Origin of the sequence: Pseudomonas sp., from assembly GCF_002796985.1 — a bacterium.
Taxonomy (GTDB): domain Bacteria; phylum Pseudomonadota; class Gammaproteobacteria; order Pseudomonadales; family Pseudomonadaceae; genus Pseudomonas.
This window is the reverse complement of sequence record NZ_PEKX01000007.1, coordinates 1-57,671: the sequence shown is the minus strand read 5'-3', so window position 1 is coordinate 57,671 and position 57,671 is coordinate 1. Positions and strand designations below refer to the sequence as shown.

Here is a 57,671-nt window from a genome sequence, read left to right as displayed (position 1 = left end):
CCTCGGCAACAGGGGTCTGCGGGTTGGCGGTGACGATGCTGCTGTCCGCGGCATCCTCGGCACGCACCAGCAGCAGGCGCTTCAGAGTGCTGTCCTGGCCGGTGAAGGCGCTGACGAATTCGTCCGCCGGGTGCGCCAGCAGGGTGTCCGGATGATCGTACTGGAGCAGCCGGCCGCTCTTGAACACCGCCACCTTGTCGCCCAGCTTGATCGCCTCGTCGATGTCGTGGCTGACCATGATCACGGTCATGCCCAGCTTGCGCTGCAGCTCGAAGAACTCGTTCTGGATCGACTCGCGGTTGATCGGGTCCACCGCACCGAACGGCTCGTCCATCAGCAGCAGCGGCGCATCGGCCGCCAGCGCGCGGATCACGCCGATACGCTGTTGCTGCCCGCCCGACAGCTCGCGCGGGTAGCGCGACAGGTACTGCTTGGGTTCGAGCTTGACCATGGCCATCAGCTCGCGCGCCTTGTCCTTGCACTTCTGCTTGTCCCAGCCGAGCAGGCGCGGCACGACCATGATGTTTTCCTCGATGGTCATGTTGGGGAACAGGCCGATCTGCTGGATCACGTAGCCGATCTGCCGGCGCAGGGTCACCTCGTCCAGTTCAGCGGTGTCCTGGCCGTCGATCAGCACGCGCCCGGAAGTCGGCTGGATGATCCGGTTGATCATCTTCAGCGTGGTGGTCTTGCCGCAACCGGAGGGGCCGAGGAACACGCAGATCTCGCCCTTCTCCACGGTCAGGCTGACCTTGTCCACGGCGCGGAATTCCTTGCCGTCCTTGAGGGTGAAGGTCTTGGTCAGTTGGTCGAGTTCGATCATGTTCAGTCTCCTGTCTGCGGGCGCAGGCCCTTCGGGGTGAGCGCACGCTGCAACCACTGCAGCAGCAGGTCGGCGGCGATGGCCAAGAGGCTCACCAGCACGGCGCCGACCACCAGCATGGGCATGTTGGATTGGCTGATGGAATTGAGGATGAGCACGCCCAGGCCACCGGCGCCGATCACCGCGGCGATGGTCATCACCCCGATGTTCATCACCACGGCGGTGCGCACGCCCGCGAGAATCACCGGCACGGCGATGGGGATGTCGACCATCCGCAGGCGTTGCCAGAAGGTCATGCCGATGCCCTTGCCGGCCTCGCGGATGCCGGGCTCGACGTTGGTCAGCGCGAGGAAGGTGTTGCGCAGGATCGGCAGCAGCGAATAGAGGAACACCGCGGTGATCGCCGGCAGCGGGCCGAGGCCCTGGCCGATCTTCGAGTAGAGCGGCAGCATCAGGCCGAACAGCGCGATGGACGGGATGGTCAGCACCACGGTGGCGGCGCCCTGCAGCGGCCCGGACAGCCACTTGAAGCGCGTCATCAGCACGCCCAGCGGCACGCCGACGACGATGGCCAGGCCCACGGCAATGGACACCAGCATCAGATGCTGCAGCGTCAGCTGGCCGACCTGCGCCCAGTCCAGGCGGGAAATCACGGTCATGAAGTCCATGTCAGTTCTCCTCCTGCGCAGGGTTGGCCTTGTCGCCCAGCAGACCGTGCTCGCGCAGGAACCGCTGTGCCACGCGCTGCGGCGGTTCCTGCTGGATATCGACCTGGGCGTTGAGCGCCTGCATGGTCTGGTCGTCGAGCAGATCGGAGATAGGTTCGAACAGGGTCTTCAACTCCGGGCGTTTCTCCAGCAGGTCGGCGCGCATCACCGGGGCGGCGTTGTAGAACGGGAAGAAGTGCCTGTCATCTTCCAGCACGCGTAGTTTGAAGTCCTTCAGGCGGCCGTCGGTGGTGTAGACGAGGCCGACGAACACCTGACGGTTCTTCAGCGCGGTGTACACCAGCCCGGCATCCATCTGCCGCACGTCGTCACGGGTGAAGTGGAAACCATACAGCTCGCTCATCGGCCCGAGGCCATCGGGGCGCCCGGCGAATTCCGGGTCCATGGCGAACAGGTGGGTGTTCTTCTCGCCCTGCTCCTTCATCACCCGCGCGAGGTCGCTCAGGGTGCGCACGCCGAGTTGCTCGGCCTGCTCCTCGGGCATCGCCAGCGCATAGGTGTTGTTGAACGGCGCAGGCTTGGGCCAGACCAGGCCCTTCCTGCCGTCCAGCTCACGGACCTTGGCCAGGGACTGCTGGGCGTCCAGCTTGTCCTTGACCTTGTTGTAGACGATCAGCGACGAGCCGGTGTACTCCCAGACCAGGTCCAACTGGCCGCTCTGCTGGGCGCTGCGCGCGAGAGTGCTGCCCAGGCCGTTGGTGACCTTCACCTCGTAGCCCTTGCTCTGCAGGTACTGCGCGGTGATGGCGGTGAGGATGCGCTGTTCGGTGAACGGTTTGCCGCCGATGCGGATCACATCGGCCGCCTGGGCAGCGCCAGTGACGACGGTGAGCATCAGGCCCAACGCGCCAAGCAGACGTCGAGTCATGCGGGCTCCTTTGATAGAGGCATTCATTTCGCCAGCCCCCGTTCGAGGAAACCACGGCTGAACAGCACCACCAGGCCATCGAGCACCAGCGCCAGCAGGGCGGTACACACGGCGCCGAGCAGCAGTTTGGATTGGTCGTCCAGGGCGATGGCGGGGAAGATCAGGCTGCCCAGGCTGTTGGCGCCAATCAGGAACGCCAGCGGCGCAGAACCGACGTTCAACGCCAGGGCGATGCGTACGCCGCCCATGATCAGCGGAACGGCGTTGGGCAACTCGACACGCAGCAGCACCTGGCGCGGCGTCATGCCAATGCCGGTGGCTGCTTCCTTGAGCGAGGCCGGCACGGCGCGCAGGCCCTCGTAGGTATTGCGCACGATGGGCAGCAAGGATGCGAGGAACAGCGCGAGGATCGCCGGGCCGTTGCCGATCCCGACTATCGCCAGGGCGATGGCCAGCACGGCCAGCGGCGGGATGGTGTTGCCGACGTTGAACACCTGCATCAGGCGTTCAGCCTGCCCTTGCAGGGCCGGCCGACTGAGCAACATGCCGGCGGGGATACCGACCGCAATGGCGGCCAGCATGGACGCGAACACCAGGACCAGGTGCGCCTGCAGATAGAACAGCAGGTCTTCGCGGTACTGCCACAAAGTGGCGGGGGTGATCCAGTGGATCAGCAAAGCCAGCACAACGACTGCGAAGCAGACGCCGAACAGGGCCTTGCCCGTGGTGGACTTCACCATGGTTGGGGGACTCCCTTCGGGTGCGCGGCGACTGGCATCGCCGCGCTCACTTGACGCTCGGCCCCGTCCATGAAATTGCGTTGGGGCCGTCATTAAATGCAACGAGAATCAGGCACTTGCGATTAGCTTGTGGATTGACGTCGCGAAGGGGTGGACCCCGCCGCGTGCCGTTACGTTCAATCCAATTGCCATCCTTGTGCCATCGCGCGGCGGCCCATTCGGCCGCAGCCCCCATGGTCCGGGGGCTGTGGCCGACATACTTTTTTTCGAAAAAATCCTCGATCCGGGTGAACCATCGCCTATCGGCACTTGCCCAACGCCGAATGCGCCCGGCGAAAACGCGCGCTGATTGGCTCAGCGGTTATCATCGGGCTCCTTTCGCGTGCCCCCGACCCATGGATAGGTCACTCGGGGCCGGCGTCTTGCCTACCACGGAGATTCATCACCATGCTCGATCTGGCTGCGGCGTTCATCGCGCTGACCACCCTGCTCACCTACGTCAACTACCGCTTCATCCGCCTGCCGCCGACCATCGGCGTGATGGCCACCGCCCTGGTGTTCTCACTGATCGCCCAGGGGCTGTCGATGGCCGGTTATCCGGTCCTGGAAGTCGAGATGCAGCAAATGATCAGCCGCATCGACTTCTCCGATGTGCTGATGACCTGGTTCCTCCCGGCCCTGCTGTTCGCCGGCGCCTTGCACGTCAACCTCGCCGACCTGCGCAACTACCAGTGGCCGATCACCCTGCTGGCCACCTTCGGCGTGCTGATCGCCACCACTGTGATCGGCTACCTGGCCTACTACACCTTCGCCCTGTTCGGCTGGCACGTGGACTTCATCTACTGCCTGCTGTTCGGCGCACTGATCTCGCCCACCGACCCTATCGCGGTACTGGGCATCCTCAAGTCCGCCGGCGCGCCCAAGCCGCTTGCCACCACCATCGTCGGCGAATCGCTGTTCAACGACGGCACCGCCGTGGTGGTCTTCACCCTCCTGCTGGGCATCCTCCTGGCCGGCGAAACGCCCAGCGCCTCGACCATCGCCTGGCTGTTCGTGCAGGAAGCCGTCGGCGGCCTGCTGTTCGGCGCGGCACTGGGCTACGGGGTGTTCCTGATGATGCGCGGCATCGACCAGTATCAGGTGGAGGTCATGCTGACCCTGGCCCTGGTGATCGGAGGCGCGGCACTGGCTGCGCGGCTGCATGTCTCGGCGCCGATCGCCATGGTGGTCGCCGGCCTGATCATCGGTAACCACGTACGCCAATACGCGATGTCCGACGAGACGCGGCGCTACATCGACAAGTTCTGGGAGCTGATCGACGAGATTCTCAACGCCCTGCTGTTCGCCCTGATCGGCCTGGAACTGCTTCTGCTGCCGTTCAACTGGCTGCATGTGGTCGCCGGCCTCACCCTCGGCGGTGCGGTGCTGGTGTCGCGCCTGCTCACCGTGGCCCCGGTCATCCTGGCGCTGCGCCAGACCGCATCCGGACGCCGCCAGGTGCCCACCGGCACCATCCGCATCCTCGTCTGGGGCGGCCTGCGCGGTGGCGTCTCGGTCGCCCTGGCGCTGTCCCTGCCGCTGGGCGAGCAGCGCGACCTGATCCTCAGCCTCACCTACATCGTGGTGCTGGTGTCGATCCTGCTTCAGGGCCTGTCCATCGGCCCGCTGGTACGACGCATCTACAAGGGCGCCGAGCCCGCTGCCGACAGCGATCACTGACGGCCGCAAGCCTTGCGTCGCCGGGTCTGCCGGCGACGCAGCGCTTTACGCTATAATCCCGCGCTTTTCGGGCCGCTCGCCGCCCGTCTTCACCGAATCGACCAGGCACCCATCCATGAGCATCCAAGCCGCCGAAGTCGCGAAGCGCCGCACGTTCGCGATCATCTCCCACCCCGACGCCGGTAAGACCACCATTACCGAGAAGCTCCTGCTGATGGGCAAGGCAATCGCCGTCGCCGGTACCGTGAAGTCGCGCAAGTCCGACCGCCACGCCACCTCCGACTGGATGGAGATGGAGAAGCAGCGCGGCATCTCCATCACCACCTCGGTGATGCAGTTCCCCTACCGCGAGCACATGATCAACCTGCTCGACACCCCCGGCCACGAAGACTTCTCCGAAGACACCTACCGCACCCTGACCGCGGTGGACTCGGCGCTGATGGTCCTCGACGGCGGCAAGGGTGTAGAGCCACGCACCATCGCCCTGATGGAAGTCTGCCGGCTGCGCGACACGCCCATCGTCAGCTTCATCAACAAACTCGACCGCGACATCCGCGACCCCATCGAGCTGCTCGACGAAATCGAAGCGGTACTGAAGATCAAGGCCGCGCCGATCACCTGGCCGATCGGTTGCTACCGCGACTTCAAGGGCGTCTATCACCTCGCCCAGGACAAGATCATCGTCTACGTGCCCGGCCACGGCCACGAGCGCATCGAGACGAAGATCATCGACAAGCTCGACTCGGACGAAGCCCGCGCGCACCTGGGCGACCTCTACGACAACTTCCTCGAAGAGCTGGAGCTGGTGCAGGGCGCCTGCCACGAGTTCAGCAAGGAAGCCTTCCTCAAGGGCGAGATGACCCCGGTGTTCTTCGGTACCGCGCTGGGCAACTTCGGCGTCGACCAGGTGCTCGACTGCATCGTCGACTGGGCCCCGCAGCCGCTGGAGCGTGGCGCCAACGAGCGCGTGGTGCAGCCGACCGAAGAGAAATTCTCCGGCTTCGTGTTCAAGATCCAGGCGAACATGGACCCGAAACACCGCGACCGCATCGCCTTCATGCGCATCTGCTCGGGCAAGTACGAGAAGGGCATGAAGATGCGCCACGTACGCCTGGGCAAGGACGTGAAGATCGCCGACGCGCTGACCTTCTTCTCCAGCGAGCGCGAGCAGCTGGAAGAGGCCTTCGCCGGCGACATCATCGGCCTGCACAACCACGGCACCATCCAGATCGGCGACACCTTCACCGAAGGCGAGGCGCTGGGCTTCACCGGCATCCCGCACTTCGCCCCGGAACTGTTCCGCCGCGTACGCCTGAAGGACCCGCTGAAATCCAAGCAGCTGCGCCAGGGCCTGCAGGAGCTGGCCGAGGAAGGCGCGACGCAAGTCTTCTTCCCCGAGCGCAACAACGACATCATCCTCGGCGCCGTCGGCGTGCTGCAGTTCGACGTCGTCGCCAGCCGCCTGAAGGAGGAATACAAGGTCGAGTGCGCCTACGAGCAGATCAACGTCTGGTCGGCGCGCTGGATCGAGTGCAAGGACGAGAAGAAGCTCAAGGAGTTCAAGGACAAGGCCTTCGAGAACCTCTCCGTGGACGGCGGTGGCCACCTCACCTACCTGGCCCCGACCCGCGTCAACCTGGCGCTGATGGAAGAGCGCTGGCCGGACGTCACCTTCCGCGCCACCCGCGAACACCACTGAGTTCGCCGCCCACAAAACGCCCGCCTTGCGCGGGCGTTTTCATTTGTCTTTTCGTAGGAGCGAGCTTGCTCGCGAACCGGACCCAGCAGGTTCGCGAGCAAGCTCGCTCCTACAGTCAGGCCCGGCCTCCTCTGCAATCTTTGGCGCTGGATTGCGAGGGGGATTGGCTATGGGATTTCATGGCAAGGATTTGCGTAATGGACGGCACTCAATACCCGGTCAGATCTACTTAGTCACCACAGTGGCCAATCAACGTGAACAGATCTTTAACGAGTGGAGTAGCGCGCAGGCGGTTGCACGGGAAATTCATTCTTTTCCCCAGCACGCACCTGCTGAAATCCATGCCTGGGTGCTCATGCCAGATCATCTGCACTGCCTGATCGTACTGGACGAAATGAATCTCGATAGTTGCATGCAGCAGCTTAAGTCGCGCACGGCAATCGCCCTGAATAGATCAACAGGCCGCAGTGGCAAAGTCTGGCAATCGGGCTATCACGATCATGCCCTGCGCCGTGACGAAGACCTGAAAGCCGCAGCCCGTTACCTGGTCGCCAATCCCATCCGCGCCGGGTTGGTTCGATCGGTCCGCGAGTACCCCTTCTGGAACGCCATCTGGCTGTAACGCATAGCCTGTAGGAGCGAGCTTGCTCGCGAACCCGGCCCCGCAGCGGGGTTTGTTCGCGAGCAAGCTCGCTCCTACGAAAAGCAGCATCCTACGGATCGAGCGCACCCGAGCTCCAGGTGCTGGACGTCGCCCTGCCGGTCAGCTTCGCGGCGATGGCGCCCTGCGGGATCAGCCGGTCGCGATAGCGCGTGGCGAGCAGCCCGTCCTGCGGTGCGCGCAGGATGTGTTCGCTGCTGGCATCGCCAGGCCGGGAAATGATTCGCGCGAAGCGCTCCCCTGCCTCGATGTGCTCACCCAGTTCCCGCTCGAAAACCAGCACACCCGCCGCCGGGGCGAACACGGTTTCCATGAAGCCCATTGGTGTGGCGACGCCCTTCCACTCCGGCAACGCTTCGGCGTCGGTCACCACGCCGCGCGCCCCGAGGAAGCGATAGAGCCCGTCGGCATCCTGCTGCGCCAGCGCATCGCTGACGTCGCCCTGTCCGCGCAATTCAACGGTCGCCACTAGGCGCCCGGCGAATCGCTGCTCGGCTAGCCAAGGGGCGATCACCACCTCCTCGAACGCGCCATCGCCATTGCCTTCCCAGATGATCGCCAGCTCCGCGCGCAGCGCGGCGGCGAGGTCCTGCGCGGCGGGCCAGAAGCACTCGTGGATGTACAGGTACTGCAACGCTTCGTCATCGGTGTGCAGGTCGAGCACGATGTCTGCCGGCGCGGCCAATTCGGCCAAGCGCTTCTGCCACAGCGTGAGGTTGTCCAGCGTCCCGCTGGCGGCGGCCGAAGCGATGAAGCCACGGTTGAAATTGCGCGACGTCGAGTCGTGGTGGCGCCCGAGAATCCGCCCTTGACGGAACTGCCCGATACCGATGGGGTTGGCCTGCGGCACCAGCGTCACGCTGCCGTTCAGCACACCCCGCTCGGCGGCGTCACACAGACGTGGCAGCAGCTCGTGCAGCACCAGCATCCCGGCGATTTCATCGGCGTGCACACCCGCCTGCAGGTACACCCTGGGCCCGGGTCTGCCGCTGTCGATGCGCCAGGCGCGCACACACAACTCGGCGCCGGAATCACCGGGTACGACGAAGGATACGTCCTCGATCATCTGCACTTTCTCCCCTGTCTGGTCTGTGTCTGCTCTCTGTCCGAAGTGCCCATGGAAATCTTCCCCGGCGCCTCCTAGTATCGAAACCGTTCGCCGCGTACCGGCACCCCGCAACACAGGACGCCAGCCCTTGGATATCCCCCGCCAGAAAGCCCAGCGAGCCACGCCCGAGGAACGCCGCGACCATCTCGTGCGCGCCTGCCTCAGGTGTCTGGTCGCCGATGGCCACGCGGGTATCTCGGTGCGCCGCATCGCCAAGGAAGCCGGCGTTGCCGTCGGCCTGGTCAACCACCATTTCGGCAGCATCGACGCACTGGTCGCGCAGGCCTACGAGACCCTCGCCAGTGAAGTCACCCAGGCCCTTTACCAGCAAGTCGATGCCGTCGGCAGCGACCCTGTCGCGCGCATGGAAGCCTTCCTCACCGGCTCCTTTTCGCCCCAGGTGCTGGACCCCGACCTGCTCAGCCCCTGGGTGGTGTTCTGGAGCCTGATACGCCACTCACCGCCGGTGAACGAGGCACATGAGCGTGGCTACCAGAGCTACCTCACGCTCCTGGAAAAACTCATCAGCGAACTCGCCAGCGCCGAAGGCTTCGGCGTGGCGCGCCCACGCCTGGCCGCCATCGGCCTGTCCGCCATGCTCGACGGCCTGTGGCTGGAGTGGTGCCTGAACCCGACCAACTTCAGCGCCGCCGACGGCCTCGAACTCAGCCGCTGCTGGGTGGAAGGCCTCAGACGCGGCGCCTACGCCTGAGGCTCGGCAACGATCTGCTGCGCGTCGGCTGGATATCCTTGGACGAGCCGTGAAATCTCAAACTGCCGTTCTCGCACGGCGTTTACCGAACCAGCTGCGCTGCGGCGGCTTCTGCGCCTCGCGGCGGACCGGCGTGGTGCGCTCCAGCACGGCGAACAGCGCCTCGATGATGAAGGTCAGGCAGACATAGATCGCCGCCACCAACAGCAGCGGCTCGTAGACCTGGAAGGTCTGCGCGCGAACCACGTTGGCCGCGCCGAGCAGATCGACCACGGCGATGGTGGAAGCCAGCGCGGTGGACTTGAGCAGCATCACGCTCTCCCCCGCCAGGGTCGGCAACAGCAGGCGGATCGCCCGTGGTAGCCAGACGCGATATAGCACCAGCGTGCGGTTCATGCCGAACGCCGAAGCGGCCTCCAGCTCACCACGCGGCACGGCCTTCAGGCCGCCGCGCACCACCTCGCCGACATAGGCGCCGACCGAGAGGATCAATGCGATGACGATGTACCAGAAGCCATCGCGCAGGTATGGCCAGAGGAAGCTGCCGCGGATCAGCGGGAACTGCGCGAACAGGCTGCCCAGGCCGTAATAGAAGATGTAGATCTGCACCAGCAGCGGCGTGCCGCGAATGACGCTGGTGTACGCCAGCGCCAGGCGCGAGACCAGGAAGTTGCGCGACATCCGCGCCAGCGCCACGACCAGCGCCAGGGCGAAGCCCAGCGTGGCGGAAATCAGCAGGATCACCAGAGTGGTGCCCAGGCCCTTGAGCAGCAGGGCTCCGTAGACGAATAGCCAGTGTTCGTTCATCGCCGCGCCTCGTTCAGACCGCCGGAATCCAGCGGCGGAAGCGCCGCTCCAGGTAGCCCGCGAACAGGTTGGAAAGCACGGTGAGCACGTAGTACAGCGCCGCCGCGGTGAGGTAGAAGGTCAGGTAGTGACGGGTCGAGCCGGCCGCCTGCTTGGCGGTGTAAAGCAGCTCGTTGGTGCCCACCACGCTGATCAGCGCGCTGTCCTTGATCAGGTTCACCCACAGGTTGGCCATGCCGGCCAGCGCGTTGGGCGCCATCATCGGCAGGGTCACCCGACGGAACAGGCCGAAGCCGTGCATGCCATAGGCGCGCGCCGCTTCGATCTGGCCGAAGGGAATCGACTGGATCGCGCCACGGAAGATTTCCGAGGCATACGCCCCCTGCACCAGGCCGAGCACGACGATGGCCACCATCATGCCGTTGAGCTTCACCTGGCCGTAGCCGAGCCACTCGAAGAACTGGTTCAGGCCCATGGAGCCGACGTAGAACAGCAGCAGGATCAGCAGCAGCTCCGGCACCGCCCGGCACAGCGTGGTATAGCCGCGCGCCAGCATCGCCAGCGGGCGCGGTCCGCCGATCTTGGCGCTGGCCGCCGCCAGGCCGATCAGCAGGCCGACGAGAAAGGCGCCAACGGAAATCTGCAGGGTGACCAGCAGCCCCTTGAGCAGGGCCGGGCCCCAGCCGGTGGGGCCGAAGCCGATCAGGTCGAAGATGCTTTGCATGGCCGTCTCCAGGATAGGAGGGTCAGGGGTCATCCCCGTGCCCGCAGCGGGCACGGGTCCAGCTCACGCCGGGATCACTGCTTGGGCGCGACGCTCATGCCGAAGTACTTGTCCGACAGCGTCTTGTAATCGTCGCTGGCGAGCAGCTTGCCGATGGCTTCGTCCATCTTCGCCTTCAGCGCGGTGTCGTCCTTGCGCATGCCGGCGCCGACGCCACGGCCGAACACCGGGTCGTACTTCACCTCGCCCTTGCTGACGATGCCGGCTGCCTGCGCATCCGGCGACTTGACGAAGGACGCCACGGCGATGCCGTCGGCCATCATCAGGTCGATGCGCCCGGCGACCAGGTCGGCGTTCACCGAGTCCTGGGTGTCGTAGTAGCGCACGTCGGCAATCTTCTCGTAGTACTTCTTCAGGTAGTTGGAGCTGACGGTGGATATCTGCACGCCGATGGTCTTGCCCTTCAGTCCTTCGGGAGTGACCTGCACGTCCACGGCCTGCGGCGCGGCAACCGCGACCGGGGTGTCGTAGTAGGGGCGACTGAAGGCGATCTGTTTTTCGCGCTCGTCGGTGATCGACAGGGAGTTGAAGATCACGTCGATCTTCTTCGCCAGCAGCGCCGGAATGATGCCGTCCCAGGCCACTTCATCAATCTCGCAGGTGGCCTTCATCTCGGCGCAGACCTTGTGGATCAGGTCCGGCTCGAAGCCGACCCAGCTGCCGTCAGGCTGCTTCTGCGAGAACGGCGGATAGGGCTCGGCGGCCAGGGCGAAGCGGATCGTCTCGGCCTGGGCGCTTGCCACGCCAGCCACCAGCATCGCCGCACCCACCATCAGATTGCACAGACCTTTCTTGTTCATCGTGATCCCCTGCATTGTTTTTATTGAGTGTTGGGTCACGCTCATCGATGCGCCGACTGCGCGGCATCGGTCAGCGATTCTGGTGCGCGTTGACGAACTGCCGGCAGCGCTCGCTGCGCGGTCGCGAGAAAACTTCTTCCGGCGTGCCTTCCTCTTCGATCAGGCCCTTGTGCAGGAAAGCCACATGGCTGGAGACATCGCGGGCGAAAGCCATCTCGTGGGTGACCAGGATCATGGTCCGCCCCTCCTCGGCCAGCGAGCGGATTACCCGCAGCACTTCGCCCACCAGCTCCGGGTCCAGCGCCGAGGTCGGCTCGTCGAACAGCATCACTTTAGGCCGCACGGCGAGGGCACGCGCGATGGCGACGCGCTGCTGCTGGCCACCGGAGAGGAAGGCCGGGTATTCGTGGCGCTTCTCCGCCAGGCCGACGCGCTCCAGCAGCGCCTCGGCGCGCTCGCGGGCCTCGGTTTTGCTCTCATGAAGGACGAACGTCGGCGCCTCGATCAGGTTCTCCAGCACGGTGCGGTGCGGCCACAGGTTGAAGCTCTGGAACACCATGCCCAGCTGCGAGCGGATGCGCGTGAGTTGCTTCTGGTCGGCGACCATCGGATCGCCCTGGCGGTTCTGCGTCAGGCGGATGGTTTCGCCGTTGACCGTGACCGAACCTTGGTTGGGAATCTCCAGCATGTTGATGCAGCGCAGCAGCGTGCTCTTGCCCGAGCCGCTGGCGCCGATCAGCGAAATCACCTCGCCCTCGCGGGCCGACAGCGATACGCCCTTGAGTACCTCGAAATCGCCGAAGCGCTTGTGGATATCGCGTACTTCGATGACGGGCTTGCTCGCGGGCTGCGTCAACTCTTGTAGGAGCGAGCTTGCTCGCGAACGCTCCTGATGTTTCGGTGGCTGAGGCAGGTTCGCGAGCAAGCTCGCTCCTACAGGGCGTGCCGGCAGGGATTCGACAAAGCGGATGATCCGCGCACAAGCCTCCGCCATGCTCTCGTCGCTCAAGCCAAAGGACAGCCGCACAAAGCCCTCCGCCTGCGGGCCAAAGGCCGCTGCGTCGAGCACGGACACACCGCTGGCATGGAACAGCTGCCAGGAGAAATCCAGCGAACTGAGGCCGGTATCGCGCACATCCACCATGACGAACATGCCGGCTTCGGGCTTCAGAACTTTCACACGGGGGCAGTCGCTCAGCGCCGCGACCACCAGGTCACGGCGACGGCGGTAGATCTCGCGCATCGACGACACCACCTCGTCATGGCGCTCCACCGCCACCCGCGCGGCCTCCTGCACAAAGCCCGGCAGGCCGTAGAACATGTTCAGCGCAAGGTTTTCCAGGTGCCCGACCAGTGTCGGGTTGGCGACGACCCAACCGGCGCGCCAGCCGGTCATCGCATGGGATTTCGACAGGCTGCCGATGCTCAGGGTGCGCTCGGCCATGCCCGGCAAGGCGGCAAAGCCCTGGTGCTCGCGCTCGAAGGTCAACCCCTCGTAGACCTCGTCCACCACTACCCAAAGGTCATGGGCCTGGGCCAGCTCGGCGATGGCCAGCAGCTCGTCGCGGTTCAGCACGACGCCGGTGGGGTTGTTCGGGTTGGCGAAGAAGATCGCCTTGGTGCGCGGGGTAATCGCGGCAGCGAGGTCGGCTGCCAGGGGGCGAAAGCCGCTTTCCGGACGGGTCGGCACCGGCACCAATACCGCGCCAGTGGCCTTCAGCGTGGCTTCGTAGGTGACGTAGACCGGGTCGAAGACGATGACCTCGTCGCCCTTCTCCAGCAGGCACATCGCGGCGGCGAACAGGCCGTTCTGTGCTCCGGCGACGACGATGACATTTTCCGCGCCCGCCTTTTGCCCGAATCGCCGCTCATGCAGCGCGGCGATCGCCTGGCGCAGTGCGGGTTTGCCGGCCACGTCGCTGTAATGCGTATCACCGGCGCGCAGCGAGGTGATGGCGGCCTCGGTGATGAAGTCCGGCGTGGCGAAATCGGGGTCACCGACGCTGAGCACTATCACGTCGCGACCGGCTCGCTGGGCGGCAATGGCGGCGTAGTGAATGTCCCAGGCGGCGACGCCGGGCCCGACCATCCTGTCCACAAGCGACGAATAACGCATGCAAGGGCCTCATCCGAATGACGGAACGTCCTGCGGATAGATCCGTAGGAATGTGGGGCCACCATAGCCAAGGATGAACGAGTGTTCAACAGCGTTTTCCGACATCAGATATGTCGTTTTCAGACCGTTCACTCAAACAGCTTCCCGCCTTCCGGTGCTGCATGTCGCAAGTCTGACCGACGAACGGAATAACGACATCCACTTAACGGCTTCTTAACGATCTCCCCCGTAGCGTTCTCTCACCCCCTGACAGAGCCGGCACGGCCTTTGGAACACCACATGGAAATGCCCTTCCTCCCTTTCTCCCGCCCCAGCATCGGCGAGGAGGAGATCCAGGCAGTCAATGAAGTCCTGCGTTCGGGCTGGATCACCACCGGGCCGAAGAACGCGGAACTGGAACAACGCTTCGCTCAATCCATCGGTTGCCGACACGCCATCGCGCTGTCCTCCGCCACCGGCGGCATGCACCTGGCACTGATGGCCCTGGGCATCGGCCCCGGTGACGAGGTGATCACCCCGTCGCAGACCTGGGTGTCCACGGTCAACATGATCAGCCTGCTGGGCGCGACGCCGGTGTTCGTCGATGTCGACCGCGACACCCTGATGACCGACGCCGCGCGCATCGAGGCCGCGATCACCCCGCGTACCCGCGCGATCATCCCGGTGCACTACGCCGGCGCCGCCTGCGACATGGACCCGATCGACGAGCTCGCCCTGCGCCACGGCCTCGCCGTCATCGAGGATGCCGCCCACGCCGCTGGCACCCTCTACCGCGGTCGCCCGGTGGGACAGCGCGGCACCGCGATCTTCTCTTTCCACGCGATCAAGAACCTCACCTGCGCCGAAGGCGCCATGTTCGTCACCGACGACGATGCCCTGGCCAATCGCGTGCGCACCCTGAAGTTCCACGGCCTGGGCGTCGACGCCTATGACCGCCTGACCCACGGCCGCAAGCCGCAGGCCCAGGTAGTCGAGCCGGGCTTCAAGTACAACCTCACCGACATCAACGCCGCCATCGCCCTGGTCCAACTGCCCAGGCTCGAAGCGATCAACGCCCGTCGAGCCGAACTGGCCGCTACTTACGCGGAGCGCCTGGCCCACCTGCCGGTGCAACCGCTGGCGATCCCTGACTACCCGCAACACCACGCCTGGCACCTGTACGTCCTGCGCATCGATGCAGAACGCTGCGGCATAGACCGCGACGCCTTCATGCAGGGCCTGCAGCAACGCGGCATCGGCACCGGCATCCACTTCATCGGCAGCCACCTGCACAGCTACTACCGCCAGCGCTACCCGAAGGTGCAGCTGCCCAACACCGAGTGGAACTCCTCGCGGATCGTCTCGATCCCGCTGTTCCCCGACATGACCCGCGACGACCAGGACCGCGTGGTCGACGCCATCGAAACTCTGATCCGGTAATGCCGTCGTGAAACCCTATCCGATCCACCGTGTGTCCATCGTCATCCCGGTGTACAACGAAGAGGCCAGCCTGCCCGAGCTGCTGCGCCGTACCAACGCCGCCTGCGAACAACTGGGCCGCGACTACGAGATCGTGCTGATCGACGACGGCAGCCGCGACAGCTCTGCCGAGTTGCTGCAGGAAGCCGCCGAGGCGCCCGGCAGCCACGTGGTGGCGGTGATCCTCAACCGCAACTACGGCCAGCACGCCGCGATCATGGCCGGCTTCGAGCAATGCCAGGGCGACCTGGTGATCACCCTCGACGCCGACCTGCAGAACCCGCCGGAAGAAATCCCGCGCCTGGTGGAAGAAGCCGCCAAGGGCTACGACGTGGTCGGCAGCGTACGCCAGCAACGCCAGGATTCCGCCCTGCGCCGCTGGCCGTCGAAGCTGATCAACCTCGCCGTGCAGCGCTCTACCGGCGTCGCCATGAACGACTACGGCTGCATGCTGCGCGCTTACCGCGCGAGCATCGTCAAGGCGATGCTCGCCTGCCGCGAGCGCAGCACCTTCATCCCGATCCTGGCCAACAGTTTCGCCCGCCACACCAGCGAGATTCTCGTCGCCCACGCCGAGCGCGAGCACGGCGAATCGAAGTATGACTTCGTGCGCCTGATCAACCTGATGTTCGACCTGGTCACCTGCATGACCACCTCGCCGCTGCGCCTGCTGTCTTTCGTCGGCGGCGGCATGGCAGTGGCCGGCTTCGCTTTCGCGCTGATGTTGCTGGTGCTGCGACTGCTGTTCGGCGCCGCCTGGGCCGGCCACGGCACATTCGTGCTGTTCGCCGTGCTGTTCATGTTCACCGGCGTGCAGCTGGTCGGCATGGGCCTGCTCGGTGAGTACCTGGGCCGCATGTACAACGATGTGCGCGCCCGTCCCCGCTTCTTCATCGAGCGCATCGTCCGCGCCGATGCGCCGCGTCCGCAGATTTCCTCTTCTTCCCCTTCTTTCGAGTCCATCCAGCCATGACCCAGCAGACCATCGTCTTCGCCTATCACGACTTCGGCTGCGCCGGCATCGAGGCGCTGCTCGCCGCCGGTTACCAGATCGACGCCGTCTTCACCCACGCCGACGATCCCAAGGAAAATCGCTTCTACGGCTCGGTGGCGCAGCTCTGCGCACGCCTGGGCATTCCCGTGCACGCTCCGGAAGACGTCAACCATCCGCTGTGGGTCGCGCGCATCCGCGAGCTGCAGCCGCAGTACATCTTCTCCTTCTATTACCGCCATCTGCTCAGCGAAGACCTGTTGGCCTGCGCCGCCGTCGGTGCCTACAACCTGCATGGTTCGCTGCTGCCGCGCTACCGTGGCCGCGCCCCGGCCAACTGGGTTCTGGTCAATGGCGAAAGCGAAACCGGCGTGACCCTGCACCGCATGGTCAAGCGCGCCGACGCCGGTGGCATCCTCGCCCAGCAGAGCGTCGCCATTGCCCCTGATGACACCGCACTGGTGCTGCACGGCAAGCTGCGCGAAGCCACCCGCGAACTGCTCGCTGCCGCGCTCCCCCGCCTGGCGCGCGGTGAGCTGCAGGAAGTCGCCCAGGACGAATCCCGCGCCAGCTACTTCGGTCGCCGCACGCCGGCGGACGGCCAGCTCGACTGGAAACGCCCTGCCCGCGAACTGCACAACCTGGTGCGCGCCGTGACCCAGCCGTACCCCGGCGCCTTCGCCCCGGTGGGCGATCGCAAGCTGATCGTCTGGAGCTCGCGTCTGGTCGCCGGCAACAACGGCCTGGCGCCCGGCTCCGTGCTTTCCGTTGAACCGCTGCGCATCGCCTGCGGCGAAGACTCGCTGGAAATCCTCTCCGGCCAGCAGGGCGACAGCGGCCTGTTCCTCGCCGGCCCCCAACTGGCCCGCGAGATGGGCCTGGTGGACGGCTCGCGCCTGCACGGCGGCGTCGGCAAACCCAAGCGCAAGACCCGCGTACTGATCCTCGGCGTCAACGGTTTCATCGGCAACCACCTCTCCGAGCGCCTGCTGCGCGACGGCAACTACGAGGTCTATGGCCTGGACATCGGCTCCGATGCCATCGAACGCCTGAAGGGCAACCCGGACTTCCACTTCGTCGAAGGCGACATCAGCATCCACACCGAGTGGATCGAGTACCACATCAAGAAGTGCGATGTGGTCCTGCCGCTGGTGGCCATCGCCACGCCCATCGAATACACCCGCAACCCGCTGCGCGTGTTCGAGCTGGACTTCGAGGAAAACCTCAAGCTGGTCCGCTACTGCGTGAAGTACAACAAGCGCGTGATCTTCCCGTCCACCTCCGAGGTGTACGGCATGTGCAGCGACGCCAACTTCGACGAAGACAAGTCCAACCTCATCGTCGGCCCGATCAACAAGCAGCGCTGGATCTACTCGGTCTCCAAGCAACTGCTCGACCGCGTCATCTGGGCCTATGGCCAGAAGGGCCTGAAGTTCACCCTGTTCCGTCCGTTCAACTGGATGGGCCCGCGCCTGGACCGTCTGGACTCAGCCCGCATCGGCAGCTCCCGCGCCATCACCCAGCTGATCCTGCACCTGGTGGAAGGCACCCCGATCCGCCTGGTCGACGGCGGCGAGCAGAAGCGCTGCTTCACCGACGTGGACGACGGCATCGAGGCGCTGGCACGGATCATCGACAACGACGGCAGCCGCTGCGACGGGCAGATCGTCAACATTGGCAACCCGGACAACGAAGCCAGCATCCGCCAGTTGGGCGAAGAACTGCTGCGCCAGTTCGAGGCTCACCCGCTGCGCGACCAGTTCCCGCCCTTCGCCGGCTTCCGCGAAGTGGAAAGCCGCAGCTTCTACGGCGAAGGCTACCAGGACGTTTCGCACCGCAAACCGAGCATCGAGAACGCTCGCCGCCTGCTGAACTGGCAGCCGAGCGTGGAGCTGGCCGCCACCATCGGCAAGACCCTGGACTTCTTCCTCCGTGAAGCCCTGGCTGAACGTGCCGGCGGTGTGCCCCACGCCGTCCCGCTGAAGAAAAGCATCGCCTGATGAGAGCGGGACTGCGCATCGACGTCGACACCTACCGTGGCACCCGTGATGGTGTGCCACGGCTGCTGGACATGCTCGCCGAGGCCGACGTGAAGGCGACCTTCTTCTTCAGCGTCGGCCCCGACAACATGGGTCGGCACTTGTGGCGCCTGATTCGCCCGCAGTTCCTGTGGAAGATGCTGCGCTCCAATGCCGCCGGGCTGTATGGCTGGGACATCCTCCTGGCCGGCACCGCCTGGCCGGGCAAGCCCATCGGCCGCGACCTGGGCCACCTGATGCGGCGCGCCCAGGACGCCGGCCACGAAGTCGGCCTGCACGCCTGGGACCACCACGGCTGGCAGGCCAACGCCGGGCGCTGGAGCGCGCAGCAACTGGAGCAGCAGATCCGCCTCGGCGTGGACACCCTCGCCGACATCCTCGGCAACCCGGTGCAGTGCTCGGCAGTGGCCGGCTGGCGCGCCGACGAGCGCACCGTGGAAGCCAAGGAGCGTTTCGGCTTCCGCTACAACAGCGACTGCCGCGGCCGTTCACCGTTCCGCCCGCGCCTGGCCGACGGCCGCGCCGGCACCCCGCAGATCCCGGTGGACATGCCGACCTTCGACGAAGTCGTGGGGCCACAGGTGGCTCCCTCCGCCTTCAACGACTACATCCTTTCCCGCTTCGACATGGACGCCTTGAACGTGTACACCATTCACGCCGAAGTCGAGGGCATTCTCATGGCCCACGACTTCCGCCGCCTGCTGGCCCAGACCCGCGCCAGCGGCATTCGCTTCGTGCCCCTTGGCCGGCTGCTGCCGGACGACCCGACCACCCTGCCGGAGGCCCGCCTGGTGCGCGGCGAACTGGCAGGCCGCGAAGGCTGGCTGGGGGTCCAGCACGCATGAAGCGCCTGGCCTACCCCACACTCCTGGCCGCCTTCGTGCTGTGCATCCTGCTGCCGATGGCCTTCCACGGACTGTGGATCCCCGACGAGTCACGCAACGCGCAGATCAGCCAGTCCATGCTGCAGAGTGGCGACTGGGTTTCCCCGCACCTGCTCGGCCTGCGCTACTTCGAGAAGCCCACCGGCGGCTACTGGCTGACTGCAGCCAGCCAGGCGGTTTTCGGGCAGAACCTGTTCGGCGTGCGCTTCGGCTCGGCGCTGGTGACCGCGCTGAGCACCCTGCTGGTCATCCTGGTCGCCCGCCGGCTGTGGAACGACCCGCGTCGCACCTGGGCCGCGGGCCTGCTGTACATGAGCTTCGGGCTGATAGCAGGCCAGGCGGGCTACGCCAACCTGGACCCGCAGTTCACCCTGTGCGTGAACCTCAGCCTTGGCGCCCTGTGGTTCGCCTTCGACGCCACCACTGCGCGCGGGCGCTTCGCCGCCTGGAGCCTGCTGGGCGCGGCCTGCGCGTTCGGCTTCATGACCAAGGGGTTCCTCGCCTTCCTGCTGCCGGTGATCGTCGGCCTGCCCTACGCCGTGCTGCAGAAGCGTTTCGGCGAACTGCTGCGCTACGGGCCGCTCGCCGTACTGGTAGCGGCGCTGGTCTGCGCCCCCTGGGTGCTGCTGATCCATGCCCGCGAGCCGGACTTCTGGGACTTCTTCTTCTGGCACGAGCACATTCGCCGCTTCGCCGGGGAAGACGCCCAGCATGGCCGCCCGCTCTGGTTCTTCGTCCCGCTGTTGTTCGCCAGTGCACTGCCCTGGGCGGTGCTGATCTTCCCCGCGCTGCGTAACGGGCTCAAAGGCTGGCGCGACTCGAAGCTGGTGTTCCTGCTGCTGTGGTTCGCCATGCCCTTCCTGTTCTTCAGCCTGGCCAAGGGCAAGCTGCCGACCTACATCATGCCTTGCTTCGCCCCGCTGGCCCTGCTGATGGCCGACGCCATCGGCCGCGCGCTGCAGCAGCGCAAGCAGGTCGCCCTGAAACTCAACGGCGCGCTCAACCTGCTGCTGGGCAGCAGCGCGCTGGCCGGCCTGCTGCTCATGCAAGCCCGCCACCCGCAGTACCACGACGAACTGCCCAGCGTGCTGATGATCGCCCTGGTCTGCTTCGCCTGGGGGCTCGCCGGCCTGCTGCAACTGCTGCGCCCCAATCGCCTCTGGGCGGCGCCAGCCTTTGCAGCCTGGCTGCTGGTGGCGCTGGTGCCCAATGCGATGCCGAACAAGATGGTCAACAGCAAGATGCCCGACCAGTTCATCGCCGAGCATCTGGACCAGCTCAAGGGTGCGCGCAGCCTGCTGAGCAACGACCTGGGTGCCGCCACCGCCCTGGCCTGGCGCACCCAACGCAGCGACATCACCCTGTTCAACACCGAGGGCGAGTTGAAGTACGGCCTGGGCTACCCCGAAGGCCGGGGACGCAGCATCGCCCCAGAAGATATCCACGCGTGGATCGACCGCGCCCGCGCCGAGGGCTCCATCGGCGTGATCATGCGGGTCAACAGCGCCAGCGATGAAGCAGAGCTGGCGATGCTCCCCAGCGACGCCATCAGCTACCGGCAGAACCATCTCGTGGTCCTGCTGATTCCCCAGGCCGCGCCATGACCGCCCTGCTGCTGGCCAGCGTCTGCCTGCTCACCTGCCTGGGCCAACTGGCGCAGAAGTTCGCCGTGGAAAGCTGGCGCGGCGCGCCGTCGAGCCTCTCGGCCAAGCTTTTCTCGCCCTGGCTGATGCTGGCCGTCGCCTGCCTGGGCGGCGGGCTGCTGCTCTGGTTGCTCGTTCTGCAGCGCCTGGAAGTGGGCGTCGCCTACCCGATGCTGAGCCTGAACTTCGTCCTGGTGACCCTGCTGGCGAGCCGCCTGTTCGGCGAGCGTATCGACGCCCGCCACTGGTTCGGCGTGGCTCTGATCGTCGGTGGTGTTGTCCTGCTGGGGATGCACTCATGAAGCGCGGCATCGCCTTTGCCCTGGGCAGCGTACTGCTGGTCAGCGGCGCGCAACTGGGCATGCGCTGGAGCATGACGCGCCTGCCCACGCAGTGGCCGTTCGAGCTGGCGCAGCTGGACGTGGCTGCCCTGCTGGCGCTGGCCGGCGCGGTGCTGGCCTACGCCCTGTCCATGCTCTGCTGGCTGCTCGCCCTGAAACATCTGCCGCTCAGCCGCGCCTACTCGTGGCTGAGCCTGAGCTACGCGCTCGTCTACCTCGGCGCCGCCGTGCTGCCGGGCCTGGGCGAACCCCTGAGCCTGTCACGCACCCTGGGCGTAGCCCTGGTGATCGCTGGCGTGATCGCAATCAACGCGCCACGCCGCCAGAACAGAACAACCGTCATCAAACCCAGCGACGCTCGCTCCGAGCACGCGCAGTTCGATTGACCTCAATCCCGCTTCGAGTCCCTTTTCGGGAGAGCACATCATGAAAATCAGCGTATTCGGAATCGGTTATGTGGGCCTGGTGCAGGCCGCGGTGATGGCCGAAGTGGGTCACGACGTCCTGTGCATGGACATCGACGAGGACAAGATCGCCAAGCTCAAGCGCGGGCAGATCAGCATCTTCGAACCGGGCCTGGCCGAGCTGGTGAAAGACAACCTGGAAGCCGGCCGCCTGCGCTTTACCAGCGACGTCGTGGAAGCCGCCGCCCATGGTCGCGTGCAGTTCATCGCCGTCGGCACCCCGCCGCTGCCCGATGGCTCTGCCGACCTGCGCGCCGTGCTGGCGGTGGCCGAAGGCATCGCCCGCAACCGCACCCAGCCGGTGATCATCGTCGAGAAGTCCACCGTGCCGGTGGGCACTGGCGACCGTGTCAAAGCCAGGATCCAGGCGGTGCTCGCCGAAGCCGGCCGCAGCCTGGACTACGAGATTGTCTCCAACCCCGAATTCCTCAAGGAAGGCTCGGCCCTGGCCGATTGCCGCAAGCCCGACCGTATCGTTATCGGCTGCGAAAGCCCCGTCGTGCTGGACGTGATGCGCGAGATCTACGAGCCGTTCAACCGCAACCACGACCGTATCCTCAGCATGAACCTGCGCAGCGCGGAGCTGACCAAGTACGCCGCCAACTGCATGCTCGCGACCAAAATCAGCTTCATCAACCAGATCGCCGAGCTCGCCGAGCACCTGGGCGCCGACATCGAGGCAGTGCGCCAGGGCATGGGCGCTGACCCGCGCATCGGCTACCACTTCATCTACCCCGGCTGTGGCTACGGCGGCTCGTGCTTCCCCAAGGACGTCCAGGCGCTGATACAGAGCGCCGAGGAAGCCCACTGCTCCAGCGACCTGCTGCGCGCCGTGGAAGCGGTGAACCAGCGGCAGAAGAGCAAGCTGTTCGAGCGCATCCGCAGCTACTACGGCGGCAAGCTCAAGGGCCGCACCTTCGCGCTCTGGGGCCTGTCGTTCAAGCCCAACACCGACGACATGCGCGACGCACCCAGCCGCACCCTGATGGAAGCCCTGTGGGCTGCCGGCGCCAAGGTCCGCGCCTTCGACCCCGAAGCGATGCCCGAAGCGCAGCGCCTGTACGGCCATGATGAGCGCCTGACCCTGATGGGGACTCCGGAGGCCACCCTGGGCGGCGCCGACGCCCTGGTGATCTGCACCGAATGGCGGCAGTTCAAGGCGCCGGACTTCGAACTGGTGGCCAGCCGCCTGAAAACGCCGGTGATCTTCGACGGCCGCAACCTGTTCGACCCCGAGCGCGTGGCGCGCTACGGCTTCGAGTATTTCCCCATGGGCCGTGGCGACTCGCACCGCCTGCCAGTGCCGGCACAGGTCGTCGAACAGCGCCCCCGCCGCAGCGCCTGACGCCAGCCTTAATCTGTAAAGCCACGGCTCGCGAACATCGCCACACAGAACTGTAGGGCGCATAACCCGGAGCGGGTTATCCGCCGCATCGGCGCTGAAGAAATGTGTAGGAGCGGACTCCGTCCGCGATAGGTCCGCATCACGCCGGAATCCAATCGCGGACGGAGTCCGCTCCTACGCCAAGGCCCGCTCCGTTATACCTGCCCCATCACCATCATCGGCGCCGCCTCGCCGCGCTTGAGCAGCGCATAGAGCACCCCGGTCACCACGCTGCCGATGGCAATCGCCAGCAGATACAGCAGCGCGTGGTTCATCGCGTTGGGGATCAGCAGCACGAACAGCCCGCCATGGGGCGCCAGCAGCTTGCAGCCGAACAACATCGACAGTGCGCCAGTCAGCGCGCCGCCCGCGATGCTCGCCGGGATCACCCGCAGCGGGTCTTTCGCGGCAAAGGGAATCGCGCCCTCGGAGATGAAGCACAGCCCCAGCACCAGCGCCGCCTTGCCGGCCTCGCGCTCGCTCTGGGCGAACTTGCGCCGCGCCAGCAGCGTGGCGATGCCCATGCCAATCGGCGGGACCATGCCACCAGCCATCACCGCCGCCATCGGCGCATAGCTCTGCGAAGCGAGTAGCCCGACGGAGAACGCGTAGGCGGCCTTGTTGATCGGCCCGCCCAGGTCAACACACATCATCCCGCCCAGCAGCAGCCCGAGCAGGACCGCGTTGGTGGTGCCCATGCCGGCGAGAAAATCGGTGAGCGAACGCATCATCGCCGCCACCGGCGAACCCACCACGTAGATCATCACCAACCCGGTGAACAGGCTGGCCAGCAGCGGAATGATCAGGATCGGCTTGAGCGCCGCGACGCTGGCCGGCAGCGGAAGCCACTGGGCAATCGCCCGCGCCGAATAGCCCGCGAGCAGGCCGGCGACTATGCCGCCGAGGAAGCCCGCGCCCAGCGTGCTGGCCAGCAGCCCGCCGATCATTCCTGGCGCCAGGCCCGGACGGTCGGCGATGGACCAGGCGATGTAGCCGGCGAGCATCGGCACCATCAGCTTGAACGCCGCGTCGCCGCCGATCTGCATCAGCGCTGCTGCCAAGGTGCCCTGCTGCTTGAACGCCTCGATGCCGAAGACGAAGGACAGCGCGATCATCAGGCCGCCGGCCACCACCATCGGCAGCATGAAGGACACGCCGGTGAGCAGGTGTTTGTAGACACCGCGTGCGTCGCTCTTCGCCGGAGCCGAACCGCTGCTGGCGGCCGGCGCCGACTCCACGGTCGCTTCCTTCAGTGCGCGCTCGATGATCGTCTGCGGCTGCTTCAGCGCCACGCCAGTGCCGCAACGGAAGATGCGCTTGCCGGCAAAACGCTCGGGGTTGACCTCGATGTCCGCCGCCAGCAGGACCACATCGGCGGCAGCGATTTCTTCCGCCGTCAGCGGGTTGCGCGCGCCAACCGAGCCCTGGGTTTCCACCCGCAACTCGACGCCCATCTGCCGCGCCGTCTGTTGCAGTGCCTCGGCCGCCATGAAGGTGTGCGCCACACCGGTCGGGCAGGCAGTGACCGCAACGACTTTCGCTGCGCGCTCCACTGCGACCGGCGCGCTCGACGGCTCGGCGGGCTGCCAGACCTGCGCCTCTTCCTGCGCTCGCTGCAGGAAGCTGGCGGGCTCGGCCAGCGCTTCAGCCGGCCTGGCCTGAACCAGACGCTTGCCGGCGAAGCGCGAAAGCTCCAGCGGCTGCGTACTGACCACCAGCACCCAGTCGGCCGCGGCGATCTGGCCTTCGCTCAACTGGCGCTCCGGATGCTGCGGGTCGCATTGTTCGACACACACCGACCAGCCCAGGCGCTCGGCCGCCGCCCGCAGCAGGCGAGCGCTGAGCACGCTGGAAATCTGGCCGTTGGGGCAGGCCGTGATCAGGGCAAGGTTCATCGTCATACCTCTTGTTGTTCTATCGCTCAGGCCTGGCTCGGGGCCAACGCCTGAACCTGCACCGCGTCCTCGATGCACTGCAGCCGCTGCACATCGCCGATGCCAAACTGGAACTGGGTGACCGCCAGCGCGGAGACCGCCGTGGCCTGACGCAACACGCGCTCGGCCGGCCAGCCGGCGAGCAGGCCGTGGACCATGGCGGCCAACAGGGAATCGCCGGCACCCACGGTGCTGGCCACTTCGACCTGGGGCGGAATCGCCTGCCAGATGCCCTGTGGACCGAACCAGCGCACGCCTTCGGCGCCCTGGGAAACCACTACTTGCTCGATGCCACGGGCCCGCAGCGATTCGACCTGCGCGGCCAGCTCCTCGGCGCTGTCGGCAAGCTGTCCACAGGCCTCGCCCAGTTCCTGGTCGTTGGGTTTGATCAACCAGGGAGCGGCTTCGATGCCGGCGCGCAAGGCCGCGCCGCTGCAATCGAAAGCGACCTTCAGGCCGTGGCGCTGCAAGCGCAGCAACAGCTCGCGCAACCACTGGGGATCGACACCCTGCGGCAGGCTGCCGGCGACCACAGCGATCGCGAAGTCGGCGGCGATCAGGTCGAGGCGATCCAGCAAGGCGTCCTGCTGGCTCTCGCTCACCTCCGGACCGGGCCCGTTGATATCGGTGATGCGACCCGTGCCTTCGGCAAGCTTGATGTTGCTGCGGGTCTCCCCCGGCACGCGGACGAAGGCATCGACGAAGCCACGGCGGCGGAACAGCGCCTCGAAAGGCTGCGCGTTGTCCGCACCGAGAAAGCCGGCGACCGTCAGCGAGTGGCCAAGGTCGGCCAGCACCTGGGCGACGTTCACGCCCTTGCCGGCCGCCTGGCTGAGCACCGACTCGCTGCGATTCACCTCGCCGGGCGCAAGCGTCGGCAGGCGCACGGTGAGGTCCAGCGCGGGGTTCAGGGTCAGAGTCAGGATGCGGGCCATCAGTGCACCTCCGGCAGCGCGAGGGCGACACTCTGGCGAACGTCCGCCGCCGAGCACAGGGTCAGAGCGGCCTGCGCCAGCTCGCGGGAAGTCGGCAGGTCCAGTTCGCGGACCCGCGCCTTCACCAGGGGAATGCTGCGCGCCGAGACACTCAACTCATCGACACCTAAGCCAACCAGCAGCGGCACCGCCAGCGGGTCGGCGGCCAGTTCGCCGCACACGCCCACCCACTTGCCGTGGGCATGGGCGGCGCGCACGGTCATGTCGATCAGTTGCAACACCGCCGGGTGCAGGCCGTCGGCCTGGGCGGAAAGGCTCGGATGGCCACGGTCGATGGCCAGCGCGTACTGGGTCAGGTCATTGGTGCCGACGCTGAAGAAATCCACCTCGCGCGCCAGCACCGGCGCCAGCAATGCCGCGGACGGTACCTCAACCATGATGCCGAGCTGCAGGTCGTGCTCGCCGCCCAGCTCCGCGCAGAGCTCGAGGGTGAGATCGCGAGCCTGCCGCCATTCCTCCACCTGCCCGACCATGGGGAACATGATGCGCAGCGGGCGGCCGCCAGCGGCGGTCAGCAGGGCGCGGAGTTGAGTGCGGAAAATCTGCGGACGCTGCAGCGTGAGGCGCACGCCACGGAGCCCCAGGTAGGGGTTCGCCTCTTCGGGAATCGGCCAGTAAGGCAGCGGCTTGTCGCCGCCCACATCAAGGGTGCGCGCCACCAGCGGGCGGCCGCCCAGGGCATCGAGCACACGGCGGTATTCGATCTCCTGGGTCGCCTGGTCCGGCGCCTGGGGGTTGTCCATGAAGACGAACTCGGTACGCAGCAGGCCCACGCCTTCCGCCCCCAGCTCCACGGCTTTCGCCGCCCCGGCGGTGTCGCCGAGGTTGGCGCAGACTTCCACGGCATGACCATCGCGAGTGACCGCCGGCTCATGGCGGCGCGCTTCTGCCTGCTCGGCACGCCGCTGGCGCAGGTCGCGCTGGGTTTCGGCGGCGTGCAGCGTTTGCGCGTCCGGCGCGATCGTCAGCTCGCCCTGCTCGCCATCCAGCAGCAAGACGGTGTCGGATTCCAGCGCCAGCACACTCTCCCCTGCGCCCACCAGCGCGGGGATGCCCAGCGCGCGAGCGATGATCGCGCTGTGCGAAGTGGCGCCACCACGCGCAATCACGATGCCGGCCACGCGCTCCGGGTCAAGCCGCGCCACGTCCGACGGGCCGACTTCATCCATCACCAGGATGTAGGGCTCGCTGGGTTCCACGGCACTCTCGACACCACACAGGCGCGCCAACACACGCCGACCGACGTCGCGCAGGTCCGCCGCACGCTCGGCCAGCAGCACGTCGCGCAGGGCCTCCTGCTCGCCGGCTACGCGCTCGATCACCTGGCTCCAGGCCGCTTCGGCGCTGGCGCCCTCGACCAGCCGCGCCTGCACCTCGTCCAGCAGTTCGGGGTCGTCCAGCAGGGCCTGGTGGGTGACGAAGATGTCGCGGATCGCCTTGACCTGGCTGCGCTCCACCAGGGTTTCGATCTCCTGGCTGATGGCCGTGCGCGCCTCGTCCAGGCGCTGGCGCTCGACCTCTGGCGACTCGCCGCGCGCGGCGAACTCGAAGGCGCGGGCGACCTGCACGTAGGCCGGCCCGTGGGCAATGCCCGGCGACGCGGGAATGGCCTGGAGCTGCACGCCCGCTTCGGGAGCTCGCACGGCCTGTAATTCCTGCTCGTCCAGTTGAATACTTTCGACGATCAGCTCGAGGGTTTCCGGCAGCGGTTCGACCTCTTCGCCCAGGCCCTGCTCCACTGCCGCGCGGACGGCCGCCAGCGCGGCTTCGGCGATCTCCGGTTCGGCGAAGAACTCCAGCATCTGCCCACGCCGAGCGCCGAGGCTGAGCAGCTTGCTCAGGCTGCGTATCGACACCGGCGCACCGTCGCCCTCGGCGATACGCACACGGATTTCCCCGCTGAACTCCCGCGCCAGCAGCATCAACACCTGCGCCGGGCGGGCATGCAGGCCATGGGGGTTGGCCAGTGGCACGCGCACACTGGGCCAATCCACCGGCAACTCGCCCCCCAAGGCTTCCAGCACTGCTCGCACAGACGTGGCACTGGCCAACTCGCCCGCGCGGCCATCCACCAGCAGATCGCCGAGGCGGCCCAACACGTCGGCATGCGCATCGCCCTGGCGGGCCAGGCAGAACAGGCCGCGCACCGGCTGGCCGGCGTGGTTCAGCTCGCGCGTGGGGGTTACGAAGACAAGACCGGGGCGCGTGACGCATTGCTCGCTGTCCTGCCACCACAGCCCCGCGCCCAGCGGCAGGGCTTCCTGGTCGTGCAGCGCGGCGGCGAAACCGGGAACCACGCAGCCGGTTTTCTTCAGACGGCGCGCGCCAGCCAGCGCCAGCTCGTCGAAGTCCTCGGCGGCGACGCCAAGGCCGACCAATTGCTCATCGAACAACAAGGGCTGGGGCGCTCCACCCCGCAAGAGTTGCAGCAGGTCCTCGGGCTTCTCCGCTGCACGCAGCGCCGCACCCACTTCGCCGTCACCCAGCGCACGGGTGAGCAGTTGCAGCAGGCGCAGGTGTTCGTCGGACTTGGCGGCGATGGCGATGGCCAGGTGCACAGTCTGCCCGTCGCCCCAGTGCACGCCCTCGGGGAAGTGCATCAGGCGGACGCCGGTGCGCTGTACCAGGTGGCGCGTTTCCGGAGTGCCGTGGGGAACGGCGATGCCCTGTCCTAGATAGGTGGAGCCTTGCGCCTCGCGAGCCTGCAGGCCGGCCAGGTAGCCTTCGGCAACCAGGCCGTCGTCTTCGAGGGCGGAGCCGAGCATGACCAGAGCGGCCTGCTTGTCGGCAGCGCGCTGGCCCATGCGGACCTGCTGCGCGTTGAATTCGAGCATCGCGTTCTCCTCACCGGCGTTCGCGCGCGCCAGCGCTGGGCGGTTATCCGCTTGTACGGTGATCAGCTTAGAGGTTGCGGCGCAGGAACAGGGTTCAGGCAATACTGCACGCGCAATGCTGAATCGTTTCACCTATTGAGACTGGCACGTTACTCGATAATGCGTGATCCTTGAAGCCCCCAATTGTCGGCAGCATCCCGCGTTGAAACTCAGTGATATCGCCCGCCTGGCCGGTGTTTCGGTCACCACCGCCAGCTATGTGATCAACGGCAAGGCCATTCAGCGACGCATCAGCGCCGCCACGGTGGAACGCGTGCGCGCAGTGATCGAGGAGCACGGCTACCAGCCGGACCAGCAAGCCGCCAGCCTGCGCCGCGGGCAGACGCGCACCCTGGGCTTTGTCCTGCCGGACCTGGAAAACCCCAGCTACGCCAAGCTCGCCAAGCTGCTCGAACAGGGTGCGAGGGCGCGCGGCTACCAGTTGCTGATCGCCTGCTCCGACGACGAGCCGGATACCGAGCGCCAGGTACTCAACCTGTTCCGCGCGCGCCGCTGCGACGCACTGATAGTTGCCAGTTGCCTGCCGGCCGGCGACGACAGTCACACGCGCCTGCAAGCAGACGGCGTACCGATCATCGCGGTGGATCGCCAGCTCGACCCGCAGCGCTTCTGTTCGGTGGTCAGCGACGACCGCGACGCCAGCCAGCGCCTCACCGCCAGCCTGCTGAAGCCGGCGCCGCGCAGCATCGCCCTGCTTGGCGCACGACCGGAGCTGATCATCTCCCAGGAGCGCGCCGCCGGGTTCCGCAGCGCCCTGCGCGACTTCAAGGGCCAGGTGCTGGTCGAGCACGGCGAGACCTTCAGTCGCCCTTGCGGCCGTCGGCTGATGGAAGAATTGCTCGCAGGCCAGGGCCAACTGCCCGATGCGCTGATCACCACTTCCTACGTGCTGCTCGAAGGCGTCTTCGACGTGCTCCAGGCACTGCCCCACGGCTGGCCGGCGGACCTGCGTATCGCCACCTTCGGCGATACCCAACTGCTCGACTTCGTACCGCTGAAGGTCAACGCGATTTCCCAGCAGCACGCGCTGATCGCCGAGCGCGCCCTGGACCTGGCGCTGGCCGCCATCGAACAGAACAGCTACACCCCCGGCGTGCACCCGATCCCGCGCACCCTCAAGCTGCGCACGGAGTGAACCGATGCGCCTGATCGATACCCACAACCACCTCGACTGCCCGGACTTCGCCCAAGACCGCGCGGCAGTGCTGCAACGCAGCCGCGAGCGGGGAGTGGAGCGACAGGTGCTGCTGGGGGTGTTCCGGGAAAACTGGGAAGACGTCTGGGCCTTGGTGGAAAGCGAACCGGACCTGTACGCCGCGCTGGGTCTGCACCCGATCTTTCTGGCGCGACATAAGGCAGAGCATCTCGTCGCCCTGCGCGAATGGCTGCAGCGACTCGCCGGGCACTCGAAGCTCTGCGCGGTGGGCGAGATCGGCCTGGACTACTACCTGGAAGACCTCGACCGCGACGGCCAGCAAGCCATCTTCGAGGAGCAACTGCGCATCGCCATCGACTTCGAGCTGCCGGTACTGCTGCATGTGCGCCGCGCCCACGCGGCGATGATCGCCACGCTCAAGCGCTACAAGCCCGAACGCCGGGGCATCATCCATGCCTTCGCCGGCAGCCGCGAGGAAGCCCGCGAATACCTCAAGCTGGGTTTCCGCCTGGGCCTGGGCGGCGCGCCGACCTGGCCGCAGGCCAACCGCCTGCGCAAGGTGGTGCCGGAGATTCCGCTGGAGTCCATCGTGCTGGAGACCGACTCGCCGGACATGGCGCCGGCCATGTATCCCGGCGTGCGCAACAGCCCGGAGCATCTGCCGGAGATCTGCGTGGCACTGGCCCAGTTGAAGGGCATCAGCCCGGAAGAGCTGGCCAGCGCCAGCACGCGCAATGCGATGGAGTTGTTCGGCTGGAGCTGAACTGCGGGTTTTCGCGTGGGCGGGCTCTGGCCCGCTCTTGATCGCGGATGAATCCGCTCCTACGGGAACACTCGCATCTCTTACGCTTTAGCTCTCGCTTTTGAGGTCGTCCAGAGAAACACCCGCACGCTCCGGAATGCCCCTTTCAGGAGGCCTCGTTGAATTGGAGTTTCAGGGGTTGAGCGACATGGATGTCGCGAGAGCCACGATGGGCCAGGGATGGCCCGTCGTGGCGTGCCCCTGAAACTTCGATTCAACGAGGGAATTTTTCGCCTAGGCGAAAAACCGGATGGAGGGGCAAGCCTTCTTGGTTACTTCTTCGGCGTTTGGAAGAAGTGACTCGCCGAGAGGCGAAACCAAATCCATCAGCGCACACCGAAGCGGCGCAGAAACACCCAACCCCGTGGTGCTCCCGCAAGATGGCAAGAGCCTTGAGTTCACCGACAAACCGATGCCCGTGAGATGGGGTGCATCCGTGCGACCCACGGACATCGGCCTGCTGGCGAAAACCTCGTTGCGAAGCGGACCGCCACGTCCGCTCCGGATCCATTGGATCAGACGCGGAACGCGCCGATCAGTCGTTTCAGCTCCACCACCTGCCCGGCCAGTTCGCGGCTGGCGCGCTCGGTCTCGCTGGCGCCTTCGGAGGTGCGTTCGCCGGCCTGGTTGATCTCGACGATGTTCTGGTCGATGTCATGGGCCACGGCGGTCTGCTGCTCGGCAGCAGCGGCGATCTGCTGGTTCTGGTCGACGATGGCGCCCACTGCCTGGAGGATGTTCTCCAGCGCCTGCTGCACCTGGGCCGACTGGCTGACGGTGCCATCGGCGGTCTGGTGGCTGCTGCCCATCGCCTTCACCGCTGCACCTACGCCATTCTGCAGACGAGCGATCATCTGCTCGATCTCTTCGGTGGACTGTTGGGTACGCTTGGCCAGCGTGCGCACCTCGTCGGCCACCACCGCGAAGCCCCTGCCCTGTTCTCCGGCGCGCGCGGCCTCGATGGCGGCATTGAGCGCCAGCAGGTTGGTCTGTTCGGCAACGCCCTTGATCACGTCCAGCACGCGGCTGATGGAGGCGCTGTCGGCAGCCAGTTGATTGATCACCGCCACCGACTCGTCGATCTCGCCGGCCAGGCGCTGGATGCTGCCCACCTGGGACTCCACCAGGGCTCGGCCGCTGGCGGTTTCCTGATTCACGTTGTGCGCGCTGCCGACCGCGACGGCGGCGCTGCGTGCGACTTCCTGAGCAGTTGCGGCCATCTGGTTCATCGCCGTGGCGACCTGCTCGATCTGGTTGCGCTGGCCGGCCACCGCCTGGTTGCTTTCCGCGGACACCGACTCCACGCGCACGGTCTGCCGCTCCACTTCGCTGACGGTGCGGCCGACCTGCTCGATCAGGTCATGAATCTTCGACACGGTCTGGTTGAAGGCATCGCCCAGTTCGCCCAGCTCATCGCGGCTCTGGGCCTGGAAGGTGACGGTCATGTCGCCAGCAGCGACGCGCTCCATCATCTGGCCCAGGTTCTTCAGGGTGGTGCGGGTGGAGACGTAGAAGCCGCCGTAGAGGTAGACGATGGAGACGAATACCACCAGCAGCGCCACGACCAGCAGCACCATCTGCCGCTGCTTGCTGGCCAGGCGTGCCTGCAGCTGGCCGTCGAAGAATTGCAGGACATGGTCATCCAGGCGATAGGTCTGATCCATCGCCTTGCTGACCTGCTCGTAGAAGTCGAGCCACGGGGTGTCGAGGGTGTCGGCCATCACCACCTTGTCCTCGAACAGCTTGCCCATGCTCTTGATGGTTTCACGGCTGGCCTGGGCGTCGGCGGACAGCGCACTCTGCGCCGCCGGGCTGGCACCCAGGGCTTCCTGCAGCTTGAGCCCGTATTCGGCGTGGAGCTTCTCCAGCTCCTGCAACAAGTCATCGAGCTTGCCGCTGGTGGACGAGTTGAGGAAGCCCTGGCCCAGCGCGCTGGCACCCATGGTGCGGCCCTGGCTGAGGGTTTCGGTAACCTGCGGGGTGCCGGAGGTGATCAGTTCGGCGAGTTGGCGCAGGTCACGGGCGTCGTCCTGGCTGAGGCCCGCCTGGGACACCAGCAGCTTGTTGAACACCTGCACCTGGCTAAGCAGGTGTGCGGCCATGGCCGATTTGCTCTGCAACGAACCCTCGGCATCGACGCCTTTCAAGCCGGCCAGCAATTCATCACGCTTGGCGTTGAATTCGGCGATCTGCTCGGTGTCCTGGGTGACCGGCTGCAAAGCGCCGATCTGCGCCTGCAGGTCCTTGTGCAACTGACCGATGCGCGAATCGAGGCCGGCGGTCTTGTTGGACTGGCCGAGAATCCCGTTGATCTGCAACAGGTCGTTGTAGGCTTCAAGGTGGCGGCGAACTTTCAGGCCGTCGCTGATCAGCGAAAGACTTTCCAGCTCGGCGCGGGTGCTGACGAACTGCCCATAGGAGTCGCGCACCAGATAGAAGTTGGTGATCAGCATCGGCAGCAAGAACAGCACACTGATCAGGCTGAACTTCATGCCGAAGCTCAGACGGTTCATCAGCGCGATGGCCGGATAGAGCACGGTCCTCACGTAAGACGTCTCCTGTTCCCGTTATTGTTATGTCGCTTGTCGGGGATGGTACGGCGCGCCCCTGGACGGGCCGTCGCCACGAGCGCTTGCCAGCGCGGCCACAGTCAGGCAGCGGCCGCCATCTCGCGCTTCGGGTTCGATGTGTACCTGATATCGGCGGGGAGTTCTGTAACTTAAGGTTAAAATGCCATCATCGGACCGGCGGTCGCCGGCCCGACTCGCTGGCTCAGAGCAGCAGTGTCCAGATGGCGAACGCCGCGTACCAGAGTACCGCGGAGCGCACCAGCAACTGCCAGAGTGCGTCCAGGCTGGCGACGCCCTTGGCGCCCAGGCCGCCTTCGTTGAAGTCTTCCGCCACGTAGCCGGCGCGCGCCAGCAGGCGAGCGGCAGGCACGTCCCAGGCCAGCAGGTCGTGCAATAGCGTGCGGGTCACCGCGACGAAGTTGCCCACCAGGGCGAAACTCAGCACCAGCGCCCGCGCCGGCAGCCAGTCAAAGGCATGCCGCAGTTGCGCGGCGCGCTCGCGCAGTTCCGGCTGGCGCGCCTGCTCGGCGGCGATGGCGAGCAGCCGGTAGGCCAGCGCGGCCACCGGGCCGAGCAGCGCGTACCAGAAGATCACGGCGAAGAAGGCCTGGTAGGCCTCCCATACCAGTGTGCCCTGCACCACGGCGAGTAGGTCGTCGTCGCCATCGGCCTGCACCTGTACCCCCAGGTCGCGTTCGGCGACGTGGTAGGCGCCCTGGGCGTCCTCACGGCGCCAGGCATCGCGGAACGGGCCGATCGCATGCAGCACATCGCCGCGCCCCAGGCTCCAGACCACCACCAGCAACTGCACCGGCAACGCCAACAGACCGTAGGCGACTGGTTCAACAAGGGTCAGCAACAGCGCCAGCAACAGCAGCGGCGGCAGGATGGCCACCAGCAGGCCGAGCCAGGGTCGCGCCAGCATCGACTTCACGCCGCCCACGGTGGCCAGCCAGCCGAGCCACCAACCGTCGCGCTGTACTTGGGCGCGCCAGCCGGAAAACTTCTCGATCAGCAGGACCAGCAACAGCACCAGGAAACTCATGTCGACTCCTTGTTTGCGCCGACGTGGGCGCCACTGTCATCACCGAGACTGGCAAAGAAGCGCGCCCAGTCGAACGCCTCACCGGGGTCGGTCTTGCGCTCCGGGGCGATGTCGCAGTGGCCCTGGATGCGCTCCGGGGTGATCGCCGGGTACGCCTTGCGCAGCTGTCGTGTCAGCTGCGCCAGCACTTCGTACTGACGCTCGCTGTAGGGTTCGGTATCGGTGCCTTCCAGCTCGATGCCGATGGAGAAATCGTTGCAGTTCTCCCGCCCGTCGAAGCGCGACACACCGGCGTGCCAGGCCCGCGAGTTGCAGGAGACGAACTGGAACAGCGAGCCGTCGCGTTCGATGAGAAAGTGCGCGGACACCGTGAGGCTGCAGATGCTGGCGAAGTACGGATGCTCGTCGGCGTCCAGGCGGTTCTGGAAGAACTCCTGCACCTTGCAGGTGCCGAACTGGCCGGGCGGCAGGCTGATGTTATGAATGACCAGCAGCGAAACGACCTCGCCATCGGGGCGGGCGTTGAAGTTCGGCGAGGGACAGCGCTGGGCTTCGAGGCACCAGCCGGATTCGACATCGATCTGCATGGGGGCTCCTTGGCAGAAGCCCCACTCTAAAGCAGCCGGACGGGGAAATGAACTCGCGAGGGTGTTGCGGCGGGGCTCAGGCGTTCTTCAGCCGGCGCAGGTTGCCGATCACCGACTCCAGGGCGCGGTCGAACAGCAGCGCGTCGTCGAGCAGGCGCACGGCGTTGCGGCGGAACTCGACGGCCAGGCTCATGCGGGTCTTCTCCAGCACCTTCATGCCGGTGCGGTTGACGAAGATATAGCGCCCACTCGGGCGAATTACTGCCGCCAGCTTGCAGCGCAGCTTGTGCTCTTCGTCTTCCTGGATTTCCACCCAACTGCCGACACGCAGGTCGTCGACCTTGCGCAGGGATTCGTCGTCATCGGCGAAGGCCTCCTCAGGCTCCACCGCACGGACTGGCTCAGGCGAGGCCAGGACGATTTCCTCGACCACCGCGACCATGGCCGGCTGCGTAGCCGCAGGCGCAACGGCGGCCGGCGCATCCAGCGGGTCGTCCAGCAGCGGCAGGTCGTCTTCCAGATCGAGCAGCGGCGCTTCCTCGACCTGTTTGTAGCGCTGGAAGGCCTGAACGTGCAGCCCTTCCAGACGGCTGAAGAATTCCCCGGTGGAGAACGGATTGAAGGCGGCCGAAGCCAGGCCTTCGCGCAGCGACTTGAGCAACTGCGGCACCATCTCCAGCAGGCGCAGGCGGGAGTCCGGATCTTCGTGGGGCTCGACGCTCCAGATCAGGTCGTCCATGGTCGCCAGTGCGGCTTCCCACTCGGTGGAGTGCGTGCCGTGCTTCAGGCAGGTGAGCAACAGGACCTGGCTCCAGGCTTCCTGCAGCAGGCGCACCACGACTTCGGGCAGGGTGCGGCCGAGCAGGCGCCCGTTCAGTACACTCTCTACGTCCTGGCGAGCCAGCTCGGCGCGGGCGCGGCCTTCCTCGGCATCGCGGGTGCGCTGTTCCAGCAGATCGCTGCGGCGGCGCTCGTCACCGGTGAAGGCAACGAATTCGTCGAGCATCTCGGAGAAGATCGCCGGGTCATCGACGAAGTCGTTCAGCAGGCGCATCACCACCTGCTCGATCTTCTGGTACAGCAGATCGCGCTGGCCATCCGATTGCTCGGCCCAGCCCAGGGCGGCGGAGGCGATCTCGTTGAGCAGGCGGCGCGCCGGGTGGCTGCCACGGCTGAAGAAGGTGTTGTCGAGAACCGCGACCTTGAGCATCGGGATCTGCATGCGGCCGATCAGGGCCTTGAGCGAATCCGGCAGGGTGCGGTCATCGAGGATGAATTCGAAGAGCATGGAGACGAGGTTGATGACGTCTTCGTCCACCTGGCCAACCACGCGGGAGCGGCCGCTCTTGCTGCTGACGCGGGTCAGCAGGTGATCCAGGTGCTGGCGCACGTCGATTTCGTCGATGCTCTGTGCCGGCAGGTGCGACTGCAAGTGGGAGAGCAGGCGCATCAGGTCATTGCTGGAGATCGGCAGCGCATCGGCAGGCATCGGCCGGGTTGGAGCGGCGCTGCCGCGAACCTGCGAGAGCAAGTCGCGCAGGGCAGCGAAGGCCGCCTGGCTGTCGGCGTCCATGTACTGGCCGGCGACGCTCTGCTCGCCCGCTTCGGCGGCGCTGGCGGCAGGCTCGGCGCCCTGGCTGGAAACGGTGCGTTGCGGCGGGCGGCGCAGCGGGACGGACTTCAACTCCGGCAGCACGCCGAGAGCAATCAGGGTCTGGTTGGCTTCCGCGTACAGGTGCTCGGCATCGGCCAGCACGTATTTCTCGAAGAGCTTGAGGATGATCAGCTTGACCTTGATCTCCACGCCCAGGCCACGGCAGGCCTCGAGGAAGTCTTCGCAGAGCAGGCGCGGGCCAAGCGGATTGGTCTTGTCCTCGACCTTCTTGCTGACCAGGGTGTTGATACGGGTGGTGAGGTGCGTGAGGGCGACACCGTCGCGACTCATCACCTTGGCGACCATGGCGTCGAGGGCGACGGACTCTTCCAGCTCGTCGTTCTGCACCAGGGTGAGGTTATCGTAGGAAACCGTGTCCAGCGCCGACGCCCGGCCGATGTCGTACTGGCTCAGGTTGGCGAAGCTCTCGAAGAGCTTCTGCAGAAAGCCGCGCTCGATCCCCTTGCGCTTGAGGCGCAGGTCACGCATGGCTTCGAAGTAGGCGCTCTGTTCGGCGTTGTTGCCGGCACGATCGGCCATCTCGAACAGGGTGTCGTCAGCGTTGTCGAACAGAGCCTGCATGGCATGACGCAGTTGGACGGCGACTTTATCGCGGACAGCGACCAACCCCGCCGGAACGCGTCCAGCGAAAGAAGTCTGCGAGGGTTCCGTGGCCGACTTGTTCAGCGGCACTACGTTCGCGTCGTTCTGCATCGCAAGTCTCCTGCCGTCAGACCCATCTGGCGGCACCAACAATCATCGAGGCGTCATCCGTAACGTCAAATTCGTGGCGTCAAAAATTGGAAATCTTCAAGGTCATTATAGGGAAGCTTCTTACACAACCAAGAGACATTTCACGCATTCTTGAAGAATTTCCCACCGAACCAACCGCCGTCCGTCCGACAAATCCCAAGACGACCCAAAAATAAGTCTGCCCTGCACGCCAGGCGCCGTCGTCCGTATAATCGCGCCACTGCGAACAGGAGCCTTCCATGCCGAACCTCACCCTCGCCGAGCTTTCCGGGGAAATCCAGGCCAACGTCCGCGCCGCACTGGCCGAAGACATTGGCAGCGGCGACATCACCGCCCAGTTGATCCCCGCCGAGCGCGACGCCAGCGCCCGCATCATCACCCGCGAGAACGCCACCCTCGCCGGCACCGCCTGGGTCGACGAGGTGTTCCGCCAGGTCGACCCGCGCGTACAGGTGAAATGGCAGGTTCAGGATGGCCAGCAAGTCAGCGCCGACCAGACCCTGTTCACCCTGGAAGGCCCGGCCCGCGCCCTGCTCACCGGCGAGCGCAGCGCACTGAACTTCCTCCAGTTGCTTTCCGGCACCGCCAGCCGTGCCCGCCACTATGCCGACCTGGTCGAGGGCACCGGCGTCAAGCTGCTCGACACCCGCAAGACCCTGCCCGGCCTGCGGTTGGCGCAGAAGTACGCGATTACCTGCGGCGGCTGCCATAACCACCGTATCGGCCTGTATGACGCCTTCCTGATCAAGGAAAACCACATCGCTGCCTGCGGCGGCATCGCCCAGGCCATCGAAGCGGCCAAGCGCATCGCCCCCGGCAAGCCGGTGGAGATCGAGGTAGAAGACCTGGCCGAGCTGCGCCAGGCCCTGGACGCCGGCGCCGACATCGTCATGCTTGACGAACTGAGCCTGGACGACATGCGCACCGCCGTCGCCCTGACCGCCGGCCGCGCCAAGCTGGAGGCCTCGGGCGGCATCACCGAGAGCACCCTGCGCACCATCGCCGAGACCGGCGTCGACTACATCTCCATCGGCACCCTGACCAAGGACGTCAAGGCGCTGGACCTGTCGATGCGACTGAGCCTGTAAAATTTCCTACTCGCGTTCACGCTGCCCCTGATAGTGCCGATTCATGTGCCTCTGACATACTCAGGCGCTCACGAATCGGCGAACAGCGAAGGGAGCAATAGCGCGATCATGACAAAAAGGATTCTGCTGACCGGTGGCTGTGGCTACATCGGTTCCCACATCTGCCTGGAACTGATCGAGCAGGGCTTCCGCCCCGTCGTCCTCGACAACCTCAGCAACAGCTCGCCCATTCCGCTGCAACGCATCGAGCAACTTACCGGCCAAGCAATCCCCTTCGTGGAGGGCGATGTCCGCGACGAAGCCGTCCTCGACCGCCTGTTCCGCGAACACGAGATCGACGCCACCATTCACCTCGCCGGCCTGAAATCCGTCGCCGAGTCAGTGGCCGACCCCATCGCCTACTACCAGACCAACTTCGCCGGCACCGTCACTCTCTGCCAGGTCATGCAACGCCATGGAGTGAAGCGCTTCATCTATAGCTCCTCCGCCACGGTTTACGGCCTGGCAGCCGAAAGCCCGATCCGCGAAGACGCCCCAACCGGCCCGGCCAGCCCCTACGGCCAGTCCAAGCTGATGGCGGAAATCGCCTTGCGCGACATTGCCCGCGCCGATCCACAGTGGACCACGGCCATCCTGCGCTACTTCAACCCGGTGGGCGCCCACGCCAGCGGGCGCATCGGCGAAGACCCCAACGGCATCCCCAACAACCTGATGCCCTACGTCTCCCAGGTCGCCACCGGCAAACAGCCCTTCATCCGCGTGTTCGGCAACGACTACCCCACCCCGGACGGCACCGGCGTGCGCGACTACCTGCACGTCGTCGACCTGGCCAACGCCCACCTCAGCGCCCTGCGCTGGCTGGACGGCGCCAACGGCGCGAAGACCTTCAACATCGGCACCGGCCGTGGCTACAGCGTGCTGGAAATCATCCACGCCTACGAAAAGGCCTGCGGCCGCGAACTCCCCTTCCAGTTCCTGCCCCGCCGCGATGGCGACATCGCCAGCTACCACGCCGACCCGGCCCTGGCGGGCGCAGAACTGCGCTGGAGCGCCGCCCGCGACATCGAAGACATGTGCCGCGACGCCTGGAACTGGCAGAGCCAGAACCCCAACGGCTACGCCTGATTTTTCCGCTGACGGAAAACAAAAAGCCCCGCTCGAAAGCGGGGCTTTTTGTTGAAGCTGGTGCCGGTAAAAGGAATCGAACCCTCGACCTTCTCATTACGAATGGGAGGGCATATGGATACCCGATCATTTACAAACCCTAACTAACCTATACAGAGCAACACCTTAGAGCCTATCCTAGCTTTACGGGCCAACATGAAAATCGACCAAATTTGTTAGCCCATGTTAGCCCGGTGTTAGCCCGGCTTTTGTCGGAAGGAGTTGAGGCAGGATCATGGCGAAGCTGAAATTCACCAAAACCGCTCTGCTGGCATTGCCCCCACCCGAGGCTGGCAAGCGCCTGGCCGTCTACGATATCGAAGTGCCAAAGCTGGCAATGCGGATCACCGCAACCGGCACCCGCACCTTTTACGTAATCAAGCGCGCAGGCGCCTCGATTGCTTGGGTGAAGCTGGGCACCTTCCCTGAAATGACCGTCGAACAGGCACGCACCGAGGCTCAAAAGATCCTTGGCGAGTTTGCCACCGGCGCGAACCCCGCAGCAGCTCGCCGAGCGATTCGGGAGGAACCGACCTTTGCCGAGATGTTCGAGCAATTCCTCGCGAAGAAGAAAAAGCGCGATGGCACTCCGCTGGGCGAGAAGACTAAAAGGGACTACCGCGACCTTCTACGTCTGCACCTGGAGTCGATCAAGTCGAGGAAGCTGTCACACATCACCAAGCAAGATATGAAGGCCGCTCATGCAAAGGCGACCAAGAAAAGTCCAACGCAGGCCGACAAGGCAATGGCCGTCGCCTCCTCTGTATTCAACTTTGCCACAGACCTTGAGCTGTTCGAGGGCACCAACCCGGCGAGCCGCGTTCAGAAGAACCCCGCACCTTCTCGCGACCGCTTCGCACAAGCCACCGAACTACCGTACCCATCAGAAAATCAAGATCGGAAAAATGGCAGAAATCGTCTACGGCGACCTTCAAGAGGCTGAGGACCGCAAATTGGCAAGCGGCCCTGACGTCGTCAGGAGATGGATTAGACCCGTTGCCCCGGACTACGCAAAAAAACCGGGAGCACAGAAATAGCGCCAATCTGACAATCGTAACGAAAATCCAATACTCGTAACGATTGGAATATTTCTAGTTCCCGCCTTTTCAGAGCATGACTCCGCCGAATCACACTCGATGGAGTCGTACCCATGTCCACCCCGCACGCCGCCACGATCGCGGCACTCAAAGCCGAGATCGCCGCCCAACTCGGCTTTGATCCGAATAGCCCGCCCGTCAGCGTCGACGACAAACAGGCCGCCTACGTGCTCGACGTGAAGCCGACCACCCTCGCCGTCTGGCGCTCGACAGGCCGCTATAACCTGCCGTTCCTCAAGGTTGGCCGCTTGGTGAAGTACCGCCTGAGCGACCTCGCCGAGTTCCTCGCGCGCCGCACCGCCAACCATACCGGCGAGGTGCGCGCGTAATGAAGAAGACCATCCCCCACCTCTCGCAAGGTAACCTGCACCTCGATATCCAGCGCATCGCCGATATACGCGTCGCAATGCGGCGCGCAGTCACCATGTGGAGCATCTGATCTTTAATTTTCATTCCCAGGGCGGTCTTCGCTCATTGCGCGAAACGCTGGCGAATTTCACGCGTGGCGCTGCGCTGTCGATGCCATTGGCGCATCAATGAACAGGAGCGTCGTGATGATGGCGCAGGTTACTCTTCGAAAACTGACGTCGGTAAACCGACGAGCTCTAGTCATATAGTGTTCATCCGTGAAACCTAGGTATGGATGTGCAATACGCATGGACGATGGTCGGTGCGGCCCGTCAGCGAATAGGGTTTGCCTACCGGTGCCCAGCCCATACAGCGCTCCCGCAGCGCTCGCGGGTCAGGCCGGCCCAGCCCCATTTTCCGCGCGAGCGGTAACCTGACGAGAGCTTTCACCATGACCGACGAGACCCAAGGAACTACCCGCCGCGCCCTGATGAGTGCCGGCGTAGCAGCCGCCACCCTGGCGGTTGCACTGCCTGCCCTGGCGGGCCAATCGGGTAGCACCCAGGCCGCAGCGACCCCGGGCACGCGTCCCAAGAACCAGGGTTCGGGCTACCTTACCCTGCGCGATGGCATCCAGCTGTTCTACAAGGACTGGGGCAGCGGCCAACCCATCGTATTCCACCACGGCTGGCCGCTCTCAGGGGATGACTGGGACAACCAGATGCTGTTCTTCCTCGCCAGGGGGTACCGGGTGATCGCCCACGACCGTCGAGGACATGGGCGTTCCTCGCAGACGGCGCAAGGCAACGACATGGACACCTACGCCGCCGACCTCGCGGAACTGGCGGCGCACCTAGACCTGAAGAATGCGGTGCACATCGGCCACTCCACCGGTGGCGGCGAAGTCGCGCGCTACGTGGCGCAGCATGGCGCCGGTCGCGTCGCCAAGGCAGTGCTGATCGGCGCCGTGCCACCGATCATGTTGCGCACCGAGAAGAACCCCGGCGGTCTGCCGCTGACGGTCTTTGATGGTTTCCGTGAAGCCCTCGCCGCCAACCGCGCGAACTTCTACCGCGACGTCGCGGCGGGCCCCTTCTACGGCTTCAACCGTCCAGGCACCAAGGTCTCCGAGGCGGTGATCGACAACTGGTGGCGCCAGGGCATGAACGGCGGCGCCAAGGCCCATTACGACTGTATTGCGGCCTTCTCGGAAACCGACTTCACCGATGACCTGAAGCAGATCGCCGTGCCGACCCTGGTGCTGCACGGTGAAGACGACCAGATCGTCCCCATCGACGACTCCGCACGCCTCTCGATCAAGCTGCTGCGCCACGGCACCCTGAAGACCTACCCCGGCCTGCCCCATGGCATGTGCACCACCCACGCCGACACCATCAACGCGGACCTGCTGGCCTTCATCAAGGGCTAAAACCGCTGGAAGACAAAGGCCCGGCGCATGACGCGCCGGGCCTTTTTCCGTTCAGAGCTGCGACAGCCCGCCATCGACGCACAGGTCGACACCGGTGATGAAGCTGCTGTCGTCCGAAGCGAGGAACAGCGCGGCGTTCGCCAGCTCTTCCGGGCGGCCGAGGCGGCCCAGCGGAATCAACCCCGCCAGTTGCTTTTCGAACGCACCGAACTGCGCCTCGCCGATGCCCATCTTGCCAATGATCGGAGTCAGCACCGGGCCGGGGCTCAGGCAGTTGACGCGGATGTTGCGGCCCTTGAGTTCCGCCGCCCAGCTGCGGGCGAAGGAACGCACCGCCGCCTTGGTCGCCGCGTAGACCACATGAGCCTCCAGCGCCTTCAGGTGGGCGATGGACGACACCAGCACGATGGCGCCACCGTCACGCAGCAACGGCAGCGCTTTCTGGATGGTGTAGAAGACGCCTTTGACGTTGATGTCGAACTGTTCGTCGAACTGTTGCTCATCGACCTGATCGCCTGGAGCCGGGCGGATGACGCCAGCGTTGGCGACCAGCACGTCCAGACGGCCGAAGCGCTCGCCAATCTGCCGGTACAGGGCGTCCAGGTCCTCCAGCCGGCTAGCGTCGGCGCAGATGCCCACGGCGTTTTCACCGATGAGCCCGACTGCCTCCTCCACCACTTGCCGACGGCGCCCGGTGATGACCACCTCGGCGCCTTCCAGGGCGAATCGTTGCGCGGTGGCCAGGCCAATACCGCTGTTGCCGCCCGTGACCAGGGCGACCTTGTTGCTTAGCTTTCCCATCATCTCTCCAACGTGGCTTGTGAATCCGCTCGTTTGGGAGGTCGCAAATCGGGAGCGCGCAGCAGGCCCTCGTGCAAGGGCAGATAGCGCTCGATCTTTTCCGCCAGGCGTTCGCGGCGCTCGGCCAGTTGAGCCTGGAGTGCATCAAGGGCCACCAGCTTTTCCAGGTGCTGCTGCAGGCAGGCGAGGAAACCTTCGCTGTCCTCTTCATCCTCCAGGTACTGCAGCAGGCCGTGGATCTGCCGGGTGCTGAAACCGCACTCGAGCAGCTCGCGAACCCAGAGCACGCGCTGCACCATGGACGCGGCGTAGTCGCGATAGCCATTGTCCAGCCGCTCCGACTCGATCAGCTGCTTCGACTCGTAATGGCGAAGCGCACGTGTGCTGACGCCAGCGCGCAAGGCCAGCTCTCCGATTTGCATGTTGACCTCCGATGGCGAGCACTCTGGGGGCTTGACGCTAGTGTCAAGGTCAAGCCCCTCTTTCGCTTTTTCAGGCGTCCGTTGCGGGATACGCCGGCAGGGTGAACTGCACCACCGCGCCACGGGGCGGGTTGGCGCTGGCCCAGAGACGGCCGCCATGGCTGTCGATGATCGAGCGGCAGATCGACAGACCCATGCCCATGCCGGTGGCCTTGGTGGTGTAGAACGGCGCGAAGAGCAGATCGGCATTGCTCTCGGCGAACCCCGGCCCGTTGTCGCACACCCTCACCCGCACACCACCCTCGTGGTACTCGGAGCGGACCAGCAGGTGGCGCTCGCCGGCAGGAACACTGCCCATGGCTTCCAGGGCATTGACGATCAGGTTGAGCATCACCTGCTGCAACTCGACCCGGTCGCCTTCCACTTCCGGCAGGCCGTCGGCGAGTTCGACGCGCACCACCGCACCGGATTTCGCCGCCTCGCCACGGGTGAATTCGACCATCTCGCGCAGCGCCGCGCTGACGTCCACGGGCTGCTTCTGCGGCGGCGTCTTGCGGATCAACTGGCGGATACGCCCGAGCACCTCGGCGGCACGGTTAGCGTCCTTGATGATGCGCCCCAGCACCTGGTTGACCTCACCCAGTACCGGCGGCTGCGCACCCAGCCAGCGCAGCGCGGCATTGGCATTGGTCACGGTGGCGGCAATCGGCTGGTTCACCTCGTGGGCGATGGACGCCGCCAGTTGCCCCATGGTCGCCACGCGGTTGGCGTGGGCCAGTTCTGTCTGCACCTCGCGATAGCGCCGTTCGCCCTCGCGCACCCTCTCCTCGGCCTGCTTGCGCTCGGTGAGGTCGAGGACGAAGGCCACCCCTTCCCGCAGGCTGGCCTCGAAGGCGGCCAGGCCGACGATCACCGGCACGCGGCTGCCGTCCTTGCGGATGTATTCCTTCTCGAAGGGCTGCGCATGCCCGGTCCGAATGGCCGTGGCGAGATGCGCCTGACTCAGCGCCAAGGATTCCGGCGGCGTCATGTCGTGCCAGCGCACGCGGCCGGAAAGCAGGTCGTCGCGCTCGTAGCCGACCATGCGCAGGAAGGCGTCGTTGGCTTCGGCTATCTCACCGCCCGCACTCCAGACGATGATGCCAATGATGTTGGCGTCCACCAGCCGGCGAATCTTTGCCTCGCGCTCGGCGGCATCGCGATACAGGCGCGCGTTCTCCAGCGAGATCGCCGCCTGCGAGGCCACCAGCCGCAGCACGGCTATCCGCGCCGGGCTGAACACGCCGGCCGAGAGGTTGTTCTCCAGGTACAGCGCGCCGGTGAGCTTGGCCTGGTTCATCAGCGGCAGGCAGAGGATCGAACGCGCGCCGAGCTGGCGGACATGGGGATCGGTGGTGAATGCCGGATCGACCATGGCGTCCTCCAGGCACAGGCTCTCGCCGGTGCGCAGCACCTGGTAGAGCACCGTTTCGGCCAGCGCCAGCGCACTTACCGGCTCGTTGCACAACAGCATCGCGCCGTCGCCAACCGTCGCCTGCGCCACGATGCGCGGCTCGCCCGCTTCGGCGAGGACCAGCACGCCGCGCTCGGCACCGGCCTGTTCGATGGCCGTGCGCATTACCATGTCGATCAGTTTCTCCAGGACGATCTCGCCCGAAGCGGCCTGGGACACCTTGAGAACCGTGGCCAGGTCCAGGTGTTCCACCGGCGTGGCGATGGTGGCGGTCGGTCCCGGCGCCGGCTCTTCGTTGCGCAGGTAGCGGTGGCGCCCTTCGAGCTGCCGGACCTTGCCGTCGGCGCCCCAGCGCAGGTAGCCGTAACGGGCATCCTGCAGGTACACGCGAGCGATCTTGGCCAGGCCACGGGCGCCGTAGAAGCGCCCCGCCAGTTCATTGGCCAGCGCCTCGATGTTGACGAAGCCGCCACCCTGGGCCTGCTGGATGGCCTCTTCGTAAAGCAGTTCGGCCTCCACCAGCCGACCTTCGATGCGGGCATGTTCAGCGCCCACCAGCGCCACCCGGCAGGCGAAGGACTCGGCGCACTGCTGCGCCCACTCCTGCAACTGGGCATGGTGCGCAGCCAGCGCCTGCAACTGGTCGGGCTGATCTGCGGCCTCGGTGGAGTCGATCGTGGCCGCGAGGGTCAGCGCCGCGTGGAAGTGGTATTCGGCTTCCTCGGTGAAGGATTCGGCAACCCAGATCAGTGCCTTAGCCTGCGCCACGCATTGTGCGGCCGCGGCGTAGTTTCCGGCCAGGTAGCGTGCCTGTAGCTTGCGCACCCAGTACTTGGCCGCAGCCAGCGCCAGGCCCGGCGTACTGGCCAGATGCGCCTCGAAGCGTGCCTCGTCGAACTGCTCGGAGTCGAAACAACCGAAAGCCGGCGTCTGCCCACGAAGCGTGCGGATCAAGGCCAGTTGCGTGCTGATGAAATCCACCACCAGGCCGAAGCGCACCTTCTGCGCGTAGGCCAGTCCCTGCTCGGCCTCCTCCTGCACCTGCCCCAGCGGCTCGCCGAGGAACAACACATCGGCGATGTGACCGTTGCCGGCATAGGCGGCGTAAGGCAGGTCGCCGACCCGGTTGGCCGCGACGAAAGCGCGGCGCAGCAGCTCCCGACACTCGCGCACCGGCCGCATCCAGCGCGCCACGAACATCGAGAAACACAAGTAGGTTCGCGCCTCGAAGCGATTCAGGCCTCGCCGGTCGACCAGCTCGCAGCCCAGCCGACCAAAGCGGTAGCCGGCCTCGTAGTCACCGAAACGCCGCCCGGCAACCAGGCCGACATTCGCATAGAGCATGCAGGAGGCATCGCAGTTGCCGTGTTCCAGGCTCAGGCTGACGGCCTTGCAGATGGTCAGGCTGGCCAGATTGCCGTCGCTCTGCAGGGCCGGGGCGAACAGCTTGCCGAGGGCATCGAGAGTGGCCAGCGTGGAGGCGTCCGTCATCAGCGGCAGATCGATGAGCTGCTCGATGCTGCGTTCGCCCAGTTGCGTCCCGATCTGCTGGTACTCCTCACGCACCTGCTCGTCATCGGGATGGGCCGTCCAGTGGATGCCCGCCTCGTGCAGATACGCCAGGCATACGGCGACGGCACTATCGCTGCGATCCTGCATCAGGCACACGTCCATCTGCAGGCAGGCTACCGCCGCCTGCTCCACCGTGGTAGCGGCGCGTGGCGTCAAGGCGCTCAGGCGCTCGTCAGCCTTCGCAAGCTGGCCCGTGAGGAATTCGCACTCGGCGCGATTGAGCTCCAGGGCGAAGCACAGCTCGTGGCGCCGCCCCCAGCAATCGCCGTCGAGCAGCTCGGCACCAGCGCCCAGGTAGGCCAGCGCCGAGCTATAGGCGCTGGAGGCCTTGGCGCGCTGCCCGGCCAGCAGGTTGTACTCGGCGAGCTGCTCGCGCTCGGCCCGGTCGAAGATCAACCCGGCGCCACGATTGAGCTGACCGACGATTTCGAAGATGGCCTCTTCGCGACGGTCCAGCGGAGTCTGCTCGGCCAGCAGGCGGCCGATGCGCAAGTGCGCCTCGGCACGCGTGGCCTCGGCGATCAGCGAATACGCCGCCTCATGAATACGGTCATGAGCGAACGCACACGCGCCCTCCAGGCGTTCCACCAGCTCCTGGCGCACCGCCGCCCAGAGCACCGTCTGAACCCGCGCTGGCGGCAGGTCGAGCACGGTCGCCAGGGTATCGATCCGCGCCCGGCTGCCCAGGCAGGCCAGTTGCTGCAGCGCGTGCTGGGTCTCCACCGGCAGCCGCGCGAGCTTGCCGACCATCAGGTCGACGACGTTGTCGGTAAACCCCTTGGCGTGGATGCGCTCGGGCTCCCAGCGCCAGCGGCGGGCCTGGTGGTCGTAGGCCAGCAGTTCTTCCTCGGCCAGCGCCTGGAGGAACTGGATGACGAAGAACGGGTTGCCGGCGGTCTTGTCCTGCACCAGCCGGGCCAGCGCCACGATGCTCGGCGGCGGGCAGCGCAGCGCCTCGGCGATCAGTTGCTCGATGTGCGCACGGGCCAGGGGCGCGAGGCGAATCTCGTCGATCCGCACACCAGCCTGACGAATGGCCTGGAGCTTGCGCGTCAGCGGATGGCTGGCGTCCACCTCGTTGTCGCGGTAGGCACCCACCAGCATCAGGTGGCGCAACTCGGAATGGGTCAGCAGGTCTTCGAGCAGATCGAGGGTCGCCGCGTCCAGCCACTGCAAATCGTCAAGGAACAGTGCCAGGGGATGATCGGCGCGGGCAAAGACCCCGATGAAGCGGCGGAACACCAGCAGGAAGCGGCGTTGCGCCTGTTGTGGTTCCAGGTCCGGCACCGGCGGCGGTTCGCCAATGATCAGCCGCAGCTCGGGAATCAGCTCGGTCATCAGCCGGGCATTGGGCTCCAGCGCCTCCAGCAGCGCGTTGCGCCAGCCGGCGAGCACTTCGCCGCTCTTGCCCAGCAGCGTGCGCACTAGCCCCTGGAAGGCCTGCACCAGCGTCGAGTAGGGAATATCGCGCTTGTACTGGTCGAACTTGCCGGAAGCGAACAGCCCGCGCGGCGGCACCAGGACCTTGTGCAGCTCGTTGACCACCGAGGACTTGCCGATCCCGGAGTAGCCCGACACCAACACCAGCTCGGGAGTGCTGCTGGCGACGATGCGCGAGAAGGCCTCGACCAGCACCTCCACCTCGCGCTCGCGGCCATAGAGTTTCTCGGGCACCAGCAGGCGGTCGGGCGTGCCTTGCTCGTCCAGGTTGAACGGCTCGATGCGCTGGCCTTGCAGCCAGTCGGCCAGACAGCGGCGCAGATCGTGCTCGACGCCGGCGGCGCTCTGGTAGCGTTCCTCGGCTGTCTTGGCGAGCAACTTGAGGATGATCTGCGAGAGCATCGGAGGCACGCTGGCGACTCGCTCGCCGGGCGGCGTCGGCTTGCGTGCAATGTGGCAATGCACCCACTCCATGGGGTCGCTGGCGGTAAAGGGCAGCGTGCCGGTAAGCATCTGATAGAGAACCACGCCGAAGGCATAGAGGTCGCTGCGCGAATCGATGGAGCGGTTCATCCGCCCGGTCTGCTCCGGCGCCATGTAGGCCAGGGTGCCGGCGATGGTCTCTGGCGGTTCGGGTGCCTGTCGCTCCCGCGGCAACCGCGAGGCCAGGCCGAAGCCAGTCAGGCGTGCGTGGCCATCGCTGCAATTGACCTGGATGTGATGGGGCTTGAGGTCCTTGTGCACCAGCCCTCGCTGGTGCAGGTGGCGCAGCGCCACGGCGATATCCACCGCCAGGCGCAGGCAGGCTTCGGTATCCAGCGGTTGCCGAAGCAACCGCGACAAGGGCTCGCCGCCGGGGTCATCGAGCAGCAGACGGGTCTTTCCGCCTTCGCGGTGCAGCGCCTGTGGGCGTAGCGCCCAGGCACTGTGCAATTCATCCCGGAGGCTGTACTCGTGGGCCAGCCGCTCCAGCGTAGCGGGCAACGGATGCTCAGCGGCCGGCCGCACCAGCAACACGCTGGCACCGCCATCCCCCGTTTGGCGGGCGCGGCAGAACACCCGCTCACCATCGTCCCACAGGATTTTCTGTTTGCTGGCCATCGGCTCGGCACCATCTGGAGGTTTGTGCTGCCCTCCAAGTGGTGGCCAGCGACTGTTCGGCGAAGGCGCGCGGCTGCGCTCAGGTCGCCCGTTGCAGCGGTTCCACGCCCAGTGCTTCGGCCATGCGGACCAGGTCGGCGACCGAGCGTGCGGCGAGCTTCTTCATCACCTGGCCACGGTGCACCTTCACGGTCACTTCGCTGAGGTTGAGCTCGGCGGCAATCTGCTTGTTCATCAGCCCCGCCACCACGAAACGCAGCACCTCGCGCTCGCGCAGAGTCAGTGCGTCGAAGGCCTGGCGCAGCGCCGCGCCGGAACGCTCGGCGTGCAAGCGCTCCCCGTCGCGGGCCAGCGCGCTGGCTACCGCATCGAGCATATCCTGGTCACGGAACGGCTTGGCGAGGAAGTCAACGGCGCCGGCCTTCATCGCCTTGACCGTCATGGCGATGTCGCCGTGACCGGTCATGAACACGATGGGCATGTGTACGCCGCTCTTTTCCATCTGCTCCTGGAACGCCAGGCCGCTTTCGCCGCGCAGGCGTACATCGAGGATCAGGCAGCTGGGCACGTCGCGTCTGACGTAGGCAAGAAAGGCCTGAGTGGAGTCGAAGGTCTGCACCTGCAGACCGATGGAACGCAGCAAGCCGTCGAGGGCGAGGCGCATGGACTCGTCGTCATCGACCACATAGACCACCGGTTCCTTCGAGCCCTGTGGGCCTGGTGGCGGGTTGGAATGCGACCACGAGGTCATCTTGCCTCCTTAGCGGGACCGCGACACTCGCGGTGTGCAGGTCAAAAAATCTAGTCCATGATGAGCCCCGCGGCAAAATGCCAGCCCGATGGTCGTGCAGGCCCGGCCGGTGGCCCAGGCGCTCGCCATGGCGATGGAGTGCCGCGAGCAAGGCTAGCCTGGCGGTGCGAACCGCTGCCAGGCCAAAAATCCCTGAATATCGGCCATACCTGCGGCGCTTGATACCGCGCCAATTTCACCAGGCCGCTCGAACAGGCAGAACCCCGATGGCCAGCGCTTCCGCTCCCGCACATCCGCTACCCGCCGCCGCACCGCGAGTCGTCGCCTTCATCGCTTACCCGCAGATGGGCCTGCTCGACCTCAGCGGCGCCCAGACCGTGTTCTGGGCCGCCAGCAAGGCGCTGTCGCAGCGCGGGCTGCCCGGCTACCAACTGCTCACGGCGAGTCTGGACGGCGGGCTGGTGAGGACCGCGGAGGGACTCTCGGTGGACACCCGTCCATTGGCCGGGCTCGATCTCGCAGCGGTCGACACCCTGGTGGTACCCGGCGCCCCGGACATTGGCGAAACCCTCGACAGCCACGGCGAGCTGGCGGCCTGGCTGAACCAGGCGGCGCCCAGCGTGTGCCGGGTCGCCTCGGTATGCAGCGGCGCTTTCCTGCTGGCCAAGGCCGGGCTGCTCGACGGTTGTCGCACCGCTACCCACTGGGCCCTGTGCGACACCCTGCAATTGCGCTTCCCCGCGCTGCAAGTAGATACCGATGCGATCTTCATCCAGCAGGGTGCGATCTGGACTTCCGCGGGCGTTACCGCCGGCATCGACCTGGCGCTGGCGCTGGTGGAAGCCGACTGCGGCCGCGAGGTGAGCATGCAGGCGGCCCGCGAACTGGTGGTGTACCTCAAGCGCCCCGGCGGCCAGGCGCAATACAGTACCCTGTTGCAGTTGCAGACCCAGGACAGCCCAGCCTTCGACGACCTGCACCGCTGGCTGGCGGAGAATCTGGGTGACCCGGAGCTGACGGTGGAGCATCTCGCCGAGCAGGCAAAGATGAGCCTGCGCAACTTCTCCCGTGTCTATAAAGAGCGCACCGGCCGCACGCCGGCCAAGGCGATCGAACTGTTCCGCCTGGAAGCGGCAAAACGCCTGCTGGAGAGTTCACCGCGCAACATCGGGCAGATCGCCAGTGTCTGCGGCTTCGCCGATGAAGAGCGTTTGCGCACGACCTTCCAGCGCCACCTGTCGATTTCCCCTCGCGATTACCGCAGCCGCTTCTCCCGCGAAGGCTGACCTGCTCAGGCCACGGCCAGCGCCCGCGAACGTTCCGGTTGCTGCTCCAGGTGACGGGCGAAGCAGGCGCGCAGCCAGCGTTCGCGCGGGTCGGCATGGCTGGTGCCACGCCAGGCCATGGACAGGTCCGGGCTCGACAAGGGCAGCGGCGCGTACTCCGCGCGCAGACCTTCCACCCGCGCCATTGCCTGGGCCACGTAGTCGGGCACGATGGCCAGCAGGTCGCTGCCGGCCAGCAGCGCCGGCAACGCGCTGAACTGCGGCACCGCCAGCAGCACCCGGCGCTGCCGGTCGTGGCGCGCCAGCGCGCGGTCGACGTCATCAGTGACCTTGCCCAGCGCCGATACCGCTACATGCGGGCGCCGGCAGAACTCGTCGAGGCTCACCGGCCCCGCCACCGAGTCGGCGCGCAGCAGCATCGGCTGCACCGGGCGCAGGCTGCGGCAATGGGCACTGGCCGGCAGCTCCTGCGCCTGGCCGATCCCCAACGAGATGTCCCCGGCGACCAACAGTTGCGGCAGCTGCCACGGGTCCACCCGGCGCACCACCAAGGTGATGTTCGGTGCCTCCTTGCGCAGCTGCTGCATCAGTCGGGGCAGCAGTGCGTACTCCACTTCGTCACAGAGCCCGACGTGGAAGGTCTCCTCGCTGGTGCGCGGGTCGAACTCCCGCGCACAACTCAGCGCCACGGCGATACCTTCGAGCGCGGGCCCCAGTCGCACATGGATTTCCTCGGCCCGTGCGGTGGGTTCCATCACCCGCCCGGTGCGGATGAACAGCGGGTCGTCGAACATCGTCCGCAACCGACCCAGCGCACTGCTGATGGTGGTCTGGCAAAGGAACAGGCGTTCGCCCGCCCGGGTAACATTGCGCTCGCGCATCATGGTTTCGAAGACAACCAGCAAGTTGATATCGGCATGCCGCAGGTCATTTCTGTTCATCTCGTTCGCCCGCCTGGTGAAGTTGGATTCGAACAGCCTGTCGCTGCGCCCGTTGACTTCTCCAGGCCTGCGATGTGCTTCCAGATTATTCAGGCAAACTTCTCGGGTCTGTTGTACATGAGTTCAATACCGCCATCCATTGGCCGCTCGAACTTATACCTGGGTATTGTTCCGGCGAACTTCTTGCCGCGAATATCATTCGCCTGGGACTGCCGGCCAGGATTCCCATACTTAGGGCTTGCCCACCTATACCTAGGTATACTTCTACGACGGGTTCGACGGCGTATCTTTCAAGTACACCAGGCGCCGCCATAAGTGCCCCCACAGGATGCAAAAGAAACTAATGCGCAATAAGGCAGTCATTGCAGTTGTCGACGACGATGAATCCCTTCGCACCGCGCTGGAAGGCCTGCTGCGCGCCACCGGCTACCTGGCGCGCACCTATGGCGGGGCCCGCGAGTTCCTCGACTCCGACGGTCCGGTACAGGCCCGCTGCCTGATCTCCGACATCCAGATGCCCGGCATGAGCGGTGTGGAGCTGTACGAAGCCCTGCGCGCACGGGGCCTGCATATCCCGGTGATTTTCGTCACGGCCTACCCTGGCGAGCGGCCGCGCATCAGTGCGGACATGCCCGGGGTGATCGCTTGCCTGCCCAAGCCGTTCGAAGCCGAACAATTGCTGAACTGCATCGAGACCGCCCTGCTCCAGACGTCCTGAACACCCTCGCCAAGTTTCTGCATACCCCCTTGCCCGATACCTTCGTATAGTTCTCTTCAACGGATGCGTAATTCCCGCACACTGATGTAGAAGTGCGCCTGAAAGTTCTCTTCCCTAGCATGGATTCACAGCGGACGACTGGACAAAGAACAACGCGGACCGCACTTCGCAGCAGCCAGTCAGCGTCACGCCGAACTTGAATAAAGATATTCAAGGTTATTCATCCATTCGAGTCAGGAGCACATGATGAAACAGCAACTTCTGGTTATTGGCGCGGGCTTCGGTGGACTGTGGAGCGCACTGAGCGCCGCCCGCCTGCTGGACATGCACGACCGCAACGATGTGGAGATCACCCTGCTGGCGCCGCAGGCCGAACTGCGCATCCGCCCGCGCTTCTACGAGCCCGATGTGCACAGCATGTTCGCTCCGCTGACCGAGCTGTTCGAGGCCGTGGGCGTGCGCTTCGTCAAGGGTACCGCCGAGAGCATCAACGAGCAGACCCGCAAGGTTGGCTACCGCGACGAAACCGGCCGCGCTGGCGAACTGAGCTACGACCGCCTGGTGCTGGCCAGCGGCAGCCAACTGTCCCGCCCGCCGGTGCCGGGCCTGAAGGAACATGCCTTCGACGTCGACCAGATCGAATCGGCGGCGCACCTTGAAAGCCACCTGATGTCGCTGCGCAACCAGCCGGCCAGCCGCGCACGCAACACCGTGGTGATCGCCGGCGGCGGCTTCACCGGTATCGAGACCGGCACGGAAATGCCAGCCCGCCTGCGTGCGGCGCTGGGTGAGGACCAGGACGTCCGCGTGGTCATCGTCGACCGTGGCGAGCGCATCGGCGCGGTGATGGGCGACGGCATTCGCCCGTCGATCATCGAGGCCTCCGACAGCCTGGGCATCGAATGGATCACCGGCGCCACGGTCGCCTCCGTGGACGCCAACGGCGTCACCCTCGCCGACGGCCGCCACATCGAGAGCCACACGGTGATCTGGACCGTGGGTTTCCGCGCCAGCCCGCTGACCGAACAGCTGACTGCCCAGCGTGACGGTCAGGGCCGCCTGCACGTGGACGGCAACCTCAAGGTGCGCGGACTGCAGAACGTCTTCGCTGCCGGTGACGTCGCCTACGCCGCCACCGACGACATCGGCAACTTCGCCGCGATGTCCTGCCAGCACGCCATCAGCCTCGGACGCCATGCCGGCAACAACGCCGCCGCCGACCTGCTGGGCGTCGCCCAGACCCAGTACCGCCAGCCCAAGTACGTCACCTGCCTCGACCTCGGCGCCTGGGGCGCCGTGTACACCGAAGGCTGGGACCGCCAGCTGAAGCTGGTGAAGGCCGAGGCCAAGGAGCTCAAGACGCAGATCAACACCGTCTGGATCTACCCGCCGGCCGCCGACCGCCGCGCCGCCCTGGCCGCTGCCGACCCGCTGATCCCGGTGGCCTGACCGCCTCCCCGGCACTCCCTTGCCCCGCGGGAGTGCCATTCGCCTGATGGACTCGTCCTAACAAGCAACAGGAGAACCACCATGACCATGCAGCTGAATACCTTCGCCCAGCCCGATGCCACCACCCCGGCCCAGGAACTGGTGCCTTCGCGCTACGCCCTGCGCGTGGGCGAGATCGACGTGCTGGTGGTCAGCGACGGCGTGCTGCCGCTGCCGACCGAAACCATGTCGACCAACGCCACCCCGGAAGAGCGCGCCGCGTGGTTCAAGGAAATGTACCTGGGCCCGGATATGTTCGACTGGGCACTGAACGTGCTGGTGGTGCGCAGCGGCGAGCAGACCATCCTGGTCGACGCTGGCCTAGGCAACCAGTTCCCCGGTTTCCCCCGCGCCGGGCAGTTCCCCAAGCGCCTGAAGGATGCCGGCATCGAGCTGTCGTCGATCACCGATATCGTGATCACCCACATGCACATGGACCACATCGGCGGGCTGCTCACCGACACCGTGAAGAACGGCCTGAGCCCTGAGGTGCGCATCCACGTCACGGCCACCGAAGTCGATTTCTGGAAGATCCCGGACTTCAGCCTGACCGAGATGCCGCAGCCGGTACCGGACGTCCTGCGGCGCACCGCCAACGAGTTCATGGCCCACTATGAGAGCCGCCTGCACATCTTCGAGGACGAGCTCCAGATAGCGTCGGGCGTGGTGGCGAAGCTCACCGGCGGCCACACCCCCGGCCATTGCATCGTCTACGTCGATTCCGCCGGCGAGCGCCTGACCTTCGCCGGCGACGCGCTATTCCCGGTGGCTTTCGACCATCCGGAATGGCACAACGGCTTCGAGCACGACCCTGAAGAATCGGTCCACGTGCGTGTGCGACTGCTGCGCGAAGCGGCAGCCAGCGGCGAGCTGTTCGTCGCCACCCACCTGCCCTTCCCTTCGGTTGGCCGCGTAGCCATTGATGGTGATGCCTTCCGGTGGATCGCAGGGTTCTGGGACTACTAATACCAAAAGTAAAGTGTTGCTACCCCTGTCCCGCTGGGTGCCTTTCAAGCACCCAGCGGGACAGGGTTTTGATTTTCAATGTCAGTAACTGGTTAGTAGTAGAGGTGCACCTTCAGGTGCAGGCAAGTGTTCCGAAGGAAGAGTTTAGGCTTTCGCCGGTAGCTCCCCAAAAGGCTCCGGCCTGTAACTCGGCACTAAAAGGGGGAACATAGTCAAACCTCAGTCTGCTCCGCCATCTCCAGAGCGTCATCGACCTCAATACCCAAATACCTCACAGTGGTCTGTCCCGGAACTGGTGGACAGGTAGTTAAGAGCTATTGCTCGCATTTTGCCGCTCAAACTCCATCGGACTGAGGTAGCCCAACGTCGAGTGGCGACGGCGGTGATTGTAGAAGCGGATGTAGTCGAACAGGTCGGTTTTCGCCTCTTGGTAGCTGGCGTAGCGCGTCAGGTACACCCGCTCGGCCTTCAGCGAACGGAAGAAACCCTCCATCGCGGCGTTATCCCAACAGTTTCCCCGCCGCGAGTGGCTGGGCACGATGCGATGCCGCCGAAGCAAGGCCTGGTAGTCGTACGCGCAGTATTGGCTGCCACGATCCGAGTGCAGCAGCACTTCTCCTTTCGGCTGTCGACGTGTAACGGCCATCTCCAGCGCGGCGTGTACCAAAGCCTGCTGCATGCGGTGGGGCTGGTGTCTTTCTCCGACAAGAAGCCTGGTTTGAGCTATGACGGGCAGCACGTCAATGCGGCAAGCAGCCAGCGAACTATGCAGCCAGGTGATTGAGCTCTGTGGCGCGGAGCTTGCGAAGGGACACCGGCGTTCTCCGCCCACTGATCCGTCCGCTTTGGGTCGGTAGCTGCGCCTCGCCAGGGGCAGTAATCGGCCAATAGCGGACGACTGAGTGGAGCAGGTTCGAATTGGTGAGTAGCTGAAGGAATCTGTGGTCTAGCCTTGAGGTAGCCCCGTCAACTACCTCCGAAGGATCGCATCCTCGGACTGCTCCAGGCCTGACTCATGCGTACATCATTGGAAAAGCACCAGCATTGCCAAACTCCGCTTCGTACCTCCGTTCAAGCAGATTTCGACATCGCTCAGTTTGGGGTATTGCGTTATCTGGTCTCGTCAGCAGCAAATGTTGACGATGCTCTTGTCTCACTCGTTCGCTACATGAGCGTCTGTGTAACGACGATTCATTGCCGCCTAGAGCGCCACTCTTCACATGTCCTACTGCACTTTGATTGTGCCAGCTCCTCGCAGGATGACAGCTCGGCCACTGAAATCTGGATGCTTCGCGTGACCGGGCTGATAGGAAAGCTGCTTGGACGACCGTTCCATCCGGGGCAGGTCGCGTTTCGTCATGGCCCACATGGTGATCGTAGCGATTACTTCAGGCGATTCGGCTGCCCAGCCTTGTTTAGGCAGAAGAACAACTCCTTGGTGCTGCCCCCCACCATACTCAGAGAGCCGTGTTTAGAAGCCGACCCGACGCTGCACTCCATCATGCGCTTCTACTTTGAATCGCAGACTAGTTGTTCAGGGCATGTACAGGAGCTAGTCACAGCCCACATTCTGAGACTCATGCCCCTTCATCAAGGGACACTTGTCCTCGTTTCACAGGCTCTAGACATGAACCCTCGAACGCTACAGCGGCGACTCACTGATGAGCAAACCGACTTCGAGCAACTGTTGGACAATGTGCGTCGCAGCCAAGCGCTCCATATGCTCCAGCACACGAACTTAGGAACTAGCGAGATTGCCAGCGCGCTTGGCTATCGGCGCACTGGCTCCTTCTGCAGAGCGCATCAGCGATGGTTTGGCGTCTCACCAGCGGAGTTTCGCAGCCAGTTCTCGGCACAGTTGGTTAGCGCGAGGAGAGGTTGACGGGAAGGAGTGGATTTCTGTTGTTTGTCTCCTGAGACGTCCGCTATGGGTCGGTAGCCACCGTCCAACATCCGGGCCCGATGCATGAGAGTCGAAAGCTCTCAGGAGCGCGGACATTCCGCCTTCCCAGGCTCCTGGAGTGAGCGGCTACATAGTCTGCCCAAATTCGGTTACCCCAATAGTGAAAACCCCGATCCCCATAAGTAATAGCCCGACTCCATACACCCACTTTAGATACTTCATCCAACCTTTAGGTGCAGAAAATGCTCTATCAACAAACCCTTCAGACTTTGTAATTACCTTATCACCCCATACAAAACCAATCACACCTGAAATCATCATCATAATTCCAACAAACTTAAGAATAACAAACATGAAACCTCTCCTCTCCATGCCAAGACCCCACACTATTTCCTTTGATTTTAGGATGAAAAGCCGGCAATGCACGAAACGCAATCTCGGAATCGATTCGAACAGAGGCGATACTTTCCACTTATCAACAGTGAATCGACCCTAGTTTCGTAGACACCTCCGTGCCTCATAATACGACCCATTAGGAGGTGCC

47 protein-coding genes (1 of these 47 running past the window's edge) are annotated in these 57,671 nt (G+C 65.3%); 24 read left to right on the top strand and 23 right to left on the bottom strand.

Going from position 1 to position 57,671, the window contains the following annotated elements; genetic code table 11:
• The 4 genes in view from CTR55_RS05810 to CTR55_RS05795 are tightly spaced (at most 56 nt apart) and all read right to left on the bottom strand, a layout consistent with a single transcriptional unit that may run on beyond the window.
• Positions 1–823, bottom strand: partial view of an ABC transporter ATP-binding protein gene (locus CTR55_RS05810; protein WP_296284960.1) — the 5' portion only. Its footprint begins 344 nt before the window's first position; only the first 823 of its 1,167 coding nucleotides appear in the window; it begins with the start codon at positions 821–823; the stop codon falls past the left edge of the window.
• A 2-nt stretch (positions 824–825) separates the two neighbouring features.
• Positions 826–1,491, bottom strand: a complete 666-nt coding sequence (locus CTR55_RS05805) for an ABC transporter permease (protein WP_296284958.1) — start codon at positions 1,489–1,491, stop codon at positions 826–828.
• A gap of 1 nt (position 1,492) precedes the next feature.
• Positions 1,493–2,386, bottom strand: a complete 894-nt coding sequence (locus CTR55_RS05800; RefSeq protein ID WP_296286466.1) for a glycine betaine ABC transporter substrate-binding protein — start codon at positions 2,384–2,386, stop codon at positions 1,493–1,495.
• A gap of 56 nt (positions 2,387–2,442) precedes the next feature.
• On the bottom strand, positions 2,443–3,159 hold the full coding sequence (locus tag CTR55_RS05795; RefSeq protein ID WP_296284957.1) for an ABC transporter permease: 717 nt from the start codon (positions 3,157–3,159) through the stop codon (positions 2,443–2,445).
• A 447-nt stretch (positions 3,160–3,606) separates the two neighbouring features.
• On the opposite strand from CTR55_RS05795, the gene CTR55_RS05790 reads away from it, so the two are divergent.
• From CTR55_RS05790 to CTR55_RS05780, 3 genes are all read left to right on the top strand, one after another.
• Positions 3,607–4,878, top strand: coding sequence for a sodium:proton antiporter (locus CTR55_RS05790; protein WP_296284956.1), 1,272 nt, complete (start codon positions 3,607–3,609; stop codon positions 4,876–4,878).
• 115 nt (positions 4,879–4,993) lie between these two features.
• The gene (locus CTR55_RS05785) at positions 4,994–6,577 is read left to right on the top strand and encodes a peptide chain release factor 3 (RefSeq protein ID WP_296284954.1); all 1,584 of its coding nucleotides are present in this window, start codon (positions 4,994–4,996) and stop codon (positions 6,575–6,577) included.
• A 169-nt stretch (positions 6,578–6,746) separates the two neighbouring features.
• On the top strand, positions 6,747–7,199 hold the full coding sequence (locus CTR55_RS05780) for a transposase (RefSeq protein WP_296284952.1): 453 nt from the start codon (positions 6,747–6,749) through the stop codon (positions 7,197–7,199).
• 91 nt (positions 7,200–7,290) lie between these two features.
• Here CTR55_RS05780 and CTR55_RS05775 read toward each other — a convergent pair whose 3' ends face one another.
• Positions 7,291–8,304, bottom strand: coding sequence for a succinylglutamate desuccinylase/aspartoacylase family protein (locus tag CTR55_RS05775; protein ID WP_296284950.1), 1,014 nt, complete (start codon positions 8,302–8,304; stop codon positions 7,291–7,293).
• Positions 8,305–8,434: 130 nt separating this feature from the next.
• Between CTR55_RS05775 and CTR55_RS05770 the strand changes: the two genes are divergently transcribed.
• Positions 8,435–9,058, top strand: coding sequence for a TetR family transcriptional regulator C-terminal domain-containing protein (locus CTR55_RS05770; protein WP_296284949.1), 624 nt, complete (start codon positions 8,435–8,437; stop codon positions 9,056–9,058).
• Positions 9,059–9,115: 57 nt separating this feature from the next.
• Here the strand turns inward: CTR55_RS05770 and CTR55_RS05765 are convergent, their stop codons facing one another.
• The 4 genes from CTR55_RS05765 to CTR55_RS05750 form a co-directional block, all read right to left on the bottom strand.
• Entirely contained in the window at positions 9,116–9,865 is a 750-nt protein-coding gene (locus CTR55_RS05765) for an ABC transporter permease subunit (protein ID WP_296284945.1), read from the bottom strand.
• A gap of 13 nt (positions 9,866–9,878) precedes the next feature.
• On the bottom strand, positions 9,879–10,589 hold the full coding sequence (locus CTR55_RS05760) for an ABC transporter permease subunit (RefSeq protein ID WP_169941796.1): 711 nt from the start codon (positions 10,587–10,589) through the stop codon (positions 9,879–9,881).
• 74 nt (positions 10,590–10,663) lie between these two features.
• Positions 10,664–11,449 (bottom strand): transporter substrate-binding domain-containing protein, encoded by a 786-nt coding sequence (locus CTR55_RS05755; protein WP_296284940.1) that lies wholly within the window; start codon positions 11,447–11,449, stop codon positions 10,664–10,666.
• Between the two features lie 70 nt (positions 11,450–11,519).
• Entirely contained in the window at positions 11,520–13,565 is a 2,046-nt protein-coding gene (locus tag CTR55_RS05750; RefSeq protein ID WP_296284939.1) for an aminotransferase class I/II-fold pyridoxal phosphate-dependent enzyme, read from the bottom strand.
• Between the two features lie 279 nt (positions 13,566–13,844).
• Between CTR55_RS05750 and arnB the strand changes: the two genes are divergently transcribed.
• The 8 genes from arnB to CTR55_RS05710 are packed head-to-tail and all read left to right on the top strand — an operon-like array spanning position 13,845 to position 22,730.
• A complete protein-coding gene (arnB, locus tag CTR55_RS05745; RefSeq protein WP_296284937.1) occupies positions 13,845–14,984 on the top strand; it encodes a UDP-4-amino-4-deoxy-L-arabinose aminotransferase in 1,140 nt (379 codons plus the stop codon).
• 7 nt (positions 14,985–14,991) lie between these two features.
• A complete protein-coding gene (gene arnC, locus CTR55_RS05740; protein ID WP_296284936.1) occupies positions 14,992–15,996 on the top strand; it encodes an undecaprenyl-phosphate 4-deoxy-4-formamido-L-arabinose transferase in 1,005 nt (334 codons plus the stop codon).
• On the top strand, positions 15,993–18,014 hold the full coding sequence (arnA, locus tag CTR55_RS05735; RefSeq protein ID WP_296284933.1) for a bifunctional UDP-4-amino-4-deoxy-L-arabinose formyltransferase/UDP-glucuronic acid oxidase ArnA: 2,022 nt from the start codon (positions 15,993–15,995) through the stop codon (positions 18,012–18,014). Before arnC ends, arnA begins: the two co-directional genes overlap by 4 nt.
• Positions 18,014–18,898, top strand: a complete 885-nt coding sequence (arnD, locus tag CTR55_RS05730) for a 4-deoxy-4-formamido-L-arabinose-phosphoundecaprenol deformylase (RefSeq protein ID WP_296284931.1) — start codon at positions 18,014–18,016, stop codon at positions 18,896–18,898. The genes arnA and arnD overlap by 1 nt, the downstream gene beginning before the upstream one ends.
• Positions 18,895–20,541: a lipid IV(A) 4-amino-4-deoxy-L-arabinosyltransferase gene (gene arnT, locus CTR55_RS05725; protein WP_296284930.1), complete on the top strand. Its 1,647-nt coding sequence runs from the start codon at positions 18,895–18,897 to the stop codon at positions 20,539–20,541. The genes arnD and arnT overlap by 4 nt, the downstream gene beginning before the upstream one ends.
• On the top strand, positions 20,538–20,882 hold the full coding sequence (gene arnE / locus CTR55_RS05720; RefSeq protein ID WP_296284929.1) for a 4-amino-4-deoxy-L-arabinose-phosphoundecaprenol flippase subunit ArnE: 345 nt from the start codon (positions 20,538–20,540) through the stop codon (positions 20,880–20,882). The genes arnT and arnE overlap by 4 nt, the downstream gene beginning before the upstream one ends.
• Positions 20,879–21,307 carry a 4-amino-4-deoxy-L-arabinose-phosphoundecaprenol flippase subunit ArnF gene (arnF, locus tag CTR55_RS05715; RefSeq protein WP_296284928.1) on the top strand — a complete coding sequence of 143 codons (429 nt, stop codon included), beginning with the start codon at positions 20,879–20,881 and terminating at the stop codon, positions 21,305–21,307. The genes arnE and arnF overlap by 4 nt, the downstream gene beginning before the upstream one ends.
• Before the next feature lie 40 nt (positions 21,308–21,347).
• Complete coding sequence (locus CTR55_RS05710) at positions 21,348–22,730, top strand: UDP-glucose/GDP-mannose dehydrogenase family protein (protein ID WP_296284927.1); 1,383 nt, start codon at positions 21,348–21,350, stop codon at positions 22,728–22,730.
• A 194-nt stretch (positions 22,731–22,924) separates the two neighbouring features.
• On the opposite strand, the gene CTR55_RS05705 is transcribed toward CTR55_RS05710, so the two are convergent.
• The 3 genes from CTR55_RS05705 to ptsP are packed head-to-tail and all read right to left on the bottom strand — an operon-like array spanning position 22,925 to position 28,532.
• Positions 22,925–24,664: a PTS fructose-like transporter subunit IIB gene (locus CTR55_RS05705; protein ID WP_296284926.1), complete on the bottom strand. Its 1,740-nt coding sequence runs from the start codon at positions 24,662–24,664 to the stop codon at positions 22,925–22,927.
• 26 nt (positions 24,665–24,690) lie between these two features.
• Complete coding sequence (gene pfkB, locus CTR55_RS05700; RefSeq protein ID WP_296284924.1) at positions 24,691–25,638, bottom strand: 1-phosphofructokinase; 948 nt, start codon at positions 25,636–25,638, stop codon at positions 24,691–24,693.
• Complete coding sequence (gene ptsP / locus CTR55_RS05695; protein ID WP_296284922.1) at positions 25,638–28,532, bottom strand: phosphoenolpyruvate--protein phosphotransferase; 2,895 nt, start codon at positions 28,530–28,532, stop codon at positions 25,638–25,640. The genes pfkB and ptsP overlap by 1 nt, the downstream gene beginning before the upstream one ends.
• 202 nt (positions 28,533–28,734) lie before the next feature.
• Between ptsP and cra the strand changes: the two genes are divergently transcribed.
• Together cra and CTR55_RS05685 are read left to right on the top strand one after the other, a co-directional pair.
• Entirely contained in the window at positions 28,735–29,727 is a 993-nt protein-coding gene (cra, locus tag CTR55_RS05690; RefSeq protein WP_296284920.1) for a catabolite repressor/activator, read from the top strand.
• 4 nt (positions 29,728–29,731) lie between these two features.
• On the top strand, positions 29,732–30,511 hold the full coding sequence (locus CTR55_RS05685) for a TatD family hydrolase (protein ID WP_296284918.1): 780 nt from the start codon (positions 29,732–29,734) through the stop codon (positions 30,509–30,511).
• Between the two features lie 554 nt (positions 30,512–31,065).
• Here CTR55_RS05685 and CTR55_RS05680 read toward each other — a convergent pair.
• From CTR55_RS05680 to CTR55_RS05665, 4 genes are all read right to left on the bottom strand, one after another.
• The gene (locus tag CTR55_RS05680; protein WP_296284917.1) at positions 31,066–33,096 is read right to left on the bottom strand and encodes a methyl-accepting chemotaxis protein; all 2,031 of its coding nucleotides are present in this window, start codon (positions 33,094–33,096) and stop codon (positions 31,066–31,068) included.
• 226 nt (positions 33,097–33,322) lie between these two features.
• Positions 33,323–34,165 carry a regulatory signaling modulator protein AmpE gene (gene ampE, locus CTR55_RS05675; protein WP_296284915.1) on the bottom strand — a complete coding sequence of 281 codons (843 nt, stop codon included), beginning with the start codon at positions 34,163–34,165 and terminating at the stop codon, positions 33,323–33,325.
• Entirely contained in the window at positions 34,162–34,752 is a 591-nt protein-coding gene (gene ampD, locus CTR55_RS05670; RefSeq protein WP_296284913.1) for a 1,6-anhydro-N-acetylmuramyl-L-alanine amidase AmpD, read from the bottom strand. The genes ampE and ampD overlap by 4 nt, the downstream gene beginning before the upstream one ends.
• A 76-nt stretch (positions 34,753–34,828) precedes the next feature.
• Entirely contained in the window at positions 34,829–37,120 is a 2,292-nt protein-coding gene (locus tag CTR55_RS05665) for a DUF1631 domain-containing protein (protein ID WP_296284911.1), read from the bottom strand.
• 278 nt (positions 37,121–37,398) lie between these two features.
• Here CTR55_RS05665 and nadC point away from each other — a divergent pair, with 278 nt between their 5' ends.
• The 5 genes from nadC to CTR55_RS05640 all read left to right on the top strand — a co-directional run bounded on the left by nadC (position 37,399) and on the right by CTR55_RS05640 (position 42,285).
• Complete coding sequence (gene nadC / locus CTR55_RS05660) at positions 37,399–38,247, top strand: carboxylating nicotinate-nucleotide diphosphorylase (RefSeq protein ID WP_296284909.1); 849 nt, start codon at positions 37,399–37,401, stop codon at positions 38,245–38,247.
• 108 nt (positions 38,248–38,355) lie between these two features.
• Positions 38,356–39,372, top strand: a complete 1,017-nt coding sequence (galE, locus tag CTR55_RS05655; RefSeq protein WP_296284907.1) for a UDP-glucose 4-epimerase GalE — start codon at positions 38,356–38,358, stop codon at positions 39,370–39,372.
• Positions 39,373–39,646: 274 nt separating this feature from the next.
• On the top strand, positions 39,647–40,354 hold the full coding sequence (locus tag CTR55_RS05650) for an Arm DNA-binding domain-containing protein (RefSeq protein ID WP_296284906.1): 708 nt from the start codon (positions 39,647–39,649) through the stop codon (positions 40,352–40,354).
• Between the two features lie 207 nt (positions 40,355–40,561).
• Positions 40,562–40,837, top strand: coding sequence for a helix-turn-helix domain-containing protein (locus CTR55_RS05645; protein WP_152220525.1), 276 nt, complete (start codon positions 40,562–40,564; stop codon positions 40,835–40,837).
• A 470-nt stretch (positions 40,838–41,307) separates the two neighbouring features.
• A complete protein-coding gene (locus CTR55_RS05640) occupies positions 41,308–42,285 on the top strand; it encodes an alpha/beta hydrolase (RefSeq protein ID WP_296284902.1) in 978 nt (325 codons plus the stop codon).
• Between the two features lie 51 nt (positions 42,286–42,336).
• On the opposite strand, the gene CTR55_RS05635 is transcribed toward CTR55_RS05640, so the two are convergent.
• The 4 genes from CTR55_RS05635 to CTR55_RS05620 all read right to left on the bottom strand — a co-directional run bounded on the left by CTR55_RS05635 (position 42,337) and on the right by CTR55_RS05620 (position 49,825).
• Entirely contained in the window at positions 42,337–43,086 is a 750-nt protein-coding gene (locus CTR55_RS05635) for a glucose 1-dehydrogenase (protein ID WP_296284901.1), read from the bottom strand.
• Complete coding sequence (locus tag CTR55_RS05630; RefSeq protein WP_296284898.1) at positions 43,086–43,508, bottom strand: MerR family transcriptional regulator; 423 nt, start codon at positions 43,506–43,508, stop codon at positions 43,086–43,088. Before CTR55_RS05630 ends, CTR55_RS05635 begins: the two co-directional genes overlap by 1 nt.
• Positions 43,509–43,578: 70 nt before the next feature.
• Complete coding sequence (locus tag CTR55_RS05625) at positions 43,579–49,074, bottom strand: AAA family ATPase (RefSeq protein WP_296284896.1); 5,496 nt, start codon at positions 49,072–49,074, stop codon at positions 43,579–43,581.
• A 79-nt stretch (positions 49,075–49,153) separates the two neighbouring features.
• Complete coding sequence (locus CTR55_RS05620; RefSeq protein ID WP_296284894.1) at positions 49,154–49,825, bottom strand: response regulator transcription factor; 672 nt, start codon at positions 49,823–49,825, stop codon at positions 49,154–49,156.
• A gap of 266 nt (positions 49,826–50,091) precedes the next feature.
• Between CTR55_RS05620 and CTR55_RS05615 the strand changes: the two genes are divergently transcribed.
• Positions 50,092–51,111 carry a helix-turn-helix domain-containing protein gene (locus CTR55_RS05615; protein ID WP_296284893.1) on the top strand — a complete coding sequence of 340 codons (1,020 nt, stop codon included), beginning with the start codon at positions 50,092–50,094 and terminating at the stop codon, positions 51,109–51,111.
• A gap of 5 nt (positions 51,112–51,116) precedes the next feature.
• On the opposite strand, the gene CTR55_RS05610 is transcribed toward CTR55_RS05615, so the two are convergent.
• Positions 51,117–52,052, bottom strand: coding sequence for a LysR family transcriptional regulator (locus tag CTR55_RS05610; protein WP_296284889.1), 936 nt, complete (start codon positions 52,050–52,052; stop codon positions 51,117–51,119).
• A gap of 343 nt (positions 52,053–52,395) precedes the next feature.
• Between CTR55_RS05610 and CTR55_RS05605 the strand changes: the two genes are divergently transcribed.
• The 3 genes from CTR55_RS05605 to CTR55_RS05595 all read left to right on the top strand — a co-directional run bounded on the left by CTR55_RS05605 (position 52,396) and on the right by CTR55_RS05595 (position 55,224).
• Positions 52,396–52,770, top strand: coding sequence for a response regulator (locus tag CTR55_RS05605; RefSeq protein ID WP_296284887.1), 375 nt, complete (start codon positions 52,396–52,398; stop codon positions 52,768–52,770).
• 246 nt (positions 52,771–53,016) lie between these two features.
• Positions 53,017–54,219: an NAD(P)/FAD-dependent oxidoreductase gene (locus CTR55_RS05600; RefSeq protein ID WP_296284886.1), complete on the top strand. Its 1,203-nt coding sequence runs from the start codon at positions 53,017–53,019 to the stop codon at positions 54,217–54,219.
• Between the two features lie 81 nt (positions 54,220–54,300).
• The gene (locus CTR55_RS05595) at positions 54,301–55,224 is read left to right on the top strand and encodes an MBL fold metallo-hydrolase (RefSeq protein WP_296284885.1); all 924 of its coding nucleotides are present in this window, start codon (positions 54,301–54,303) and stop codon (positions 55,222–55,224) included.
• Positions 55,225–55,531: 307 nt separating this feature from the next.
• Here the strand turns inward: CTR55_RS05595 and CTR55_RS05590 are convergent, their stop codons facing one another.
• Positions 55,532–55,963 carry an IS3 family transposase gene (locus tag CTR55_RS05590; RefSeq protein WP_296284884.1) on the bottom strand — a complete coding sequence of 144 codons (432 nt, stop codon included), beginning with the start codon at positions 55,961–55,963 and terminating at the stop codon, positions 55,532–55,534.
• Between the two features lie 276 nt (positions 55,964–56,239).
• Between CTR55_RS05590 and CTR55_RS27370 the strand changes: the two genes are divergently transcribed.
• Positions 56,240–57,106 (top strand): AraC family transcriptional regulator ligand-binding domain-containing protein, encoded by an 867-nt coding sequence (locus CTR55_RS27370; protein ID WP_363710584.1) that lies wholly within the window; start codon positions 56,240–56,242, stop codon positions 57,104–57,106.
• Positions 57,107–57,253: 147 nt separating this feature from the next.
• Here the strand turns inward: CTR55_RS27370 and CTR55_RS05585 are convergent, their stop codons facing one another.
• On the bottom strand, positions 57,254–57,481 hold the full coding sequence (locus CTR55_RS05585; RefSeq protein WP_296284882.1) for a hypothetical protein: 228 nt from the start codon (positions 57,479–57,481) through the stop codon (positions 57,254–57,256).
• Between the last annotated feature and the right edge of the window lie 190 nt (positions 57,482–57,671).

Excerpts from the sequence above, each read along its gene's own strand:
- CTR55_RS05665 (WP_296284911.1), bottom strand. The coding sequence starts at position 37,120 with ATGCAGAACGACGCGAACGTAGTGCCGCTGAACAAGTCGGCCACGGAA.
- arnB (WP_296284937.1), top strand. The coding sequence starts at position 13,845 with ATGGAAATGCCCTTCCTCCCTTTCTCCCGCCCCAGCATCGGCGAGGAG.
- pfkB (WP_296284924.1), bottom strand. The coding sequence starts at position 25,638 with ATGGCCCGCATCCTGACTCTGACCCTGAACCCCGCGCTGGACCTCACC.
- CTR55_RS05595 (WP_296284885.1), top strand. The coding sequence starts at position 54,301 with ATGACCATGCAGCTGAATACCTTCGCCCAGCCCGATGCCACCACCCCG.
- arnE (WP_296284929.1), top strand. The coding sequence starts at position 20,538 with ATGACCGCCCTGCTGCTGGCCAGCGTCTGCCTGCTCACCTGCCTGGGC.
- CTR55_RS05765 (WP_296284945.1), bottom strand. The coding sequence starts at position 9,865 with ATGAACGAACACTGGCTATTCGTCTACGGAGCCCTGCTGCTCAAGGGC.
- CTR55_RS05630 (WP_296284898.1), bottom strand. The coding sequence starts at position 43,508 with ATGCAAATCGGAGAGCTGGCCTTGCGCGCTGGCGTCAGCACACGTGCG.
- galE (WP_296284907.1), top strand. The coding sequence starts at position 38,356 with ATGACAAAAAGGATTCTGCTGACCGGTGGCTGTGGCTACATCGGTTCC.
- CTR55_RS05755 (WP_296284940.1), bottom strand. The coding sequence starts at position 11,449 with ATGAACAAGAAAGGTCTGTGCAATCTGATGGTGGGTGCGGCGATGCTG.
- CTR55_RS05685 (WP_296284918.1), top strand. The coding sequence starts at position 29,732 with ATGCGCCTGATCGATACCCACAACCACCTCGACTGCCCGGACTTCGCC.
- arnT (WP_296284930.1), top strand. The coding sequence starts at position 18,895 with ATGAAGCGCCTGGCCTACCCCACACTCCTGGCCGCCTTCGTGCTGTGC.
- CTR55_RS05600 (WP_296284886.1), top strand. The coding sequence starts at position 53,017 with ATGAAACAGCAACTTCTGGTTATTGGCGCGGGCTTCGGTGGACTGTGG.
- CTR55_RS05610 (WP_296284889.1), bottom strand. The coding sequence starts at position 52,052 with ATGAACAGAAATGACCTGCGGCATGCCGATATCAACTTGCTGGTTGTC.
- CTR55_RS05620 (WP_296284894.1), bottom strand. The coding sequence starts at position 49,825 with ATGACCTCGTGGTCGCATTCCAACCCGCCACCAGGCCCACAGGGCTCG.
- CTR55_RS05805 (WP_296284958.1), bottom strand. The coding sequence starts at position 1,491 with ATGGACTTCATGACCGTGATTTCCCGCCTGGACTGGGCGCAGGTCGGC.
- CTR55_RS05605 (WP_296284887.1), top strand. The coding sequence starts at position 52,396 with ATGCGCAATAAGGCAGTCATTGCAGTTGTCGACGACGATGAATCCCTT.
- ptsP (WP_296284922.1), bottom strand. The coding sequence starts at position 28,532 with ATGCTCGAATTCAACGCGCAGCAGGTCCGCATGGGCCAGCGCGCTGCC.
- CTR55_RS05615 (WP_296284893.1), top strand. The coding sequence starts at position 50,092 with ATGGCCAGCGCTTCCGCTCCCGCACATCCGCTACCCGCCGCCGCACCG.
- CTR55_RS05635 (WP_296284901.1), bottom strand. The coding sequence starts at position 43,086 with ATGGGAAAGCTAAGCAACAAGGTCGCCCTGGTCACGGGCGGCAACAGC.
- nadC (WP_296284909.1), top strand. The coding sequence starts at position 37,399 with ATGCCGAACCTCACCCTCGCCGAGCTTTCCGGGGAAATCCAGGCCAAC.
- CTR55_RS05625 (WP_296284896.1), bottom strand. The coding sequence starts at position 49,074 with ATGGCCAGCAAACAGAAAATCCTGTGGGACGATGGTGAGCGGGTGTTC.
- CTR55_RS05585 (WP_296284882.1), bottom strand. The coding sequence starts at position 57,481 with ATGTTTGTTATTCTTAAGTTTGTTGGAATTATGATGATGATTTCAGGT.
- CTR55_RS05780 (WP_296284952.1), top strand. The coding sequence starts at position 6,747 with ATGGGATTTCATGGCAAGGATTTGCGTAATGGACGGCACTCAATACCC.
- CTR55_RS05790 (WP_296284956.1), top strand. The coding sequence starts at position 3,607 with ATGCTCGATCTGGCTGCGGCGTTCATCGCGCTGACCACCCTGCTCACC.
- CTR55_RS05705 (WP_296284926.1), bottom strand. The coding sequence starts at position 24,664 with ATGAACCTTGCCCTGATCACGGCCTGCCCCAACGGCCAGATTTCCAGC.
- ampE (WP_296284915.1), bottom strand. The coding sequence starts at position 34,165 with ATGAGTTTCCTGGTGCTGTTGCTGGTCCTGCTGATCGAGAAGTTTTCC.
- CTR55_RS27370 (WP_363710584.1), top strand. The coding sequence starts at position 56,240 with ATGCGTACATCATTGGAAAAGCACCAGCATTGCCAAACTCCGCTTCGT.
- CTR55_RS05710 (WP_296284927.1), top strand. The coding sequence starts at position 21,348 with ATGAAAATCAGCGTATTCGGAATCGGTTATGTGGGCCTGGTGCAGGCC.
- CTR55_RS05800 (WP_296286466.1), bottom strand. The coding sequence starts at position 2,386 with ATGCTCACCGTCGTCACTGGCGCTGCCCAGGCGGCCGATGTGATCCGC.
- CTR55_RS05760 (WP_169941796.1), bottom strand. The coding sequence starts at position 10,589 with ATGCAAAGCATCTTCGACCTGATCGGCTTCGGCCCCACCGGCTGGGGC.
- arnF (WP_296284928.1), top strand. The coding sequence starts at position 20,879 with ATGAAGCGCGGCATCGCCTTTGCCCTGGGCAGCGTACTGCTGGTCAGC.
- arnA (WP_296284933.1), top strand. The coding sequence starts at position 15,993 with ATGACCCAGCAGACCATCGTCTTCGCCTATCACGACTTCGGCTGCGCC.
- CTR55_RS05650 (WP_296284906.1), top strand. The coding sequence starts at position 39,647 with ATGGCGAAGCTGAAATTCACCAAAACCGCTCTGCTGGCATTGCCCCCA.
- CTR55_RS05795 (WP_296284957.1), bottom strand. The coding sequence starts at position 3,159 with ATGGTGAAGTCCACCACGGGCAAGGCCCTGTTCGGCGTCTGCTTCGCA.
- arnD (WP_296284931.1), top strand. The coding sequence starts at position 18,014 with ATGAGAGCGGGACTGCGCATCGACGTCGACACCTACCGTGGCACCCGT.
- CTR55_RS05640 (WP_296284902.1), top strand. The coding sequence starts at position 41,308 with ATGACCGACGAGACCCAAGGAACTACCCGCCGCGCCCTGATGAGTGCC.
- CTR55_RS05645 (WP_152220525.1), top strand. The coding sequence starts at position 40,562 with ATGTCCACCCCGCACGCCGCCACGATCGCGGCACTCAAAGCCGAGATC.
- CTR55_RS05750 (WP_296284939.1), bottom strand. The coding sequence starts at position 13,565 with ATGCGTTATTCGTCGCTTGTGGACAGGATGGTCGGGCCCGGCGTCGCC.
- CTR55_RS05785 (WP_296284954.1), top strand. The coding sequence starts at position 4,994 with ATGAGCATCCAAGCCGCCGAAGTCGCGAAGCGCCGCACGTTCGCGATC.
- ampD (WP_296284913.1), bottom strand. The coding sequence starts at position 34,752 with ATGCAGATCGATGTCGAATCCGGCTGGTGCCTCGAAGCCCAGCGCTGT.
- CTR55_RS05775 (WP_296284950.1), bottom strand. The coding sequence starts at position 8,304 with ATGATCGAGGACGTATCCTTCGTCGTACCCGGTGATTCCGGCGCCGAG.